The 55638-nt window shown below is 65.5% G+C and carries 54 protein-coding genes and 1 pseudogene (1 of these 55 only partly in view); 35 read left to right on the top strand and 20 right to left on the bottom strand.

All coding sequences use genetic code 11. From position 1 onward, the window contains the following. The 6 genes from ACFOD4_RS19265 to pdxR form a co-directional block, all read left to right on the top strand. Positions 1-338 carry the 3' end of an NAD(P)/FAD-dependent oxidoreductase gene (locus ACFOD4_RS19265; protein WP_379599071.1) on the top strand. 871 nt of this gene lie to the left of the window's left edge, so 338 of the gene's 1209 nt are visible here — the last part of the coding sequence; its start codon lies beyond the left edge, outside the window; it ends in the stop codon at positions 336-338. Positions 339-525: 187 nt separating this feature from the next. Then, positions 526-999 (top strand): GNAT family N-acetyltransferase, encoded by a 474-nt coding sequence (locus ACFOD4_RS19260; protein ID WP_379599069.1) that lies wholly within the window; start codon positions 526-528, stop codon positions 997-999. Next, positions 996-1616 carry an FMN-dependent NADH-azoreductase gene (locus tag ACFOD4_RS19255; RefSeq protein WP_379599067.1) on the top strand — a complete coding sequence of 207 codons (621 nt, stop codon included), beginning with the start codon at positions 996-998 and terminating at the stop codon, positions 1614-1616. Before ACFOD4_RS19260 ends, ACFOD4_RS19255 begins: the two co-directional genes overlap by 4 nt. After that, complete coding sequence (locus ACFOD4_RS19250; protein ID WP_379599065.1) at positions 1613-2368, top strand: DJ-1/PfpI family protein; 756 nt, start codon at positions 1613-1615, stop codon at positions 2366-2368. The genes ACFOD4_RS19255 and ACFOD4_RS19250 overlap by 4 nt, the downstream gene beginning before the upstream one ends. Before the next feature lie 320 nt (positions 2369-2688). Next, positions 2689-3300 carry an RrF2 family transcriptional regulator gene (locus tag ACFOD4_RS19245; protein ID WP_379599124.1) on the top strand — a complete coding sequence of 204 codons (612 nt, stop codon included), beginning with the start codon at positions 2689-2691 and terminating at the stop codon, positions 3298-3300. Positions 3301-3485: 185 nt separating this feature from the next. Beyond that, positions 3486-4958, top strand: coding sequence for a MocR-like pyridoxine biosynthesis transcription factor PdxR (gene pdxR, locus ACFOD4_RS19240; protein ID WP_379599063.1), 1473 nt, complete (start codon positions 3486-3488; stop codon positions 4956-4958). A gap of 247 nt (positions 4959-5205) precedes the next feature. On the opposite strand, the gene ACFOD4_RS19235 is transcribed toward pdxR, so the two are convergent. Beyond that, complete coding sequence (locus ACFOD4_RS19235; protein ID WP_379599061.1) at positions 5206-5682, bottom strand: Lrp/AsnC family transcriptional regulator; 477 nt, start codon at positions 5680-5682, stop codon at positions 5206-5208. 136 nt (positions 5683-5818) lie between these two features. Here ACFOD4_RS19235 and ACFOD4_RS19230 point away from each other — a divergent pair, with 136 nt between their 5' ends. After that, a complete protein-coding gene (locus ACFOD4_RS19230; protein ID WP_379599059.1) occupies positions 5819-6460 on the top strand; it encodes a LysE family translocator in 642 nt (213 codons plus the stop codon). 256 nt (positions 6461-6716) lie between these two features. Here ACFOD4_RS19230 and ACFOD4_RS19225 read toward each other — a convergent pair whose 3' ends face one another. Further along, positions 6717-7238, bottom strand: a complete 522-nt coding sequence (locus ACFOD4_RS19225) for a DUF6428 family protein (RefSeq protein ID WP_379599057.1) — start codon at positions 7236-7238, stop codon at positions 6717-6719. A gap of 43 nt (positions 7239-7281) precedes the next feature. On the opposite strand from ACFOD4_RS19225, the gene ACFOD4_RS19220 reads away from it, so the two are divergent. The 8 genes from ACFOD4_RS19220 to ACFOD4_RS19185 all read left to right on the top strand — a co-directional run bounded on the left by ACFOD4_RS19220 (position 7282) and on the right by ACFOD4_RS19185 (position 12340). Beyond that, a complete protein-coding gene (locus ACFOD4_RS19220; RefSeq protein ID WP_379599055.1) occupies positions 7282-7638 on the top strand; it encodes an ArsR/SmtB family transcription factor in 357 nt (118 codons plus the stop codon). Further along, entirely contained in the window at positions 7635-8072 is a 438-nt protein-coding gene (gene arsC, locus ACFOD4_RS19215; protein ID WP_379599053.1) for an arsenate reductase (glutaredoxin), read from the top strand. The genes ACFOD4_RS19220 and arsC overlap by 4 nt, the downstream gene beginning before the upstream one ends. Then, positions 8069-9142, top strand: coding sequence for an ACR3 family arsenite efflux transporter (gene arsB, locus ACFOD4_RS19210; RefSeq protein ID WP_456316913.1), 1074 nt, complete (start codon positions 8069-8071; stop codon positions 9140-9142). The genes arsC and arsB overlap by 4 nt, the downstream gene beginning before the upstream one ends. Further along, positions 9139-10335: an MFS transporter gene (locus ACFOD4_RS19205; protein ID WP_379599051.1), complete on the top strand. Its 1197-nt coding sequence runs from the start codon at positions 9139-9141 to the stop codon at positions 10333-10335. The genes arsB and ACFOD4_RS19205 overlap by 4 nt, the downstream gene beginning before the upstream one ends. Before the next feature lie 269 nt (positions 10336-10604). Next, the gene (locus tag ACFOD4_RS19200; RefSeq protein WP_379599050.1) at positions 10605-10709 is read left to right on the top strand and encodes a recombinase family protein; all 105 of its coding nucleotides are present in this window, start codon (positions 10605-10607) and stop codon (positions 10707-10709) included. Between the two features lie 49 nt (positions 10710-10758). Next, positions 10759-11496, top strand: a complete 738-nt coding sequence (locus ACFOD4_RS19195; RefSeq protein ID WP_379599048.1) for a recombinase family protein — start codon at positions 10759-10761, stop codon at positions 11494-11496. A 107-nt stretch (positions 11497-11603) separates the two neighbouring features. Next, complete coding sequence (locus ACFOD4_RS19190) at positions 11604-11942, top strand: type II toxin-antitoxin system RelE/ParE family toxin (protein ID WP_379599046.1); 339 nt, start codon at positions 11604-11606, stop codon at positions 11940-11942. Then, positions 11939-12340 (top strand): helix-turn-helix domain-containing protein, encoded by a 402-nt coding sequence (locus ACFOD4_RS19185; RefSeq protein WP_379599045.1) that lies wholly within the window; start codon positions 11939-11941, stop codon positions 12338-12340. Before ACFOD4_RS19190 ends, ACFOD4_RS19185 begins: the two co-directional genes overlap by 4 nt. A 437-nt stretch (positions 12341-12777) precedes the next feature. On the opposite strand, the gene ACFOD4_RS19180 is transcribed toward ACFOD4_RS19185, so the two are convergent. Further along, the gene (locus ACFOD4_RS19180; protein ID WP_379599044.1) at positions 12778-13320 is read right to left on the bottom strand and encodes a hypothetical protein; all 543 of its coding nucleotides are present in this window, start codon (positions 13318-13320) and stop codon (positions 12778-12780) included. Between the two features lie 432 nt (positions 13321-13752). On the opposite strand from ACFOD4_RS19180, the gene ACFOD4_RS19175 reads away from it, so the two are divergent. From ACFOD4_RS19175 to ACFOD4_RS19165, 3 genes are all read left to right on the top strand, one after another. Beyond that, positions 13753-14415, top strand: coding sequence for a ParA family protein (locus ACFOD4_RS19175; protein ID WP_379599043.1), 663 nt, complete (start codon positions 13753-13755; stop codon positions 14413-14415). After that, a complete protein-coding gene (locus ACFOD4_RS19170) occupies positions 14412-14732 on the top strand; it encodes a hypothetical protein (RefSeq protein ID WP_379599041.1) in 321 nt (106 codons plus the stop codon). Before ACFOD4_RS19175 ends, ACFOD4_RS19170 begins: the two co-directional genes overlap by 4 nt. Positions 14733-15064: 332 nt before the next feature. After that, positions 15065-15991, top strand: coding sequence for a replication protein RepA (locus ACFOD4_RS19165; protein WP_379599039.1), 927 nt, complete (start codon positions 15065-15067; stop codon positions 15989-15991). A 479-nt stretch (positions 15992-16470) separates the two neighbouring features. Here ACFOD4_RS19165 and ACFOD4_RS19160 read toward each other — a convergent pair whose 3' ends face one another. From ACFOD4_RS19160 to ACFOD4_RS19105, 12 genes are all read right to left on the bottom strand, one after another. Next, positions 16471-17028, bottom strand: a complete 558-nt coding sequence (locus ACFOD4_RS19160) for a hypothetical protein (protein ID WP_379599038.1) — start codon at positions 17026-17028, stop codon at positions 16471-16473. A 54-nt stretch (positions 17029-17082) separates the two neighbouring features. Then, positions 17083-18093 (bottom strand): HAD family hydrolase, encoded by a 1011-nt coding sequence (locus ACFOD4_RS19155; protein WP_379599036.1) that lies wholly within the window; start codon positions 18091-18093, stop codon positions 17083-17085. A gap of 151 nt (positions 18094-18244) precedes the next feature. Further along, positions 18245-19549: a BatD family protein gene (locus ACFOD4_RS19150; RefSeq protein ID WP_379599035.1), complete on the bottom strand. Its 1305-nt coding sequence runs from the start codon at positions 19547-19549 to the stop codon at positions 18245-18247. After that, complete coding sequence (locus ACFOD4_RS19145) at positions 19546-21078, bottom strand: hypothetical protein (RefSeq protein ID WP_379599034.1); 1533 nt, start codon at positions 21076-21078, stop codon at positions 19546-19548. The genes ACFOD4_RS19150 and ACFOD4_RS19145 overlap by 4 nt, the downstream gene beginning before the upstream one ends. 67 nt (positions 21079-21145) lie before the next feature. Continuing rightward, complete coding sequence (locus ACFOD4_RS19140; RefSeq protein WP_379599032.1) at positions 21146-22126, bottom strand: VWA domain-containing protein; 981 nt, start codon at positions 22124-22126, stop codon at positions 21146-21148. After that, on the bottom strand, positions 22110-22553 hold the full coding sequence (locus ACFOD4_RS19135) for a DUF4381 domain-containing protein (protein ID WP_379599031.1): 444 nt from the start codon (positions 22551-22553) through the stop codon (positions 22110-22112). The genes ACFOD4_RS19140 and ACFOD4_RS19135 overlap by 17 nt, the downstream gene beginning before the upstream one ends. Continuing rightward, the gene (locus ACFOD4_RS19130) at positions 22550-23515 is read right to left on the bottom strand and encodes a DUF58 domain-containing protein (protein WP_379599029.1); all 966 of its coding nucleotides are present in this window, start codon (positions 23513-23515) and stop codon (positions 22550-22552) included. Before ACFOD4_RS19130 ends, ACFOD4_RS19135 begins: the two co-directional genes overlap by 4 nt. A gap of 4 nt (positions 23516-23519) precedes the next feature. After that, the gene (locus ACFOD4_RS19125) at positions 23520-24593 is read right to left on the bottom strand and encodes an AAA family ATPase (protein ID WP_456316912.1); all 1074 of its coding nucleotides are present in this window, start codon (positions 24591-24593) and stop codon (positions 23520-23522) included. A 97-nt stretch (positions 24594-24690) separates the two neighbouring features. Further along, a complete protein-coding gene (locus ACFOD4_RS19120) occupies positions 24691-26298 on the bottom strand; it encodes an arylsulfatase (RefSeq protein WP_379599028.1) in 1608 nt (535 codons plus the stop codon). A 92-nt stretch (positions 26299-26390) separates the two neighbouring features. Further along, positions 26391-27341, bottom strand: a complete 951-nt coding sequence (locus tag ACFOD4_RS19115) for a formylglycine-generating enzyme family protein (RefSeq protein WP_379599026.1) — start codon at positions 27339-27341, stop codon at positions 26391-26393. Between the two features lie 5 nt (positions 27342-27346). Beyond that, positions 27347-28201 carry a transporter gene (locus ACFOD4_RS19110; protein ID WP_379599024.1) on the bottom strand — a complete coding sequence of 285 codons (855 nt, stop codon included), beginning with the start codon at positions 28199-28201 and terminating at the stop codon, positions 27347-27349. Between the two features lie 194 nt (positions 28202-28395). Continuing rightward, positions 28396-30390 (bottom strand): sensor histidine kinase, encoded by a 1995-nt coding sequence (locus tag ACFOD4_RS19105; protein WP_379599023.1) that lies wholly within the window; start codon positions 30388-30390, stop codon positions 28396-28398. 403 nt (positions 30391-30793) lie between these two features. On the opposite strand from ACFOD4_RS19105, the gene ACFOD4_RS19100 reads away from it, so the two are divergent. Further along, the gene (locus tag ACFOD4_RS19100) at positions 30794-31462 is read left to right on the top strand and encodes a response regulator (RefSeq protein ID WP_379599022.1); all 669 of its coding nucleotides are present in this window, start codon (positions 30794-30796) and stop codon (positions 31460-31462) included. A 33-nt stretch (positions 31463-31495) separates the two neighbouring features. Here ACFOD4_RS19100 and ACFOD4_RS19095 read toward each other — a convergent pair whose 3' ends face one another. Continuing rightward, the gene (locus ACFOD4_RS19095) at positions 31496-31717 is read right to left on the bottom strand and encodes a hypothetical protein (protein WP_379599020.1); all 222 of its coding nucleotides are present in this window, start codon (positions 31715-31717) and stop codon (positions 31496-31498) included. Here ACFOD4_RS19095 and ACFOD4_RS19090 point away from each other — a divergent pair. The 8 genes and pseudogenes from ACFOD4_RS19090 to ACFOD4_RS19055 all read left to right on the top strand — a co-directional run. Then, positions 31716-32789, top strand: a complete 1074-nt coding sequence (locus ACFOD4_RS19090) for an OmpA family protein (RefSeq protein ID WP_379599019.1) — start codon at positions 31716-31718, stop codon at positions 32787-32789. The genes ACFOD4_RS19095 and ACFOD4_RS19090 overlap by 2 nt on opposite strands. Positions 32790-32812: 23 nt before the next feature. Beyond that, positions 32813-33412: a hypothetical protein gene (locus ACFOD4_RS19085; protein ID WP_379599018.1), complete on the top strand. Its 600-nt coding sequence runs from the start codon at positions 32813-32815 to the stop codon at positions 33410-33412. 37 nt (positions 33413-33449) lie between these two features. Beyond that, positions 33450-34796 (top strand): DUF3300 domain-containing protein, encoded by a 1347-nt coding sequence (locus tag ACFOD4_RS19080; RefSeq protein WP_379599017.1) that lies wholly within the window; start codon positions 33450-33452, stop codon positions 34794-34796. Continuing rightward, positions 34793-35710, top strand: a complete 918-nt coding sequence (locus ACFOD4_RS19075; RefSeq protein ID WP_379599015.1) for a DUF2950 family protein — start codon at positions 34793-34795, stop codon at positions 35708-35710. Before ACFOD4_RS19080 ends, ACFOD4_RS19075 begins: the two co-directional genes overlap by 4 nt. 327 nt (positions 35711-36037) lie before the next feature. Beyond that, positions 36038-37054, top strand: a complete 1017-nt coding sequence (locus tag ACFOD4_RS19070; RefSeq protein WP_379599014.1) for a hypothetical protein — start codon at positions 36038-36040, stop codon at positions 37052-37054. A gap of 253 nt (positions 37055-37307) precedes the next feature. After that, positions 37308-38132, top strand: coding sequence for a porin family protein (locus tag ACFOD4_RS19065; RefSeq protein ID WP_379599013.1), 825 nt, complete (start codon positions 37308-37310; stop codon positions 38130-38132). A gap of 89 nt (positions 38133-38221) precedes the next feature. Then, entirely contained in the window at positions 38222-39412 is a 1191-nt protein-coding gene (locus ACFOD4_RS19060) for a BamA/TamA family outer membrane protein (protein ID WP_379599012.1), read from the top strand. Positions 39413-39747: 335 nt separating this feature from the next. Continuing rightward, positions 39748-40098, top strand: a pseudogene (locus ACFOD4_RS19055) (YciE/YciF ferroxidase family protein); the annotation flags it as partial. Between the two features lie 235 nt (positions 40099-40333). Here ACFOD4_RS19055 and ACFOD4_RS19050 read toward each other — a convergent pair. Next, positions 40334-40924: a hypothetical protein gene (locus ACFOD4_RS19050; RefSeq protein WP_379599011.1), complete on the bottom strand. Its 591-nt coding sequence runs from the start codon at positions 40922-40924 to the stop codon at positions 40334-40336. A gap of 232 nt (positions 40925-41156) precedes the next feature. Between ACFOD4_RS19050 and ACFOD4_RS19045 the strand changes: the two genes are divergently transcribed. Then, positions 41157-41390 (top strand): hypothetical protein, encoded by a 234-nt coding sequence (locus ACFOD4_RS19045; RefSeq protein WP_379599010.1) that lies wholly within the window; start codon positions 41157-41159, stop codon positions 41388-41390. Positions 41391-42580: 1190 nt separating this feature from the next. Here the strand turns inward: ACFOD4_RS19045 and ACFOD4_RS19040 are convergent. After that, positions 42581-42814, bottom strand: a complete 234-nt coding sequence (locus ACFOD4_RS19040; RefSeq protein ID WP_379599008.1) for a helix-turn-helix domain-containing protein — start codon at positions 42812-42814, stop codon at positions 42581-42583. Positions 42815-42988: 174 nt separating this feature from the next. On the opposite strand from ACFOD4_RS19040, the gene ACFOD4_RS19035 reads away from it, so the two are divergent. The 5 genes from ACFOD4_RS19035 to ACFOD4_RS19015 all read left to right on the top strand — a co-directional run bounded on the left by ACFOD4_RS19035 (position 42989) and on the right by ACFOD4_RS19015 (position 50415). Further along, positions 42989-44311, top strand: coding sequence for a type I-G CRISPR-associated protein Cas7 (locus ACFOD4_RS19035; protein WP_379599006.1), 1323 nt, complete (start codon positions 42989-42991; stop codon positions 44309-44311). Further along, on the top strand, positions 44301-45848 hold the full coding sequence (gene csb2 / locus ACFOD4_RS19030) for a type I-G CRISPR-associated protein Csb2 (protein ID WP_379599004.1): 1548 nt from the start codon (positions 44301-44303) through the stop codon (positions 45846-45848). The genes ACFOD4_RS19035 and csb2 overlap by 11 nt, the downstream gene beginning before the upstream one ends. Beyond that, positions 45845-48841 (top strand): type I-G CRISPR-associated helicase/endonuclease Cas3g, encoded by a 2997-nt coding sequence (gene cas3g / locus ACFOD4_RS19025; protein WP_379599003.1) that lies wholly within the window; start codon positions 45845-45847, stop codon positions 48839-48841. The genes csb2 and cas3g overlap by 4 nt, the downstream gene beginning before the upstream one ends. Next, on the top strand, positions 48838-49827 hold the full coding sequence (locus ACFOD4_RS19020) for a type I-G CRISPR-associated protein, Cas3-extension family (protein ID WP_379599001.1): 990 nt from the start codon (positions 48838-48840) through the stop codon (positions 49825-49827). Before cas3g ends, ACFOD4_RS19020 begins: the two co-directional genes overlap by 4 nt. A 381-nt stretch (positions 49828-50208) precedes the next feature. Next, complete coding sequence (locus tag ACFOD4_RS19015) at positions 50209-50415, top strand: hypothetical protein (RefSeq protein WP_379598999.1); 207 nt, start codon at positions 50209-50211, stop codon at positions 50413-50415. 130 nt (positions 50416-50545) lie between these two features. Here the strand turns inward: ACFOD4_RS19015 and ACFOD4_RS19010 are convergent, their stop codons facing one another. Both ACFOD4_RS19010 and ACFOD4_RS19005 read right to left on the bottom strand, forming a co-directional pair. Then, complete coding sequence (locus ACFOD4_RS19010) at positions 50546-51553, bottom strand: DUF6615 family protein (protein WP_379598998.1); 1008 nt, start codon at positions 51551-51553, stop codon at positions 50546-50548. Between the two features lie 576 nt (positions 51554-52129). Beyond that, entirely contained in the window at positions 52130-53038 is a 909-nt protein-coding gene (locus ACFOD4_RS19005; protein WP_379598997.1) for a LysR family transcriptional regulator, read from the bottom strand. Positions 53039-53185: 147 nt separating this feature from the next. Between ACFOD4_RS19005 and ACFOD4_RS19000 the strand changes: the two genes are divergently transcribed. Further along, complete coding sequence (locus ACFOD4_RS19000; protein ID WP_379598996.1) at positions 53186-54349, top strand: mandelate racemase/muconate lactonizing enzyme family protein; 1164 nt, start codon at positions 53186-53188, stop codon at positions 54347-54349. A gap of 161 nt (positions 54350-54510) precedes the next feature. Then, positions 54511-55482, top strand: coding sequence for a tripartite tricarboxylate transporter substrate-binding protein (locus tag ACFOD4_RS18995; RefSeq protein ID WP_379598994.1), 972 nt, complete (start codon positions 54511-54513; stop codon positions 55480-55482). Positions 55483-55638: the final 156 nt, after the last annotated feature.

The raw sequence follows: 55638 nt of genomic DNA, 5'->3' as shown, positions 1-55638 counted from the left end.
GCGATGCGGCTTGCGCCATGACCGACGGTCTTGGCCACCAGACCTTGATGTGCTGCCAGCATGCCATGCCGCTCGGCAGGTTCTCCGGGCACAATGCCGCTGCTGACCTGCTCCACCGACCTGCCCTCCCCTACTCGCAGGAGCGTTACGTGACCTGCCTCGACCTTGGGCCGTGGGGTGCGGTGTTCTGTGAAGGCTGGGATCGTAAGGTCACTCTGAGCGGTAGTGCCGCGAAGCCAGTCAAGCAGCAGATCAACTCGACCTTCATCTACCCGCCCAAGGCTGATCGCGAAACCGCACTGGCCGCCGGACGGCCCGGGATCACCGCGGACGTGTAAGCCACACTGCAGGCTCGCGCATCCAAGACACGGCCTGGATCTTCTGCCTGGAACTGAACAGATCGATGCGACTGGCAGTATGGAGGCGGCATCGGCCTGCTTGGTCCATTCGGCAAGGAGCTTCCTGGTTCTTCGGCAGGAGCAACGCGGGCTGTATTTCATCAAGACCGATTGCTTACGAGGCGCCATGATCGAGCATCCATCCGCGCAGCCGCCCGCCATCACCTTTCGCCACGCGCATAGTCCCGAGGAGTTGGTGGCGTGCTTTGCGGTCATCGTGCAACTGCGCCCCGCCCTCGACGATGTCGAGGAGTGGATCGATCGCGCATCGGAAATGGCGTGCGACGGCTATCGCGTCCTCGCCGCCTGGGACGGCGATCAGGTGGTTGCCGTCGCTGGGTACCGGATGATGGACAATCTGATCCACGGCCACTTCCTCTACGTGGACGACCTCATCACGGATGAGAGGCGGAGGGGAGAGGGCCTCGGAGCAGGCCTGCTGGCAGAGCTGAGCGCGATCGGTCGGGACGAGTTCTGCAGGCGCCTCGTCCTCGACACCGCTGCGGGGAATATCGAAGCACAACGATTCTACAAGCGCGAAGGAATGACGGACCTCGCCATCGGTTTCATCAAGCCGTTGGGAACGGGGGCACGCTCATGAACATCCTACACATCGATTGCAGCCCTCGCCCGGTATCACATAGCCGCCGATTGTCGGCGGAGATCATGGAGAAGGTCCTCGCTCTTGCACCTGCTGCCAACATCGTTCGGCGCGACCTGGGTGCTGAGCCCCTGCCCCATCTAACTTCTGACTACGCCGCTGCTCTGGCATCGCCAGCGGCCTTGATGGCGGCTGCGTCGAGCAACGCCATGGACCTTTCCGAAGCCCTGATCCGAGAGGTTGAGGCCGCCGATATTATCGTCCTTGGGACACCCATGAACAACTTCACAATTCCCTCCGTCCTGAAGGCGTGGATCGACCAGCTCCTGCGGGTCGGCCGTACGATCATGCCCACGCCCCAGGGCAAGGTGGGGATGCTGCGTGACCGCCCTGTTCTCATCGGCATCTCCTCCGGGGGCGTCTTTGCCGGCGAGAAGGCTAACCAGCCTGACTTTCTGACACCGTATCTGTCGGCCGCCTTCGCCTGCGTCGGGCTGATGGCCCTGCAGTTCCTGCCCGTCCAGGCCACGGCCTTTCTGAACGAGACCCAACTCGCTTCGGCGAGGCAAGCAGCATTGGCGACCTTGGACCTGACCATGATCGGAGAAGATCGATGAGTGAAGAAGCGAAAGACCGTGGGGCCTCCCGGCGATCGGTGATGGTCGGCATGGGGCTGGCGGCTCCGATGCTGGCGTCGTTACACGGCACGGATGCAAGGGCGGCGGTGTCGGCCGGCGCCGGCCTGCAAGGGGACGGCAAGACGATCCTCGGGATGCTGGTGTTCGACGGCTTCCAGCTGCTCGACGTCTTCGGCCCACTTGAGATGTTCGGAAACCTGCGCGATCAAGTCTGCATCATCATTCTGGGCGAACGCGCCGGTCCGGTCGTCAGCAGCGCCGGTCCGGCCATCATGGTGGACGCCACCCTGGAGCAGGCGAAGAAGCTAGATGTTTTCATGGTCCCCGGCGGTGCCGGGACGCGTCGTGAAGTCGGCAATATGCGCCTTATCGAAGCGATCAAGTCGACGGCCTTGGCAACACCGCACGTTGCGTCCATCTGCACGGGGGCTGCGCTGCTAGCACAGACCGGGCTGCTGGATGGCGCGCGCGCGACCACCAACAAGCGGGCGTTCCGTTGGGTGGTAGGTCAAGGATCCAACGTCCAGTGGGTGCGCCAAGCGCGTTGGGTCGAGGACGGCAAGTACTTCACGTCCTCGGGCATTTCCGCTGGCACCGACATGGCCCTGGCAATGATCGAGAGGTTGTACGGGCGCGAAAGAGCCCAGAGGGTCGCCGATGGCGCCGAGTACCACTGGAACAACGACCCGGCCAACGATCCGTTTGCCAAGCTCAATGGCTTGGTGGACTAGTTCCTCCGATCTGCTCGGGTCGTTCGGGAGTTGAGTCTGCTCGCTCCGACGTCAGGGCACTGCGGCAAGTGTAGTGAAGGTCGTACCTGTTAAGGGACGTGCCGCGAGGGTCAAACAACCCAGGAGTCGGCCTCGCCTATCCTTCCGCCAAGAACGCCATAGTCGATCGCCCATGCCCTTAGGACGGCGATCAATCTGTCTGGTGCCGAAGCTCTCCGTTCCGTTGGCGCAAACAAGACAGCCGCCCGACTACAGGTGCGACCAAGCCTGCTCGGCCGCCCACGGCAAGATCTGACTTGTCGGCTCTATCGGTTACTAATATGGTCACCGTTATGAGTCATATTGGAGCCGGCGTTGAGTACGCTCTGCATTGCCTTCTTTGGACGGCAGTCCCGCTTGCGCATCCGCCGAGTGGTCGCGACCTCGCGGACATGCAGGGTGTCTCACCGGCGTTCATGAAGAAGATTCTCCCGCAGTTGGAGAAGGCCGGGATCCTTGAGGCTAGCGGCGGCATACGAGGAGGCTACCGCCTTGCCCGACCGCCTGAGCAGATCAGCGTTCTCGAGGTGGTTGACGCTGTGGAAGGCCCCAAGCCGTTGTTCGCTTGTCGCGAGATACGGGGCCGTTGCGCCATGTTCGAAGGCAGTCCACCCGAATGGTCGACCCGCGGCGTCTGCGGCATCCACGCCGTGATGATCCGGGCGGAGAAGGCGATGCGCGCCGAACTGGCGAAGACCAGCCTCGCATCGCTCATGACCGTAGTCGCCGAGAAGGGCCAGCCTCCTGGCTTTGGCAAGCAGGTTCAGGCCTGGTTTGCCGACCGGCAGACAGCACGCGAGGGCGCACGAATTTCGGGCATCCGGTCGCGCGCAGCCTCCACTCCGCGTCGCTGTGTTCGGGATGGCTCGTCCCGTCCCAAGGCGCAGGAGTGATTCAGTGACAATCTCCCTGGCTGTTGTCATCGATGCGATCCATGCCGGCCCAGTGATCTGGTTGTCCCTCGCCCGATGCTGCCACCAGACCGGGGTTGGTGGCAGCACCCATACGGGCGCCTCTGCCTTTAGGGGTGAAGGGGTGCGCTGGTTTGGTCGGACCTCAGGCCTGCAGGCTTAGGACGATGCAGCATGACGCACCCTGGACAACGGATCGGCTCAAGCTTGAGCGAGAAGGGCCGGCGACACTCGCGGATCAGATCGCACGTCATGTGGAGGTCGCGATAGCGGAGGGAGCGCTGCAATCGGGCGGGCGTCTCCCGTCCTGGCGCGATCTTGCGGCTCAGCTTGGCGTTGCGCGTGGAACTGTGAGGGCCGCTTATGAGAAGCTGTCGGATCGGGGTTTGCTGGTGACCGCTGGCTCGGCCGGAACACGGGTTGCGGATCTGTTGCCTCCGGCAGCCAGTTCTGCCAAAGCGCCCGCCGAGTGCCTGGAGCCGCTTGGTTCCCAGTATCGCTCCTCTCGGCCGCTGGTCTTCCAGATGGGCGTGCCGGCCCAGGACGCGTTCCCGGCAACACTGTGGGCGAGATTGCACCGGCAGGCCGTGCAATCTGCCTCGCTACGAACCGGCCATACGGATCCGCTCGGCCTGCCCGATCTGCGGTCGGCAATCGCGTCGCACGTCGCGATTGCCCGCGGGATCCAGTGCTCACCGGAGCAGATCATCGTGACCTCCGGCTTCCGGAGCGGCCTTTCGATCGCGTTGCACGCCATCGGAGCAGCCGGCAAGCAGGCATGGGTCGAAGACCCCGGCTACCCTGTCACGCGGCTCGCCCTTGCCATGGCGGGAGTTCATCCGGTCGCCGTTCCAGTGGATGACGCAGGGCTCGTTGTTGAGTGGGGACGCGATCGGGCACCACATGCAGCACTCGCCATTGTCACGCCGGGACAACAGGCCCCGAGTGGGGTCGCGCTGGCCGAGCATCGACGGGCGGAGTTGATCCACTGGGCATCGTCTTGCGGGTCATGGATCATCGAAGATGATTATCTCGCCGAACTCCATCTGGCGGGCCGATCGCCGGGCGCCCTGGCTGCGGGAAAAGGGGCAGAGCGTGTCATCCATATCGGCACGTTCAGCAAGACAATCGCGCCCATGGTTGGCATCGGCTTCGTCGTAGCTCCGCTTCCGCTCGCGCGTCGGCTCATCGACATAGCCACCGCGCTGAGTGCGCCGCCCAACACCGCGCTTCAACTCGCCCTTTCGACCTTCTTGAGCGATGGGCACTACCTGCGCCATCTACGGCGGATGCGCCGGCTTTACGCGCAAAGAAGACTGCGCCTCCTGGAGACGCTCAGCCGATCAGGCATTGGGGCGGCAGTCCCGGCAGGCCTGACCGTCCTCCTGCCTCTACCCGACGGCTTCGATGACCAGCGCCTAAGCCTTGATGCCCGCGTCTTCAGTCTCGGGCCAGCGCCGCTTTCACCCTGGTATGCGGGCGCATCTCAACCCCGCTCCGGCCTTATGCTCGCGGTTGCCAACGTGCTCGACCGCCATCTCGAACAGAGTTGCCGTCGACTTTTGGCTATGATCGACGGCTACCCTGAGATGGCATCAGGACCGATCGAACTTGGCTGCGGCCAGTGCGAGGTTAACTAAAGCCAGCACGATAGGTGCTCAGCAACGGCGCGAGGTGAGTGCGCCGAAGTGTGGATCGGCGAGTTGCAGGCCATGTGGGTGGAGTGGCAGCGCCGCGAGGCGCTGGTGCAAGCGGTACGGCTGGCGCTCGCGTGACTGATCGACTTCGATCGGGCTTGCGACGCGACCGAGGATTTCGAACTTTCGACTTACTAAAGCCGTTCAGCTTCGCGTCCAAGGCGCCCGAGAGTGGCTGTTTATCCTTCGACTATGCTCCGGCACCTCGCAGATGGTCGAGGGGAAGCGAGGCTTGCTCCTTCACGGTCTGAATGGCGAAGTTGCTGCGGATGTCCCTGACCCCTGGCAGTTTGAGGAGCGTTTGCAGCAGAAGCCGTTCATAGGCGGCCAGGTCGGGAACCACGACCTGGAGCAGGAAGTCGGCCTCGCCCGACACGAGGTGGCAGGCGACGACCTCCGGCAGCGCGCGCACAGCCTTGCGGAACGCTTCCGCCGCTTCGTCCTGATGCCGTTCGACCTTGATCCCGACGAACACAGTCAGTCCCAGCCCAAGCCCGATCCGGTCGAGGCTGGCATGATACCCGACGATCACGCCTGCCTTCTCCAGAAGGCCGACCCGTCGCAGGCAAGGCGACGGCGAAAGACCGACTTCGGCAGCCAGCTCCACGTTGGTCAGGCGGGCGCTCCGCTGCAGCGAGGCAAGAATGCGCCGATCGATATCGTCCAAATTCGGTTTTGGCATAAATCACTGTGTTAACGTGTTAAGGTTGGCACGATCTACTAGCAGTCTGCTGTTCTACAACACAGATCGCAAGGACATGCCGAACCCACATGTCTTACCGTGCCATCACATAAGGAGGTGGATGGCGGACATGGAGAGTTTCTTGATCTTCGTCGGCGCGCTCGCCGTCGCCTATCTCATTCCCGGTCCGGACATGGTGCTGATCCTGCAAACCGGGGCTTTGCAAGAGCGGAGACAGGCACTGGCGACTGCAGCCGGTTTCGCCCTTGCTCGCGCCTTGCACGTGGCGCTGGCGGCTCTTGGTCTGGCGGCCCTGCTCCGAACCGCCCCGATGGTGTTCGAGACCGTTCGGATGTGCGGCGCGGCCTATCTCGTCTGGTTGGGTATCGCCATCCTCAGAAGCCGGTCGAGCGCACCGGACGCTGACATGGAAGAGCGTACCCGAAGCAGTTCTGCCCGATCAGCCGCCGTTCGAGGCCTCTTGACGAACCTCCTCAATCCGAAGGCGCTTCTGTTTTGTTCGGTACTGCTGCCGCAGTTCATTCAGCCTGAACAGGGAGCGATCGCTGGCCAGTTCCTCCTGCTGGGCACCATCCTTGTTTGCGTCGGGCTTGCTTTCGATCTTCTTTATGCGGGCGCCGGAAGCTTCCTTGGTCGCTGGATCGCCCGTCATCCCATCGTCCAGATCATCCAGCGCTGGACGTTCGCGACCTTGCTCATCGGCTTCGGGCTGCGCTTGGCCTTCACGAACCGCCCTACGTGACGATCACTGAGCAAGGACTACAACGGCGGCCCCTGCCCCATGCCTGATGATACCTCCTTCAATCCGATAAAACCCGATCCCAGGCAGCTTCGAAGAAGTGCCTCAATGTCCTCCCGAAGCGATCCGGCGCACGGCGGTGTTGCCCATCAGGAGCCTGGATTGACTGCTCAGCGCCCATCCCGACCATCAGCAGGTCAGCTGATGGTTCCCCCAAAGTGGAAGTCGCAGCCGACGTTCCCGGCGGGTGGTGCTGGTTTCAGCAACATTCGCTCGTCGGCTTGCAGCAGGCGTTAGCCTTGGCCGCCTCCTGCTGCGCACGGTGCCGCGGCTTACAGATGGCCGGTCGAGGGGCAAGTTCGATCACCGCCTGGGTGGCCTCGATCCTGATGGCGTCGACGTCGAAGACCTGCATGGGGCGGCTGGGCGGACCAACCTCGAAGGTCAGCCGGCTCCCCCGCTGGAGGCTGACCCGGGCGGCCACCTTCTCCAGGATCGCGAGGAACTTGCCAACTTTCATATGCTCCGACTTCTCGGCTGAGGCGGGCAGGTCCTCCACCTGCAGGATCGTCTCCTGCCAGGCGTCCGGATTGCCGCCGCAGTCCAGGGTAACGAAGGACCCGGCCTTCACCTCGGTGACGTGGTAGCCCGGCTGGACCATTCGCCCGTCGTAGCTGATGACCAGGCGACGCGAGCCGTGGGGCGCCAGGGCGTCCAGCACCGCCCCGAACGAGGCGTCTTCCTGGAAGCCGAGCGTCATAGGCAGAGCAGGCGCGTTCATCTTGCCTCTTTCATCTCAACGTGTCTTGAGATATTAAGAGGTCATGAATGAAACGCAAGCACTCGATGCCCTCGGCGCCCTCTCCCAGGAAACCCGCCTGCGGATCGTCCGCCTGCTGGTGACGGCCGGTCCGGACGGCATGGCCGCCGGTGCCATCGGCGAGGCCATGGGCGCGACCTCCTCGCGCCTGTCTTTCCATCTCACTCACCTCGAGGCGGCCGGGCTGGTGCAGTCACGCCGGGAGGGCCGCTCGATCCGGTACTCGGCCGTCTACGACGCCCTGTCCGGCCTCATCGCCTTTCTGATGCGGGACTGCTGCCAGGGTCACCCGGAGGTCTGCACCCCCGCGGTCGCTTCCCTTGCTGCCTGTGCCTGCCCCTCCCCGGAGCTTACGGAATGACCGTCACGATCTTCCACAACCCGGCCTGCGGGACGTCCCGCAACGTCCTGGCGCTGATCCGCAACAGCGGCGAGGCGCCGGAGATCATCGAGTACCTGAAGACCCCGCCGACGCGGGACGTGCTGGCCGACCTCATCCGGCGCATGGACATCCCGGTCCGCGCCGTGCTGCGTGAGAAGGGCACGCCCTACGCGGAACTGGGCCTTGATGATCCGGCGCTGACCGATGACCAACTGCTCGACGCGATGATGGCGCACCCGATCCTGATCAACCGGCCCATCGTGGTGACGCCGCTGGGCGTGCGCCTGTGCAGGCCGTCCGAGGCGGTCCTCGACCTGCTGCCGCACCCGCAGCGGGAGGCCTTCACCAAGGAGGACGGCGAGAAGGTCATCGACGACCAGGGACGCCGCGTGTCCCCGGGGAACAACGCGTGAGTGCGGCCTCGGAGGGCGAGGCGGCCATCGCACGCCGCCGTGCGTCCATGAGCCCCTTCGAGCGCTACCTCACCCTTTGGGTCGCCCTCTGCATCGTCGCGGGCATCGCGCTCGGCGCCCTGCTGCCCGGTCCGTTCCGGGCGCTCGGCCGCATGGAAGTGGCGCAGGTCAACATCCCCGTCGCGGTCCTCATCTGGGCGATGATCGTCCCGATGCTGCTCCGGGTGGACTTCGCGGCCATGGGCCAGGTCGCCCAGCACTGGCGCGGGATCGCCGTCACGGTCGGTATCAACTGGCTGGTCAAGCCCTTCTCCATGGCCTTGCTGGGCTGGCTGTTTATCGGTTACCTGTTTCGGCCCTGGCTGCCCGAAGGGCAGGTGGACAGCTACATCGCCGGGCTGATCCTGCTCGCCGCGGCGCCCTGCACCGCCATGGTCTTCGTGTGGTCCCGCCTCACGGACGGAGACGCCAACTTCACCCTGAGCCAAGTCGCCTTGAACGACGCCATCATGCTGGTGGCCTTCGCGCCGGTGGTCGGGCTGCTGCTCGGCCTGTCCGCCATCACGGTGCCCTGGGACACCCTGTTCCTCTCGGTCCTGCTCTACATCGTCCTGCCCCTGGTCGCGGCGCAGCTCTGGCGCCGGTCGCTGCTGGCCTCCGGCGGCGAGGCCGCCCTCCAGCGCACGTTGAAGGCGATCAATCCGGTGTCGCTGGTGGCCCTGCTGACCACCCTGGTGCTGCTGTTCGGCTTCCAGGGCGAGCAGATCCTCGCGCAGCCGCTGGTGATCCTGCTGCTGGCCGTGCCCATCCTGATCCAGGTCTACTTCAACGCCGGGCTGGCCTACCTGCTGAACCGCCAGTGCGGTTCCGCGCACAGCGTCGCCGGCCCCTCGGCCCTGATCGGCGCCTCCAACTTCTTTGAGCTGGCCGTCGCGGCCGCCATCGCCCTCTTCGGCTTTGAGAGCGGCGCCGCGCTCGCGACCGTGGTCGGCGTCCTGGTGGAGGTGCCCGTCATGCTCTCGGTGGTCCACATCGTGACGCGGACGAAGGGCTGGTACGAGCGCGCATGAAGACTGCGGAGCCGGCGCGGCGCCGGCGGGGGGTGGTGACCACCACCCTCGGCATCACGCAGACCCTGGCCTGGGGCTCCACCTACTACCTACCCGCTGTCTTCGCCGACCCGGTCTGCGAGGCCCTGGGCCTGTCCCGCGAGTGGTTCTTCGGGATCTTCTCCAGGGCCCTGCTGCTCTCCGGGCTGGTCGGCCCGACCGCCGGGCGGCTGATCGACACCTACGGTGGCCGTGATGCCCTCGCCGCCTCCAACCTCGTTTTCGCGGCCGGGTTGGCGCTGCTGGCCTGGGCGTCCGGGCCGGTCACCCTGGCCCTCGCCTGGGCGGTGATCGGGATCGGCATGGGCTTCGGCCTGTACGAGGCCGCCTTCGCCACGGTCACCGGCCTCTACGGGCGGGAGGCCCGCAACGCGATCACCGGCATCACCCTCTTCGCCGGGTTCGCCAGCACGGTCGGGTGGCCTGCCAGTGCCTTCATGATCGACGCCCTGGGATGGCGCGGCGCCTGCCTCGCCTGGGGCGTCCTGCACCTGGTCGTGGCCCTGCCGATGAACCGCTTCCTCGTCGCCAAGGCGCCGCCGCCCACGCCTGCTAAGGCCCCGGCCGATGCGGCACCAGGGGGTGTGCCCTGGATCATCGTCATCCTGGCGGCCGTGTTCGCCGCCACGACCTTCGTGTCCACCGCCATGGCCACGCACCTGCCGCGCATCATCGAGGCCCTGGGCGCGGCGCCGAATGCGGCGATCTTCGCGGCGTCCCTAGTCGGCCCGGCGCAGGTCGCCGCCCGGGTCGCGGAGTTCGCCCTGCAGCGCAAGGCGTCGCCTCTCGTCACGGCCCAGCTCGCCGCGGGCCTGCACCCCATCGGAGCGGGGCTGCTCGCCTTCCTGGGTCCGGTAGTCGCCATCCCCTTCGTGCTGCTGCACGGCGCCGGGAACGGCCTGCTGACCATCGCGCGAGGCACCCTGCCGCTCCAGCTGTTCGGACCTGCTGGCTACGGGCTGCGGACGGGGCTGCTGGCGGCACCGGCACGCCTCCTCCAGGCCGGGGCGCCGCTCCTCTTTGCGCTGGTGCTGGACGCGAGCGGGCCGCGCGTCGCGCTTCTGTTGTCCGGCACCCTCACCATGCTGTCCCTGGTCGCGCTGCTCACAGTGGCGGCCTCTTCGCAGGGTGATGGCCTCTCGCATCGGGCATAGTTCCGGTGCTCTACGCATTGCGCGGCCTCAGCAGGATGATGGCGGTTCCGATAAAGGCCTCCTTAGCGTACGTGAGGACGGCAGCGGGGCCGGGTTGCCATAGTTAAGCGCGCCATGGCACGAGTGGGCGCATGAGCAACGCGCCGCAGGACCCACCGTTCCAGCCGTGGTGACGTGCCGATGAAGGGTCGGTTCATCGTACCTTGTGCAACATGATACGCCGGCCGCGTGGCGCGCCCTTCCGGGCCGCAGCCGAGGAGAGCTGTCGGATGGCGCTGGTGGGCTACGCGCGGGTGAGCACCGAGAAGCAGGCGACGGCGCGGCAGCGCGACGAGCTGCACGCCGCCGACTGCCGCACGGTGGCCGAAGAGTAAGCCTCGGGCGGCGACCGCGACCGGCCGGTGCTCGCCTGGCGACACCCTTGTGGTGGTGTTCCTCGACCGGCTCGCCCGCTCGCTGTCGCACCTGCTGGTGGTGGTCGAAGGCCTGCAGGCCCGCGGCGTGCACTTCCGCAGCCTGCACGATCCGGTTGACACCGCGAGCCCGCAGGGGCTGTTCACGCTGCAGGTCCTCGGCGCTGCCGCGCAGCTCGAGCGCGCGCTCATCCGCGAGCGCACCCGCAGCGGCATGCGCGCCGCCGTCGCCCGGGGGAGCCGGCCGGGCAATCCGGGCCTGCGGGCGGGCGATCCGGCGGCACGGCAGGCCGCCTCCGCGGCGCGCCGGGCGTCCTACCTCGCCCGGCTGATCGCCGGCGCCGACGCGTGGCTGCCAGCGGTGCGGCGGCTCCGGCTGGACGGTCGGCCCTGGGAGGATGTCGTCCGCTACCTCAACGCGAGCCGCGCCGCGGGCGTGCCCGGCTGGACCGGCGAGCGGCTGGTTCGGGCGGTGGGGCGGCTGGTAGCGGAGGGCTTGGCCGAGCGGGAGCTGCTCGCCCCGGCCCGGCCGGCCCCGGCGCCCGACCGGCTGCTCGCCGTGGTGGCCGGCATTGTGCGCTCCGACCCGGGGACGACGCTGCGCGCGATCGGCGCGCGGCTGGAGGCGATCCGCAAGCGGACGCCCCGGGGCGGCACCACCTGGCGGCCGGGCTCGGTCGCGCATGTCCTCGCCCGTGCCCGCAAGGCCGGCCTGCTGCCGGCCCCCCAAACCGATCCGCCGCCCTGACCGGCAGGCGGGTCACCGGGGCCGTGGTGGCGCCGCCGCCGGAGCAGGCGGCACATTCGGCAAGTAATGCGCTTGAAGGCATATGCCTTCAAGCGCATATTCTCACCATGCCTTGGCAAGTCACCTTTCACCCCGAGATGGCCGAGGACTTCGCCGAGCTGTCAGAGGAGGTGCAGGATGCCCTGCTCGCCCATGCGAGGCTCCTGGAGAAGGTCGGCCCCGCCCTGGGGCGCCCCGCCGTGGACACGCTGAAGGGTAGCAGGATCGCCAACCTTAAGGAGCTGCGCTTCTCGGCCGACGGCGGCGTGTGGCGCGTTGCCTTCGCATTCGACGGGCGGCGGATCGCTGTCCTGCTGGCCGGCGGCGACAAGGCAGGCGTTTCGGCGGCCCGGTTCTATCGGGCGTTGATCGCCAAGGCAGAGCAGCGATGGAGGACATGGGAATGACGGAGAAGGCAAAGGGCGTCCCTCTGGACGCGATGATGGCCCGGCTTCCTGCGGCCCGGCGCAAGCGTGTCGAGGCGAAGGCCGAGGAGCTGATCGCGCAGCACATGGCCCTCCGCGATGTCCGCAAGGCCATGGGCAAGACCCAGGCCGCAGTCGCCCGCGCGCTCAAGATCAAGCAGGAGAACGTCGCCCGCATCGAAGCCCGTAGCGACATGCTCGTCTCCACTCTGCGGAACTACATCCAGGCCTTGGGCGGGGATGTATATCTGACGGTGGAGATGGAAGGGCTGCCGCCGATGCGGCTGGAGGGGCTTGGCGACCTGGCGCCAGCCGCCACCAAGCCGAAGGCAGGCTCCTCCACGCGGCGGCCGAACAAGAGCACGCGGCAGGCCGCTTAAGCAGTGTCTTAGCGTCCCTCGGCCAGCAAGGTCGCTTGGAAGGCAGATCCGCATCTGATCAGCCCAACGTTGACTTCCTGTCATGCGTGCCGGAGCGGTCCAGCCGAGATCCGCCCTTCGAACCTTGGAGAAGCCTGATGGATGACGGACTGCCAGAGATCAGCCACCTTCAGCGGATCTTTGCCGCCGCTGCCGCTAGCACGCTCGGCTAAGTAGGACCCCACAGCCTCTGGGGCCACCGGGAAAGATGCGATCTCGCGCACTTCACACCAGCCAACGATGTCCTGCCAAGCAGCGTCACAAGCGCGCTTCGTGTTCGCCGCGGAGGCCTCACGGGCGTAGCTAAGCGCTTCCGCCGACAAGCACCTCCGGGCGTGAAAAAGACAGGGTCCCGGAGGGCCTGCCTTGCTCTGAGCATAAGGCCGGGATGTCGCCGTTTAGTTGTCGTCAACCTCATCGCCAGGCTCCAGCACGGTCACGCTGGCGCAGAACTCACCCTGTATATTCCGGATCTTTTCAGGAAGCCCATTCGGGCGGAGCCGAACCTTCGCCTTAGCAGCGCGCTTGGAAATTGAGCCAAGCGCCAAATTGAGCGCATGGCGCTTTTTAGGATCGCCCGCATCTCGATCCGTCTCACAGCCAATCGCCTGGCGGTAAAGGTCACTATGCTGCTCTCGGATCGTTTGGAAGACCTTCAGCGTGTGGTCGCGCTCCACGCCACGCTCTTCCTTCAGATCGCGAGAGATAGCAGCAGCCTCAGCCTTCGTTTGATTGGCAGCACGCAGTTGTTCGGCAACCTTAAGGCTTTCCTTCTGCTCAGCTAGGAGGTCCGCCGCCTTGGCCTCCAGCACCATCGCCAGATATTCGGCGATGGGGATGCCGAGGTGATCAGCTTTGGCATCCAGCGCTGCAGACGCTGTCGGGTCGATGCTCACGGTGCGGCGGACTGGGCCGGCAGCGTCGTCGGAGTTGAGTGTCATGTCAGGACCTCAGGGTAGGGGAGCCGCCTTATGGTCCATAAACATCATCCGTGTAAAGCACTTTCGATGCGATTGGACTTAGTAACCGATAACGCCGGCTTCTCAGATCACGCGACGTGCTGCCGGGCCATCTTGACCACGCTGATGCTGGAAGACGTGCTCTACGGTCTGTCGGCCTTGGAGAACTGGCAGCGGTATACAAACTGCGGCTACCGTTTGAGCCAAAGACCCTCGGAGCGGTCTGCGTTCAGCGGATCGGCCCGGCCTCTCCGAGGATAGCTGGCAAAACGCTCTATTCTAAATGGGCGAGCAGAAGGACAGGTCGCTATCCCAGCTAGCCGTCTATCCCCATTGCCACCTTCCCCTCGCTATGTCCCTATTCCCCAAGTCGCGGCTATGGGGGTTAGCTGCCGTCTAAGGGGGTACCTGGCTATGGGGAATATTCTAACGGTCGCCTCAGGCAAGGGCGGCTGTGCCAAGACAACCACCGTGATGATTCTGGCGGCCAATCTAGCGGCTCAGGGCTTTAAGGTGGCCGTGGTCGACGCGGACCGGAACCAGAGCTTCGCCGGGTGGCATGCCGCGGCCTACGAGGGCCCTCCCCTCACCTGCCGTAGTGAGGTGGACCACATTAAGGTGGTCGACCTAGCGGCCGAACTGGCGGAGAACCACGACGTGGTCCTGGTGGATACGGCCGGCTTCGAGAACCTGACCGCCGCCTCCGCCATCGGCATGGCTGACCACGTCCTTATCCCCTGCATGCCCGACCGCGGCAGTGTCCTAGAGACGATGCGGACCAGCCAACAGGTTGGTAGCCTCTCTAGGGCGGCTAGACGGTCTATTCCCTATAGCGTGGTCCTCACCCGTTGGAAGCCGCGGGGTCTCTCAGAGCGTGCCACGCTGGAGAGCCTCCAGGAGGAGAAGATTAGCCCCCTTCAGCAGTCTTTCGGCGACCTGGCCGACTTCGCGAAGATGTCCTTCAGCGGCATGGTGCCGATCTCCGGCAAGGTGGGGCGACAGGCCGCTAGCCTAATAGCGGAGCTAGCCGCCAAAGGGGCTATCCCCGGTACTCCCGCTAAGGGTCTAGCTACATGAGCAGCTTCAAGCCCAAGCGTGTGAGCGGCGCAGATCTGGCGGCGCAGATCTCCGACGCCACTCGGAACACGCCTGCCGCAGTCGTCACCCACATCCGTCCCGAACCGCCGCCTGCGTCTCCTGCGGTCGAGGCCGCCAATACCCAGGTCAACTTCAAGGTCACGGCAGCCTTTGCGGATCTGATCGCAGAGGAGGCCGCCAAGGCGGGCAGCACACGGCGTTTCTTCGCCCGTCTCATGCGGGACGCGGGGTATGCGGTTCCGGAAGCGGACGTGAACCCGCCGGAAGGGCGGCGTAGGGGGCGTAGAGGGAACTAGGCTGAAATAGGGTATAGAGGGATACTAGGCTACTCCCACTAGTTGCCCATAGCTGGCGCGTGGAGTCGCTCGATCCAACTGTGCCTTCTTGCGAGCGGGATGGTGCACTAGCCCACAGCCGGAGTGTGGCTTCTTGCGATGAAAGCGTGCCTTCTTGCGAGGGGTGCTCATGCAGAATCAAACGCTTCGAGAGTTATCCCGTGGCTTCTTGCGAGCAGACTAATAGAAATATCTATCCAATAGTCTCATCGCAAAACCGCACAGAGACGGCGCGGCTCCGGCTGTGGCAATAACGGAGGAGGCTGGCGAACGGCGACAGGGGCAGCCTTGCCATGGGCACAGTGCACGAGTTGCTGGAGGCGAAGGGAAAGACCGGCGCCATCCAAGCTGGGGTAGACCGGACCATCGTCGAGGCCGCAAGCGTCTACATGGCGGACGAGGACGGCAGCCTCGGATTTGCCTTCAGTGGGTGGGCCCAGTGCGCCTTACCGCACCGTCGCCTCGGGCCAAGCAATCGCTGGGAGATTGCTGGGGAGCGGGTGAGGCTCGTCGTTGAGCCCGGCCTCCGCCCGTCCGAGAATGATGGCCCTATGGAGCACGTGGGCGTGCCCTACGGCTCGGTCGCCCGGCTGATCCTGCTGTTTCTGCAAACGGAGGCGCTTCGGACTGGCTCGCGAGAGATCGAGTTGGGAGGCAGCCTGCGGCAGTGGCTCTCTCGGCTGGGTGCCAGCATCGGGGGCTCGAATGCGCGTGCCGTTCGTGACCAAGCCGAACGTATCAGCCGGTGCCGCCTGACCTTCCACATCCAGGGTTCGGGCAAAGTCGGGCTAGTTAATCAGAGCATCGTCGACCGGGCGCTGTTCATCGACGACGAGGTGGCTGGGCGCCAGGGGCGACTCTCGCTGGAGACAGCGAAGCTGAGCGAGGGGTTCTTCGAGCAGCTCCAAAAGCATCCTGTGCCGCTGGAGGAGGCCGCAATCCGGGCGATCAGCAACAACCCGGCCGCGCTCGACGCATATCTCTGGTTGGCCTACCGGCTGCATGTGCTTTCTAGCGATAAGCTCATCACGTGGAAGGCGCTCAAGGCACAATTCGGCGCTGGCTATAAGGAGCTGTTCCACTTCAAGCCGCGCTTCACGCACGCACTGAGCCTTGCCGCCGCGGTCTACCCCAAGGCCAAGATCGAGGTGGTGGACCAAGGGGTCATCCTGAAGCCGTCGCCGCCACCAGTGCCTTATAAGAACGCTGCGATCCGCTAGCAGGTGGGCATCACAAAAAGGCACACGTGAGCCTCGTTCGTATCCCGCCCGCAAGACAGGCCGGCTTACTTAGAGGGTGACCTTATCTACCTTACGCTACACGCCCCATGGACCATCCGTTGCGAGAGCTGGCCGGAGACTCGTGAAGCGGCCGAACACATTGGAGTAGGTCCTGCGGGGCTATGGGAAATCAGAAGGCCTGCCACAGGCGCTGCCGTAGATAAGGGGGGAGGGAAGGGATTGCCCACGAAGCCGCCCGGTGTCCCAAGCAGTATCTTGATCCAGTCCTCCGTAGACCAGGCATACAAGACAATAGGCATAGGCCGCTGTTGGAGCCCAGCGCGGCCCGAACCTTGCCATTTTAGGCTTGCCTTCGAAATATCCGGTAAGCCGGCATTATCGGATGAAAACTCGCTGAAGGCGGGTAGGGCAGGGGGGCTTCCCTGGACCTTTTTATAGGGTCGCTAGCGTCCGGGCCTCTAGGACGACTTGTCGATTAGCTCCTTCAAGCCCAAGCCCCAGGACGAAATGGCCTTCATGAAAGGCAGAAGCGGTACGTCAAGACTGGTTACGCGATCTGGGGTGAAGATGTATAGGGCGCCTGACATAGGAGCAGGCGAGCCCGGCACGAAGATAAGTAATCGGCCATCGGCAAAACTATCCATGATAAGCGCAGGACACAGCCCCTCCTCGATGGACACAAGCGCTGGCCTCAGCACCGATCCACCATCGGCGGAGAACGGACCGTTCCCCGCAAAGGCCTTAACAAGGCGGTAGCCGGGTAGTTTTTCGAACAGCATCCTTTCCAAGGCCAGCTTCGCCCGCCGGCCGGTCCGCGCCCTGATAATAAGGCCCAGTGTCAGGCAAAGCGCGACGAACAAGAAGATCGCCATGACCATTGGATGCAGAAAAGTTCCAGACAGCGGATCAGAAACATCCCGCAGCTTGTTGACGATACTGAGGATCAGGAGGACCACCGCGCCAATCGGCACAACAACAAGCGCCCCCTCGATAAGAGCTCTGTTCAAATTCCTCATGGCGTCGTGAATGATCCTATTGATACCATCGTGATTCCGTTCAGAACGATAAAGTCATTGGACTGGAAACATCCTGTTCCAGTCCTGTCGCATCGAAGCGACGGTCCAACGGCTAGGACCAGCCAGATCGAGACCGCGATCCAGCTTGCCAAACGGACTTTGACGGTCATAAGCGACTTCACGCTCAGCATCGTCATGATGCACAAGCAGGCCAAAGCGACGACCTGGACCTGAGGTGACGTACTGCAGCATCTCCAGATCACCATCCGAATTGCCAAAAGCTGCGATTGGCCTGCGCCCGATGAATTTGCCGATAGCCACTGGCTTGCCCGGTCCGTCATCGATGAAGTCCATGACTGCGACGCGAAACAATTCGGGCTTTCCGCCATGAGGGAAGCGATATTCGGTACGGATGGTAGAACCGATCACCTGCTCTGGTGGAATATCGTAGACGCTGTCGCTGAAGGCACGGATGAATTCTACCCCGCCGCCCGAGACGATGTAGTTGCGGAAACCACTAGATGCTAGCAGGCGCAATAACTCGAGCATCGGCTGATAGGTGAGCTCCGTATAGGAGCGTTGAAATTTGGGATGGCGGGCGGTGGCCAGCCATTCGGTGGCGATCACGTTGAACTGCTCCGGCGTGGTGTTGGCATGGGTGGCCAGCGCCAATTCTGCGAGGCCGTGGGTGCCGGCCGCCGCCAAGGTCGCGGTATCGCCCTCCAGCGCGGCTTTAAACGGCTGTGTCGTCCTCCAGGCCGGATAATGTGGTGCCAGCGCCTTCACCCGGTCGAGCACGAACATCAGCTGCGCCGTCGGAATCTCACACCAGAGCGTGCCATCATTGTCGAACACGGCGATGCGCTGCGGCACGGGTACGAAATCTGGCGAGCCTTCGGTTGTCACCGCCGCAAGGAAGTCCAGGATGGATTGCCGCGATGCGCCATCTCGCCAGGACGGCAGCGGATCGGTGCGTTGCGCCTGCGCCCACACGTGGCCCGCCGCCAGTATCGGCGTGATGGACAGAAGCCCAAGGCCCAGGGCCCGACGTGCAATCGGCATCATGCATGCTCTCCGTTGAAGAGGGGTAGCGTAGCGGTATGGCCAGAAGGCCGGCCGTCAATGGGGCCGGATCCGGGCCATGCCAGAAGCCGTGTGGGTGCGCGTCCCGGTGCCGATCGGGGCGGAAGCATCGTCGCCATCCGTAGCCCCGCCTTCATCTGGCCCAGCGCGGCTGGGTCAGCCGCGCCGCCGGAGCGTGCTGGAGAGGGTTAAGAGGCGGCAGCGTCGTGGTGCCCCGTGAGGGCCGTGCCTGCGGGTGGTGCAGCGTGCTGTCGGCTTTGCGGGCGGCGGCGAGCAGAGGCGCGCCCTGCCATGCGCCGGCAGCGGCGGCGCCGTAAATCTGCGCGCCTAGCGCGTCGGCCTCCTGCGCCAACTCCGGCGTGCCTGCGAGATCCGCCAACCGGGCGACCTGCCTTTCGCCGCCCGGCGGCAGGCGCGCATCCGCCCACCGGTACAGCGCTACGGCTGCGGCACGGGCGTCGTCGGCACGGCAGGCAGCGGCGAGAGCGTCCACAGGATCTGGCCCGCGTGCCGCCCGCCGGCGCCACCACCACCAGAGGGCGCCTCCTGGCAGCAGCACCAGCGGGAGCAGCCAGGCCCACCAGGAGGGCACCCGATGGGCGACGCCGGTGGTCGGCAAGGCCGACAGAACGGTGAGCCGTATTGGTTCGATCGATAACTTCTGGAGCCGGCCAGTGGCCGGCTCCAGCCAATCGACCGTGAAGCCGGGCAGCACGATGTCGCCAGGGCGCTGCGGCACGAAGGCTGCACTTTCGTTGCGCACGGCATGCAACTGGCCGCGCTCGGCATGGTCCTGCAGCGCAGGCGGGTCGGGGTAGATGCGGACGCCGTCCACTGCGCCCCAGATGACCGGCGGCAACAGCATGGCGGTGGTACCATCGGCTTCCATGTGCAGGTGCCGTGTGACCGCCTGGCCAACCTGGATGTCGCTCCGCGCACCCTCGAGCGATGAACTGAGCTGAAAATTGGGCGCGACGACGAGACGCGTGATGTCCGTGATGCCAGGCGGAATGCGGGATGTGATCTCCAGGCTTCTGGTGGTGGCCTTCGCCTCGACAGGCTGGCCATCTGGGCCACCGACACGAAGCGTCATGGTAAAAGGGTTGACCGTCAGCGATCCGGGCGTGGCAGGAAACAGGGCATAGTTGCGCTGCAGCGCGGCGTAGCTTTCGCCGCCTACGCGCTCCGTGCCCGGAAGGGTTGTGGCCTCGGGCAGGATGACGGCCTTCCCGCCGGTGACGGAAAGGTCGGGCCATTGCGGCGGATCAACGAAACGCACCGGCGTCATCACGGTCAGCGTCACCGTCACACGCTGGTTCACCGAGACGAGCCCCTCAGGCGAGACCGCGATGCGCAGGAGAAGTGGCTCGTTCTGCTGTGCCGGCGCCTTTGCCGGTAGCAGGAAAAGTAGCGCCAGCACGAATCCTATCAGCCTCATGGCGTGCTCTCCCCTGACGCGGCCTGACGCGCGAAGCGGAGGCGGAGAAAATCAGCTGGGGTGCCGCCCACCCGCCGCATCCAGAGTGACTGGATTTGCGCATCCGACAGCCCGTGTCCCGGCGTGTCGCCGGGCTTCTGCTGCTGTTCGCCAGGCTGCGCCGCCTGGTCAGCGACCATCTGGTCCGGGTCGGGCGGCTCGCGCTCCGGCTCGTCGGTCTGGTTCGCCTCGCGGTCCTTCGAAGCATCCTGCCACGCCTTCAGGAAGGCCGCGGCCAGGGCACGGTTGTCGCGCGCCTCAGGGAAGTCAGGCCGCAGCTTGAGCGCCTGGTCATAGGCGGCGATGGCCGCTTCCCAGTCGCGCGGCAGCATCATGTGCGCATTGCCGAGATCGTAGGCCGCCTCTGCGCTCTTGCCCTGGGCCAGGGCGGTCACGGCGCCCTGGTAGTCCCCGGCCCGATAGAGGGCGACGCCCCTTCGCACCGAGTCGGTGAACAGCCCGGCGGCCCGCGCCGGCTCGCCGCGATCGAGCAGCAGCTGGGCGCGCTGATCCGGCGTCAGCCAGAGCCGCCAGAAGGCATTGAGATCACTCCTCTCGGCCGCGATGGCGGGCCGTGCGCCCAGGCTGAGCAGCAGTAGCATGGCGGCGAGGAAGCCGCGCCGGGCGAACAGCGCCGCCAGCGGCGCGACCAGCAAGGCCATCCATGGCCCCGCATCCATCCACCGCATGGTGGGATCGTCGGAGGGCGCAGTGGCGAAATGGCTGCGGGCTAGACCGGCCACCTGTTCAACATCGGTGGTGTCCGGCGTCGGATCGACAACGGTGGCGCCTGGCGCGCCAGCGAAGGGCCCGTCCCCGGTGGCCAGCACCAGAAAGGCATGGTGGCCTGCCTGCCCGCTCGCCTGCTGGAAGCTGCCGGACTCTGTGGCGGGCACGGCGGGCGTCACCAGGACCACGGTGCCGGCGCCCCCCTGCTCATCCTGCAGCATCGCGAGACCGGCGGCGAGGGCGGCGCCGGCGGCATTGCCGTCCTCAGGCATGACGTCGGGCGACAGCGCCGCGAGATAGGTCTCGATCAGGCCGGGGTCGTCGGTTGGCGGCAGGGCAGGGTGGGCGGTGCCCGCATAGGCGACCAGGCCTGTGCGCCCGCCCGCCCGCAGGCCGAGCAGGTCACGGATCTTGCGCTTTCCCGCCGGTAGCGCCTGGACCCCGGCGCGCGAAAGGTCGAGCGCGACGACCATACGCGCGCTGTCGGTGACGAACGGGCTCGGCTCCCGGCGCCAGCTGGGACCAGCCAGGGCGATGGCCAGGAGGGGGAAGAGGACCATCGCCACGGTGACCGGGCGCAGCCGGGACGGAGTGCCCTGGCGCACCGTCAGGGCGGCGAGCAAATGCGGCGCCACCACGCCGCGCCAGCCTCCCGCATCGCGCTGGCGGGCGCGCTCCAGCCACAGCATGGCTGGCCCGAGGAGGGCCAGCAGCAGCCACCAGGGGCGCAGGAGATGCAGGGAGGCGACGACGTCGCTCATCGCCGGCTCCTTTGCGCGGGGCCACGGGGCCACGGGATGGCGCGGCGACGGGTCTGTCCACAGCTGCTCATGCGGGCCTCCGGCGGAACTCGCGAAGCCCGGGCCCGAGCAGCAGCGCCGCCATCAGCAGAGCGAACCCTCCAAGGGGCCAAACAAAGAGCGGCGTGCGGGGGCGCCAGGAGACGGTCTGCGCCGGGGTCGGCTCCATGGCGTCGATGCGGCGGTAGGCTTCGGCCAGCGCCCGCGGGTCATCGGCGTGGAAATGCGCGCCGCCGGTCGCCTTGGCGATATCCTCCAGCGCGCCGAGATCAAGCGCCGCTTCCCCCGCCGCAGCGGCGTCGCCGAGCGATACGGCGTAGATCCGCACGCCGAGATTGCCCGCGATCTCGGCCGCCCGGCGCGGCGGCACGCGGCTGCCGGTGTCGTTGCCGTCGGTCAGGAGGATCAGCAGCCGGCCCGACACCTTGGCGCGCTCGAAGGTTCGCGCGGACAGGCCGATCGCATCGCCGATCATGGTCTGCGGTCCGGCCATGCGCGGAAAGGTCTCGCCGAGCAGGCCCAACAGCGCCTTGTGGTCAGCGGTGAAGGGCGCGAGCACGAAGGCAGAGGAGCCGAAGACCAGCAGACTGAGCCGGTCGTCCTCGCGGCGGTCGATGAACTGCTGCAGCACTGCCCTTGCGGCGTCGAGCCGGCTGACCTTCGCGCCTTCCGTGGCTCCAGCCATATCCTTGGTCGACATCGAGCCGGAAAGGTCCAGCGCCAGCAGGACATCGCGGCCGCTGGTGTTGCGCGTTACCGGCGGCTCGATGCGCACCGGCGCAGCAAGGGCCACGACCAGCAGCAGCCAGGCGATGAGGGCGAGCATCGTTCGCGCCCAGCCCGGTCGCGCGGCCTCGGGTGGAGCGGCGCCTGCCGGGCCGGTGAGGCGTTCCAGCATCGGCAGCCGCAGCGCGAAGCCCGGCTCGCGATAGGCCGGCAGCAGCAACCAAGCCAGTAGCGGCAGCGGCAGCAGGGCAAAGGCCCAGGGATGATCAAAGCCGAGGGTCATGGCGGCGGATCCAGCGAGCAGCGGCGTCGCGCATCGGCGGGTCGAGTTCCGTCGCATAGGCGGCCTGGGCGAGCCGCCCGGCCATGACCGGGTCTAGCGCCGCGCGCGGCGCCGTGCGTTGCAGGAAAGCGGCCCATTCGGCGCCGGACAGTGCGGCCACCCGCGATCGGGGCCAGGCTGCCAACGCCACGCGCTTCAGGATAGCGGCGGCGTCCGTCGATCCAGCCGTCTCCAGGATCCGCAGCGCCTCTCGCCGGTAAGCGCCCCGACGCCACGCGCGCAGGGCGCGCAGTGCCAGCCAAGCGATCAGCAGCAGCGCCAGCAGCAGCAGGATGAGCCAGGCCGGGGTGGCCGGCCAGAAGGACACCGGCGGCGGCTCGATCAGGCCGTGCATGGCCTCGCGGCTCGGCATGGCGGAGGGGCTCATCGCCGGCCGCCGCTCAGCTTTGGTGCCGCCGCGCCGCCCAGCATGCGGCGCAACTGCGGCGCCGCATCCTCCTCCGTGCCGATCGACAGGACCGGCGTTTCCAGCTGAATGCCGCCGAGGCGGAAAGCCGTGCTGCGGCGCTGATGTTCCGCCTCGACATGGGCGCCGAGACCCGATCGCGCCGGGTCCAGCACGGCGACGCGTGTTCCGTCGGCGGTGGCCAGGCCGCGCCACGGCGCCGGCGGAAGGGCGCGATCCAGTGGGTCGGAGACGGGAACGGCGATAATGTCATTGTGCCGGGCGAGACGGCCGACGGCTTGGGCGGCCGGCTGGGTCCAGGCCTGGAAGTCGGCGATGATGAGGACCAGCCAGTCATGCCCGACGATGATCTCCGCCTGTCTCAGCGCGGCATTCAGCGGGCCCGGGTCCGAGGGCCGGGGCCGTGCACCGGGAAGCGCGGCGGCACGGGAGGCAATGGCTCCGAGCACGCGCATCACCGCTCCACGGCTGCGTTGCGGGCGGTGCTCCTCCAGCCCATGGTCGTCGAACACGATGGCACCGACCCGATCGCCGAATTTCAACCCCAGCCAAGACGCCAGCGCCGCCGTTTCAGCGATCACGGATGCCTTGGTGGCGTGCCTGCTGCCGAAATAGGTTGCTGCCGTCAGGTCCACCACCAGCAGGATCGGGCGGTCCCGCTCCTCCGTGAAGACGCGGGTCTGCGTGCGGCCGGTGCGTGCACTGGCCCGCCAGTCGATCTGCCGGACGTCGTCGCCGGGGCGATAGCCGCGCAACTCCTCGAAGGCGAGGCCACGCCCGCGGATGCGCGAGGCCCGGCGGCCCGCCAGCAGACTGCTCACCGGTTGACGGTGCAGGAAGGAAAAGCCCTGCGCCTGGAATTGCGCGCGGATCAGGGAGCCGAGCGACGGGACCAAGCGCGGGTCGGGGTCATGTTCGGCCATGACATCACGCCACAGCGACCAGGGAGAGCATGCGCTCGATCACCGCATCGGCGGAAATCCTCTCGGCACTGGCCTCGTAGCTCAGGATCAGGCGGTGCCGCAGCACATCAGGCGCCACAGCCCTGACATTCTCCGGCGTGACGTGATCCTGCCCGGACAGCCAGGCATGGGCACGGGCGGCGCGGTCGAGCGCGATGGTGGCGCGCGGGCTGGCGCCGACTTCAATCCAGTTGCCGAGGTCCTTATCGAGGGCTGCCGGCGCGCGCGTGGCGCAGACCAGCGCCACGACGTAGTTCTCGATGGCTTCGACAACGGTCAGGTGGGACAGCTCGGCGCGGGCGGCGAAGACCACCTCCTGCGGAATTGCGGGGTCGGTATCGGCCATTCCCTTGCCTTGCCGCGCCTGCTCTTCACCACGGACGAGCCGGAGGATGGCGCGCTCGTCCACCTCGGGCGGGTAGTCCACGCCCACCTTCATCAGGAAGCGGTCGAGCTGCGCTTCGGGCAGAGGGTAGGTGCCTTCCTGCTCGATCGGGTTCTGTGTCGCCATCACCATGAACAGTCGTGGGAGGGTATGGGTGGTGCCCCCCACGGTCACCTGCCGCTCTTCCATGGCCTCCAGCAGCGCCGACTGCACCTTCGCCGGCGCGCGGTTGATCTCGTCCACCAGCACGATGCTGCCGAAAACGGGTCCAGGCTCAAAGCGGAAGCTGCCGGTCTTCGCCTCATAGATGTCGCTTCCCACCACGTCGGACGGGAGCAGATCCGGCGTGAACTGGATGCGCCGGAATGCCGCATCCAGATTATGCGCGAGGGCCTTGACCGCGCGCGTCTTGGCGACGCCGGGTAGACCCTCAACCAGCACGTTGCCATCGGCTAGCAGCGCGATGAGCAGGCGCTCGATTACTCTTTCCTGGCCAATAATGGCTTGGCCCATACGGGTGCGCAGATCGGCAAAAGCCGTACGGGCGTCGGAACCGGCGTTGCCGGCGGCGCTCCCGTAGGGCTGCATAGCCACGGGCAACGGCTGGAGGCTCTCAGAAGCAGCCGTAAGGGAGGAGCGCGAGGTGTCTGTCACGGACCGATTCCTAGCATCTCAGGGGTCGGCGAGCACCGAGGATGCTCGCCAGTGGTCTGGCTCACCGCCGCTGAGGCGCCCGGCGGCGCCAGCCTAGCTAGTGTTTGCCTCCGCCAGCCGCCTCTTCCATCTGCCGCAGCACACTATCCAGGTTGAAGCTGTCCGGCCGCTGCCGCGGCGGGAACTCCCGGAAGGTCTCGAGGAACTGCCGCGCCATGCCTTGGGCCGGCACCAGCAGGAAGACTCGCCGTATGAGCCAGTCATTGTAGGTGTTGCTGCTGTCGTCGGCCCGCTCATACGGGTCCATGCGGATATCGAAGATCTTCGGCACGCGCAGCGTCACGAAGGGCTCGCGCCAGACACCGAAGCCGACGCCGCGCTGCTCCATGAACACGGCCTTCCAGCGCTCATAGCGCATCGCGACCATTTGGCCGTCGTCGTTGAAGTAGAAGAACTCCTTGCGTGGCCCTTCCTGCGTTTGGCCGGTCAGCAGCGGCAACTGGTTGTAGCCGTCCAGATGTACCTTGAAGGTCTTGCCGCCCACAGCGAGACCGGCCTTCAGCTTGTCCTTGATATCGGTATCCCCGGCCGCGGCGACGAGCGTGGGGAACCAGTCGAGCCCGGAGAAGATCTGATTGGTGACACCTGGCGAGATCCTGCCGGGCCAGCGGACCGCCGCCGGAACACGGTAGGCGCCTTCCCAGTTGGAATTCTTCTCGCTGCGGAAGGGCGTGATTGCCGCGTCGGGCCAGGCGTTGAAGTGCGGCCCGTTGTCGGTCGTGTAGACGACGATGGTGTTATCGGCGACACCGAGGTCGTCGATCTTCTTCAGGATCTTCCCGACCCAATCGTCGTGCTGCAGCATGCCGTCGGCATAGTTGTTCAGGCCCGACCGCCCCCGCCAAGCCTCCGGCACATGCGTGTAGAGATGCATGCGCGTCGCGTTCAACCACACGAACATCGGCCTGTTCGCCGCATGCTGGCGATCCATGAAGTCGAGGCCGGCGGCGAGGAACTCGTCATCCACCGTTTCCATGCGCTGCCGGTTCAGGGGCCCGGTATTCTCGATGCGGCCATCCGCCCAGCTTTTGATCACGCCACGCGGGCCGAAGCGGCGGCGGAAATCCGGGGTCTGCGGATAATCGACATTCTCAGGCTCCTCCTCTGCATTCAGATGGTACAGATTGCCGAAGAACTCGTCGAAGCCGTGCGCGGTCGGCAGGTGCTCGTCGCGGTCGCCAAGATGGTTCTTGCCAAACTGCCCGGTCGCATAGCCCATGCTTTTCAGGATCGTGGCAATGGTTGGGTCCTCAGCTTGCATGCCGGCTGCCGCCCCCGGCAGCCCTACCTTGGACAGGCCAGTTCGCAGTGTGCACTGGCCGGTGATGAAGGAGGATCGGCCCGCGGTGCAGGACTGCTCCGCGTAGTAGTCCGTGAAGGTCATGCCTTCGTTATGGATACGATCGATGTTGGGTGTGCGATACCCCATCATGCCGCGCGTGTAGTAGCTGATATTCGACTGACCGATATCGTCGCCGAAGATGACGACGATGTTCGGCTTGCCTCCGCCTGCCTGCTGCGACGCACCCTGCTGCTGTACTTGTGGCTGCTGCGCCTGTGCGAGGCGCGTGCCGCTGAGGGCGGGGGCAGTCAGGGCGGCCGCTCCGGCCAGGAGCATGGTGCGGCGGTTCGGATGCTCGCTCATAAGCTTTCCCTTGCTGAAGAGTGTTCCGCCGCATGGTCCTGCGCGGCCGGAGGGTGACGGGACACGGGCAGAGGGCTTCACTCGGCCGCGCATCATGGACTGCCCCGCCGCACGCAGCGGAAGCCGACATGGCAGGTCGAGGTGTCCTCGGGCTCCGCGTGGCGCGCGGCAGGCCGATAGCGGCGGCAGTAGTTGGGCGCGCAGAGGAAGCTGCCGCCCTTTAGGGCCCGGCGCGCAATACGGATGCTTGGCTGGGCAGGGTCAAAGCTCGCCTCCGCCGCTGCGACGCGCGGGTTCTTCGGAATGCAGCAGGACTTGTGCGCATCGGTGGCGTGGCGCGGCTGCCAGTAATCTTGTGTCCATTCCCAAACGTTGCCGATCATGTCGCATAGGCCGTGCCCGTTCGGAGGAAAGGCGCCGACGGGGCTAGTCGCCTCCCAGCCGTCCTCGCGCGTGTTCTTCCAGGGAAACTGGCCCTGCCAAGTATTCGCCATGAAGCGCCCCTTCGGCCGCATGACCTCGCCCCAGGCAAAGGTCGCGCCTTCTAGACCACCGCGCGCGGCGAACTCCCATTCCGCCTCGCTGGGCAGGTCGCCGCCGGCCCAGCGCGCATAGGCTAGCGCGTCTACATAGGCGACATGGACAACCGGATGCTCCTCCAGCCCTCTGATCGAGGAGCCGGGGCCGTAGGGCTCCCGCCACCAGGCGCCGCGGCGGTATTCCCACCACTGGCTCCATTGCGTCGGATCCACCGGCCCCTTCGCTTTCCGGAACACTAGGCTGCCGGCATAGAGCATGTGCGGCAAAGCGCCGGGATAGTCGCGCGGGTCAGGCAGGATTTCTGCATTCGTCACATGCCCGGTGGCTTCAACGAAGGCAGCGAACTGACGGTTGGTGACTGGCGTCCTGTCGATCCAGAACCCATCGACCGTGACGCGGTGAACCGGTGCCTCTTCCGCGTAGTGGCCGTCCGATCCCATGCGGAAGGTACCGCCCGGCACCCAGACCATGCCGGGCGGGGTGACCTGGAGGTTCTTGGCCACGGCGCTCATCCTGGAAACACGAAGACAAGATTAAGGCGGAAGCCCCAATCCGACTCTCCCGATGGCGACGCAGTGAAGTAGCGCAGCCAGCCACCGAACTGCATACGCTGGCCGCTGACCGACACCAGCTGATTAACGCCGATATTGATAGGCACGGTCCAGTCACGCCGTGACCAGTCATAACGGCTCTCGGTATTAAGATAGTAAGTTGTCTGCCCTGGCGTGACGTAGTTGATAAAGGGCTGAAGGAACGTGGCGTCGACATCCCGCGTGGTGTCCGGTGTGCCGCCGAGGCTCCAGATGTGATTGGCCAGCAGCCCGTAGATCCACGGACCGCTTTGCTTCAGCATCACACCGGTAGGTCCCGCACCCCATTGCCGCTGACCCAGCCCCTCAGTGCCGCTGGGATACAGGAAGATCGGACCGGCACCCCAGGTGATGCCCGACCGGGTAGGACGCGCCGGGGAGAGGAAGAAGCTTTGCGTCACGTCGCCAAGTCCTGACCGGTGGTCGGGATAGACCCTCTCGGCATGGCTGATCGGCAGGATAGTGCGCGTGATCAGATTCCAATTCTCATCGATTGAGATCGGAATCACCGGCTGAACGTTAAGTGTGTAGCGGAAGGCATCTCCAGTCCTGCCTCCATAGTCAAAGTTGTTCTGTAGTGGCACGCTGATGAGGCTGGCGACCGGATTGGCCAACTGCTTGGCGATCTCGTCATGATCGCTCTGCGCGCCGGAAGGTGACGGCGCACTCATAACAGCAAAGGCGATCTCTATGCCCGGCAGCGAACGGTTCCGTTGGCTTGCGGCCGTACGGAAGTTCGGGGCGGGCGTTGCCCAGGTGGGTGATGGGTGCATGGCCGTTCCTCATCACAAGATGAGGGCAATGCTAACCAAGGATCTTTTTTCGCCCTATCAGGTGAATCACTGATCTTACCCTTAGAATCCCTGTATTGTGCAACGCGTTCCTGCTGGCGGCGGCTAGCGCATCCGCAGTGCCGCAGATGCCTAAGCGACCTGGGGGAATCAGCGGATCCGCGTCACCAGCAGTCTCAAACAGCGGGCTTGATCAGCGGCAGCGGAAGAATTGCCCTGACGCAGGTTCCACGGGGTTCCGCTGGGAAAATCAGAAGCTCACCATCGAGATGGCGCAGTCTTTCCGACATGCCGTAGACGCCCACGCCGAACTCGACGAGTTGATCAGAGCTTGTTACTTCCCGTGATGGGGTGGAAATACCCCTCCCATTGTCCTCAACAGTCAACACGACATGATTGCCTTCGAGTTCCAGTGTTACCCGGATCTCCGTGCAGGCGGCGTGGCGGATGGCATTCGAGAGAGCCTCCTGCGACACCCGGAACAGCGCAAGCTCGCAATCTGATGGAAGCTCCGCAGCCGCAAAGTCGCCATAACTAATGAGGCGAATACTTGTTCCGGTCTGCCGCCGCAGGCGGTTGATGTGCCATTCGAGCGCAGCAATAATGCCGAGTTCATCCAAAAGCGGTGGATGCAGCAGATAGGAGAGGGTTCGAATCTCCTGTTGTCCTTGTGCGATCAGTTCCCGCGCATCCTGCAAGCGCTGGGCCGAATCCGCGTCCGCACTACAAATTCTGGAAAGGAACATATCGGCACCTGAGAAGATCTGGGCGGTGCTGTCGTGCAGATCCCGGGCTATTCGTCTGCGTTCGGCATCCTGAGCGGAAAGAAGGAGCGATCCGATCTTTCGTAGGTAACGCCTGATCCGTGCGGCCTCCGTTACGTCGCGAACCGTGCCGAAGATCTTGGTGCCATCCTGCAAATGATGGCCGACGACAGTGGTGAGGTGAACGTCATAGCTTAGCTTGGGAGCTCTACTGCCTATGACATGCCGAAACTGGATTGTGTCGCCGGGAGGAGGAATTTTGGACAGGCAGGTGTGGAGGAAAGCGGCATGCGCGGCATCCATCGTGTCCAGGGATAGATGCTGGATCTTGATTCCTTCCGGCTGAACCATGCGGAGAAGGGCCTTGTTGGCCATCTCGATGACCGCCCCTTCAGGGCGCCGGGCGGCGATGAAGAGACCGTCTGCGGAGTGGGACCAGAAGGCGCGGAGATCTTCTTCTGAACTGCGTTGCCGATGAAGCGAGTGGTGCAGCGCAGCTTGCAACGTACCCAGCGGTGTTGTCAGGTTCCGGCGCAGCTTTATAAGGCTGAAATCTATGAAATACAGCAGGGCCATCCCGATCAACACCAGACCCAAGGTAAGGGCAGCTATGATGGCGGAAGGGTGGTAACGATCGACGATGACAAAGCTGATCCAGTGAGTAACCTCGGACCGCTGGAAGACAAGCTCCTGTATTCTGAATGCCGTGCGCTTGAGGACCAGATGTCCGTCCCGCTGGTCGGTGGTAGCGTTGAGAATGTCGCGCAGCTGCGCCGTACCCACTTCGGCCATTTCGGAGCCGCGCTTTGAGGCAACAATACTGCCCCAATCATCCATTGTGGCGCCAAGCCACCCGGACGGTAGTTGGATATCAGGCAACCTGCTGATGAAGGCGGATTGTGGAATGGCTTCCAACAGCCCAAGACGCGTTCCATTGCCGGTGGCAAGCGGTTGCGTGGTAAGCACGGCTTCGATGCCGGCAAGGGGAGCATGCCGCAGCCGGTCGATCTTGGCGTGCTTGCGTTCGATAATTGCCTCAACAGCGTTGCGGACCTCAGGGTTCTCGGTCTTCAAAGACGGAATACTCGGATCGCCGAAGGGCCGGAGCGTATTGATGAAGACCCGGCCATTCCGATCAAAGAGCAGGAACCAGTTTCCAATATTTCCCTGGGCCTTCCGCAACTCATCGGAAAAGCCGGCGAGGTTCTCCTCCCGCAGCATGTCTGAATGCGAAAGCAGTTCGAGCCTAGTCAGGGATGCCAGAATGATATGGTCCGAGGCCGTGGCCAGGCGTCGCGACATGTCCGCGCCTGCGGCGTATAACTGGCGCTCGGCATTTCGATGATGACGAATTGTCTGACCAAGAACGATCACGAGGGAGGTCAGGATCAGGCAGGCAGCGCCCACCCTCCATGGCTTCAGAAGAGTAAGTTCCTGCTCTTGGGAACCGGATGACCGCGTCCATAACCCCGGCATTATCCTGCTCCCTGAGCTTATACGCGTCCAGGTGATCCTGCTCGAGCCAGTCCTTAGAATGTCTCCAACGCGTTGCCAGCGTGATTGTCGCCACAAACTAGGGAACGTGGCTGATGCTAGCCATCTACATTGAAACACGCCTGCATATACAAGAACTTTCCTGCACCGTATCGGTATCCTGCTCGATTCCGAGCGGCTTCGCCGGGAAGCAAAATCGTAACTCCATGATCTTGTATGGGAGCATAATGCGAAGGACGGACTTGTCTGGGCCTCGATATATATCCCAGTGATAGAATGATATTCGCAGCGACTACCTTTTGGGGAGAGGCGGCCTATGGGTGAGATGCCTACCTCAATCCGCATTCTTCTCGCGGATGACCACGATGTGGTGCGTCACGGGCTGCGTGCGTTACTGGAGGCGCGGCCGTCCTGGAAAATCTGCGCTGAAGTGTCGGATGGGCGAGACGCGGTAAAGGCGGCGATGGAGCTTCGGCCGGACGTCGCCATCTTGGATGTCTCCATGCCCTCGATGAACGGCCTGGACGCGACCCGCCAGATCCGCCGGTCCTCCCCTTGTACCGAAGTCCTGATCTTTACGATGCACGAAAGCGAACAACTGATCCGGGAAGTGCTTTCGGCTGGAGCGAAGGGCTATCTTCTGAAATCCGATGCGGGGCAACACGTCGTCTCCGCTGTTGAGGCACTGGCCGCCCATCGGCCCTACTTCAACTGGAAGGTCAGCGAGACGATCCTGGAAGGCTTTCTTCGCGCCGCCACACCGACCGAGGAGACAACGGCGACGCAGCCATCCCTGACAGATCGTGAGCGGGAAATTCTGCAGCTTCTTGCGGAAGCCAAGAGCAACAGGGAAATCGCAGTCCGTTTGAATATTAGCCTCAAGACCGTTGAGACTCACCGCGCAGCGATAATGCGCAAGCTCGACGCACACTCAATCGTAGATCTGGTGCGCTACGCGCTTCGCAACAACATAACCTCAATCTGATCTTGATGCCTGGGAGGATTCCCGCATCCGGTCTCAAGCGAAATCCTGCAAATTATCAGGTGAATGCCTGATCGCTCTTGGTTGCCGTCGCGAGCTAGCATGATTGTGGCCCGGCATCGACTGCATGCTGCCACGACAGAGATGCTGCGGCACGGAAGAGCGCCCTTCGATCGGTTGGAGAAACAGGATGATCAGCAGAACATCTGTCATGGTCGGCTTGGCGGCAATCGCGACCGCCGTATCGATGCCTGTCATGTCGCAGCCGGTCAACGGGGTCTATCTTGGCGCCGGTGCCGGTTGGAACTGGCTCCAGGACACCGATGTGAATGTTCGCGGTGCGGCCGGTGATACGTTACGGGCAGTCATTCCCGGCGCGGATTCGAACGGCACACTCGAGAGCAACGATGGGTGGGTCGGAGTAGTCAGCCTGGGCTACGGCTTCGGCAATGGCCTGCGCACCGAGATTGAGGGGAATTTCCGCGAGAACAAAACCGACACCATCTCCGGCTTCGGATCGGAATCCTATCTCGGGATCGGCGGCAAGCAGCGCAGCTGGGGGGCCATGGTCAATGTGCTCTATGATTTCGACCTCGCGGGCATGTTCGGCGGGCCGCGTTGGATCGTTCCCTATCTCGGCGCCGGCTTCGGTTGGGCACGCTTCCAGGCCGATGGCACCGGCGGCATCGCCACCGGCGGCTCCAGGCTGCTGATTGATGGTGAGGACGACGTGCTGGCCTATCAAGGCATTGCGGGCGCGGCTTTCCCCATCACCGCCGTGCCGGGCCTAGCCATCACCGCTGAGTACCGGTTCTTTGGCACGACCAAGCCGGAGATCGAAACCCGCGTGAATCAGGTGAACGGCATCGTCACCCGTGGCGATGTCGAGCTGAGCAATGACAATCATTCAGTGATGCTGGGCGTCCGCTATGCCTTCAACCAGGCCCCGCCGCCGGCGCCGGTTCCGGTTGCTCCGGCTCCGGCCGCCGCTCCGGCCCCGGCCCGCACCTACCTGGTGTTCTTCGACTTCGACCGCGCCGACCTGACGGACCGGGCCCGCCAGATCATCGCCGAGGCCGCGCAGAACTCCGGCCGCGTGCAGGCGACCCGCATCGAAGTAGCCGGCCACGCCGACCGCTCCGGTACGCCGCAGTACAACCAGCGCCTGTCGCAGCGCCGCGCCGACGCCGTCGCTGCCGAGCTGACCCGCCTGGGTGTTGCCCGCTCCGCCATCACGGTGCAGGCCTTCGGCGAGAGCCGTCCGTTGGTGCCGACCGCCGACGGCGTGCGCGAGCCGCAGAACCGCCGCGTCGAGATCGTGCTGAAATGATGCCGCAGGAAAGAGAGTCTAGGATGATGGCATATCCAATGATGGCTGGCCGGGCGCTGGGCATGGCGATGGTGGTCAGTTGCCTCACGGGTGCTTCCACGGCAATGCTGGCGCAGACCATGCCGGCACCCATCGGCGCGGTCCGTGGCGAGAGTGTCACGGCCGTGGTGGAGAGCGTTGATCTGCGCGCGCGGCAGGTGCTGCTGCGCCTGCCAGACGACCATCTCGCCACAGCACAGGTCGGCCCCGAGATCCGCAACCTCGCGCAGGTCAAGGCGGGCGATACCCTCCAGGTCGACTATCGTGAGGCCGTGGCCATTGCGATGGCCTCGCCGGGTGACGGAAGGCCGCCGGTTTCTGGAGGGGCGGCCGCGTCCCGGGCTGAGCCGGGAGAGCGCCCGGCGGGTGCGGCGGGCGATGCCATCCGTGTCCGGGTACGCATCGACAATGTGGATGCGGCCGGCCGCACGGTGACCTTCACCGGTCCTCGCGGCATGCAGCGCCGCGTGGCCGTGCGGAACGAGCGGGTCTGGGACTTTGCCCGCAGCCTCTCGCCGGGAGATCAGGTGGATATCTCCTATGCCGAGGCGCTGGTGGTCAGCGTCCAGCCTCGCAGGCCCTGACGCGGCACGCCGCGATGCGAGGCAAGAGGTGAGCCGGATGCCGGTACGGGAATGGGTGCAGCCCTGGTGTCGCGCGGCGCGGCTGATGGTGGCTTTGGGGCTCTGCGTGACGCAGGGGCCGACGTTGCTGCCGGTGGCGATGGGGCAGCCGGCGGCGTCGCCACCCCCCGCCACGACGGCGCCCGGCAACCAGCTTGTCGCCAAGCCGCCCAGCCAGGCCGAGCTGGAGCAGATGCTGGCGCCGATCGCGCTCTATCCCGATGCGCTGCTGGCGCAGGTGCTGATGGCCTCCACCTATCCGCTGGAGATCGTGCTGGCACAGCGCTGGCTGCAGGACCCGGCACATCAGGCGCTGAAAGGCGAGGCGTTGGCCAAGGCGCTGGAGACGGAGGACTGGGACCCATCGGTCAAATCGCTCGTGCCTTTCCCCGATGTGCTGAGGGCGATGAACGCCAACCTCGAGGGCACGCAGAAGCTGGGCGATGCCTTTCTGGCGCAACAGCAGGACGTGATGAATGCCATCCAGTCGCTGCGCGCCAGGGCGCAGGCCGCCGGCTCGCTGACCTCCGGGCCGCAGCAGGTGGTGAGCGTTGCGCCCGCGCCGGCCGCGCCACCGACGCAGGGCGGAGCCGCACCAGCCCAGGTGCCCGCCCCGCAGCAGGTCATCACCATCGCCCCCGCACAGCCCGAAATCGTCTATGTGCCGACCTACAATCCCCAAATGGTGTATGGCGCCTGGCCCTATCCGGCCTATCCCCCGCCACCACCGCCGCCTAGCACCGGCGAGGTGGTCGGCACAGCGCTCCTCACCGGCATGGCCTTCGCCGGCGGCGTGGCCATTGTCAGCTCGCTCTGGGGTTGGGCCTCGCCCAGCTGGGGACGGGGGGATGTCGACATCAACGTCAATCGCTTCAATTCGATCAACGTCAACCGGACGGCGATCAACAACGCGCAGTGGCGTCATGATGTCGCCCACCGGCATGGCGTGGCTTACAGCCAGCCGGCCCTGAACCAGCGCTTCCGTGGCCATGCGGCGGCGCGGTCCGTTCCGTCCGCCGATGCGCTGCGCGGCCGGGCGGCGCAGGCGCCGCACCGCGGCGCGGGACGGGCTTCGGCGCCGGTCCACCATGCCGCCAATGGGCGCCCCCGGCCGTCGTCGGCCACCCATGTGCGTGAGCGTCCCGCGCCGGCGCGGCCGGCCAGCCGGCCGGCTGGCACCGTCCAGGGCCACCCGCGCGGGGAAGCGCTGCAGGGCGTCGGCCAGGGGCCCCGTATCCGCGCCGCCGCCGAACGCGGGCAGGCCAGCCACGCCGCCGCCCACAGGCCTGCCCGCCTGCCGGCACATGGAGGCAGGCCGCATGGCGGCATGCGGGGGCGGCGATGATCCGGCGCCTCTTCCTCCTGAGTATCGCGCTGCTTCTGGCGGCGGAGCCGGCGCGCGCGGATGCGCCCGATTTGCCACACGGGTTCCGATCCGCCGAGGCCGGTTTCATCGCCCTGGCTGCGGCGGTTCGGCAGAATGATCTGCATGCGCTCCGACGCATGCTGGGCGATGAGGGAGTCGGCCTCATCCGCGCCAGCGACCCGACAGAAAGCCGCACCGCCCGCCAGCGCTTCACCGCCGCCTATTCCGCCCGGCATGAGATCGTTCTCCTTCCGCCCGGACGCGCCGAGCTGTTGATCGGTGAAGATCGTTTCCCCTTTGCCATCCCGATGGTGCGACTAGGAGGGAGCTGGCGCTTCGACGTACCGGCGGGAGCGGATGCATTGGCCGTGCAGCGGATCGGTCGGAATGAACTGGATACGATCGAGACGTTGCGCCTGATCGTCGCCGCACAGATCGAGTATGCTGCGGGCCCCGGCCGTGCCGGCGGCATGGTAGCCTATGCAGATCGCTTCTTTTCCCGGCCCGGCCGCCATGACGGGCTCTACTGGCCGAGCAGGCCGGGGCAGGCGGACAGCCCGCTCGGCCCGTTCCTGGCGGCGGCCGGCATGACCGATGCCCCTGAGCGCGACGATCGCCCGATTCCGTTCAATGGCTATGTCTACCGCATCCTCACAGCGCAAGGACCGGTGGCGCCAGGCGGCGCGTTGGACTACCGGATCGGCGGAAGGCTGATCGGCGGTTTCGCCGTGCTGGCGATACCGGTTGAATATGGGGAGAGTGGCATCAAGAGCTTCCTGGTCAATCACAACGGCATTGTGTGGGAACAGGATCTTGGCTCCGATACAGCGCAGGTGGCGGCGGCCATTCTGCGATACAATCCGGGTCCGGGGTGGAGCCGTGTTGCGGATTAGCCGATGCCCGCCCACCGCCGCCTCCCGCAGCGGGTGGGATGTCGCGGCACCGCCAGCTTCAGCGCCGTATCGGCGGCTTGAATGCCGGCCGCCCTGGCGCATAGGGCTGACGGGATGGATCTGGCTGACGGGCCGAATGGAGCCTCCAGGAAGGCAGGATAGCGGAGCGTCGGGATGCGGCTGAAAGGCGGCGGCCGCCGGAAGATCGATTCGGCGCCCCAGCGCCCCTGCCGCCCGCCTCGCGAAATGGAGCGCCCGGCGGAGCCCCGGTCGCCGGCTACGGGCAGCAGCGCGGCCTTTTCCGCCGAGGCGGGAGGGCGGCCCGCTGTGCCGGCTGCCCAGCGCGTCATCATGCCGCCGGCATGGTATCGCGCCTGCCTGCTGGCAGCCGCACTGCTGCTTGCACCGTTACAAGCCATGTCACAGCCTATGGACCGTGATCGCGACATCGGGCGGCTGCTCGGGCCTGGCATTCGCTCGGCAGTCAACGGGGTACTAGGCGTGCTCGCCTATTCCGCCGTCCCGGACAACTCCGCCAGCTCGGTGCAGATCGACAATGGTGTCGGAACGGGCGAGAACAGTGCCGGCCTCACCATGACCCAACTGGGCGCGGGCTTCACGGTCAGCGAAAGCTTTCCTCTCTACCTTGAAGGATTCCTTGGCTACGCTCGTTACGATCCGGTGTTCGTCTTCAGTGACGGCGAGGAGCGGCGTCGCTTGCCGACGCGATGGAACAGCTTCGCCGGAACGATCGGGGTCGGCTATGATTTCAACATCGCCCGGAACCTTTACTTAAGGCCAATCATCAATGGCACGCTTGGGTATGTTGGATCGGATTCCGCACTAGCCGGGGCGTATCTGGATTACCGCTTTGACCGGCGGGTGGACTTCCTGACGCAGGGCCAGGTCTCCGCCGCAGGGATCGGCGGCGCGCTCATGCTGGCCTATTACGACCATCTCCCTGAACGTGAGATCGATATCGAGCTGCGCGCCACGCAGATGCATCTCCAGGCCTTCAACAGCACCGGCAAGATCGCCGATGGAGCGGCAGATACGACGACCATCAACCTCTGGGGACGCTACCGCTGGCCGACGGGCGTCGAGGTCATGCAGCGCCCGGTGCGCTGGGTCGTTGAGGGCACCGGATCATACTTCATCGGCGACCAGAAGACGGCACTAGGATTGGCCTGGCTCGGCAAGGTGGGTGGCGGGGTCGAGCTCGACTTCAGCGCGCATCACATCGGTGCCGTGGGACTGTATCTGCAGAGGATGCGGTTGGTAGGCCGCTATGTCTTCGGCAAAGACATACAGGGCTTCTCCATCGGTCTCGGGATGACGTTCTAGTGGAGGGGTCTGCCCAGGCGGGCACGCGGATCACGGTCCTGGTTTGGCTCTACGCTGACCGCCATGCAAGACGGCTAGCCAGTGATAGATCGCGCGCGCCTCCATTCTAGAGAGCGTCCTGCGGATCTCTAATGAAGATCGAATGAGGCGTGGCAATCGGCTCCGGAGTTTTCACGCGGGAATGGCCAAACAAGGGAAGGAAACGCGAATGGGCCGTAAATGCCAGAGTCTTCCTCCATGGTGGCGGGGAGCAGTGTTCGCCCTCACCTGCGTGTTCGCCGGCGACGATGCCGCCGCGCAGTCAGTGACCGCATCTGAACCGGGATGGGAATTTTCTATCACCCCTTATGCGTGGCTTCCCTCCATCGACGGTCATCTGCGCTACACTCTGCCCCGCGGCGCCGGAGATGCGACGGTCGCCCGGATCGGCGTCGATGCACCAAACCTGCTCGAGGCGCTTAACTTCGCCGCCATGGTCGCGGCGGAGGCGCGCCATGACCGTGTGTCCATTCTGACCGACTTCATCTACCTTGACCTCGGCAGTACTCGTAGCCGGGTGGATTCCGTCGAGTTCCTACAAGAATCCAGAACGCCGATCTCGGCATCGCTGGACGTGGCCACGAAAACTTCGTTGCACGGCACACTTTGGACGCTGGGCGGCGGCTACACCCTGGCGCGCGGTGACTGGGGGCACGTCGATGGAATCGCCGGGTTCCGGCTCTTTTCGCTATCGGCCCGGACAACGGCGACGATTTCGGTGGAGGCTGCCACGTCCAGAGTGACGGCCTCCTCCACTGACACAGGACAGCTCAAGCGCGACGCGACCCTGTTTGACGGAATCATCGGCTTTCGTGGACGCATCGAACTGGGGCGGGATGTATTCCTGCCTTATGCCTTCGATATTGGAAGCGGGTCGTCCCGGATCACCTGGCAGGCCATGGGCGGGATCGCGTATCAATCCGGATGGGCAGGTGTCACCCTGGGCTACCGGCATCTGCAGTATGAGCTGGGACGTGACGACCTGATTCGTGACTTTTCATTCAGCGGCCCGTTTGTCGCGCTCAATATCCAGTTTTAGCCATGGAGCCGGTTGCGTATCTGAAAGATCGGTTATCGTTGCTCCGGCTCTTCAAAATGCCGGCCGTTCGGCACCGTTCACGAGGAGAGGTGAGTAGCCCTCCCGTTACTGATGACTGGCGGCAAATGAAACACCGATCGCACGATATGAGAGTCCTGAAGGCGGTTCTTGCCAGCATCATGTTCCAGGGCTTTCTACTGCCAGCGGCTCAAGCCTCTGATTGGAGCGCCAGGTTCTTTGACACAGAAGATGAGCTCTTTGACGTTTCCGACATCCTCAGCCAGGGAGGCTTTATTCCGGTTCCGGTCATCATCACCGAGCCCGCGGTTGAAGGGGGTCTTGGCATTGCGGGGCAGTTCATCGGCTCTTCGGACACGCCTGGTGCTGCGCCTGGCCGTACTATCTTGGGAGGGGGGTATACTGGGAACAGGTCCTGGGCGGGCGGGTTGCTGCAGCAAGGCTCGCTGGCAGACGGCCAACTGCTCTATCGTGCGGGGTTAGGACTTGCCAACCTGACCTTGCCAACCTTCCCTTTTGGTGGCGGCACCGAGGTTAACTACGATAACGAAATGCGATTTGCCTTCGGAAATCTACGATACAGAATTCCCGACACACCCCTCTCTCTTGGGCCAAGATTTATCTACCGGTCTTCCAATGTTTCAGTGGAGTCGCAAGGTCCCCTTGCAGAACAAGTAAACACGGTGGTCGCCCGAGTCACAGGAGAGCGCCATTATGCCGCACTTGGCCTGTCGCTGAACTACGATTCGCGAAATAACCCGTTCACGCCAACGCAAGGTATGAATGCTGTTCTTAAACACGATATTTATTCCGCTGCTTTAGGCAGCGCGAAGGACTTCACAGAGCTACAACTGAACATCCAAGCATTTCAGACAATGAGCGAGGAATGGTCCATCGGCGCTAAGCTGAGCATCGATTCCGTTTCTAAGGGCGCACCATTCTTCATGTCACCAGGGGTGGACCTTCGCGGCGTTCAGTATGGCCGCTACCAGGGAGACACGGCCTTGAGCGCCGAGGCCGAGCTGCGCCACCAGTTCACACCCCGCTGGGCCGGCGTGGTGTTCGGCGGTTACGGGCAGACATTCGCGGACAATTCTAGGCTCTACGAAGCGCGGAACGATATTTGGACCTACGGAGTGGGTATCAGATACCGAATCGCCCGAAGGTACGGTATCGACTTCGGCGTGGATGTGGCGCGGGGGCCGGAAAGCACCGCCTTTTACATCCAGTTCGGTCACGCCTGGGCGCGCACCATGGATTGAGCACGAGGGCGCCAATCACTGCTGATTGCGTTCGTTGAGGTAGAGAGCGGTCATCAAAGGATCGATCGAGCCGCTCGCAGGGTGTCGCACGACCTTCGATATCGACAGCTCAGTTGCCTAGCCGCAGCGCTCATTTCCTCCCCGATCTGTCAGAGTTAGGCATCAAGTTCCAGCTGATGAAGCAAAGCATCTAATAGGCTGTAAGGCGTTACGCGCACACTCGTATCGGGCCGGCTTAACGTCTTCCTGCATGGCCGTTAACCGGGAGCAGGGTGCTACGCAAGGCTCGGCACGAATGATGCGGAGGTCATCATCGCGTCGCCGGCATCGAGCAGCATCTGCTTGAGACGAAGAACCAGGTGCAGCGGCTGGAGCAGGTCTTCAACATGCACGGGCAGCCGGTGAAGGGTGTCACCTGCGCCGCCATGGATGGCATCCTGGCCGAGGCCAAGGAAGTGATCGGCGACTGCGACGACCCGCAGGTGCTCGACGCCGCCATGCTGGCGTCGGCCCAGGCCGTCGAGCATTACGAGATGACCCGCTACGGCACTCTTGTGGCCCTCGCCAAGCAGCTCGGCCGCCAGGACTGCGCGAGGGTCCTGCAGGAGACCCTGGAGGAAGAGAAGGCGACGGACGCGAAGCTGACAACAATCGCCGAAAGCCGCGTGAACGAGCAGGCTGCCTGAGACTGCGCAGGGAGAGCGAGGCCGCTCCCCCTGCCGGCTGGCAGCTTCGCGAGGCGTTATCTCCGTGAGTGGCTAAGGGAGCCAACGCTGCGCTGTCGGCCTCTTGCCGCTGCAGCCAACCGGTGCAGCCTGTGGTCAAGTTTCAGCTCATAAGCCTGATGAGGCGCAACCCTGCGCCGCAGACAGCCCGCCAGATGTCCGACGTGCTGCGCTGAGCGATCTCCAATCCATGCAGTCAGGCAGCCGAGCGGAACACGCCGCCATCCTTGCCGTGCGGTGTCGCGACCTCGTAGCCGGGTTCGACCGCCTCGCCGTGCACCGGCGTTTTCCAGGGCAGCGCCTTGGAGACGATGATGGCGTACTGGCCGAGGCTGTTCCTGTTCTCGCGGAAGCCGAGCAGCTCGACCGGCTCGCCGCGCTGGTAGACCATCACGGCGGAACGCCCTTCCTTGGCGGCTTCACCCATGGTCTGCACGATCTCGATCGCTGCCTTGCCTCGCAGCGCTTCCCAGAAGCCGGCGGAGTGCCGCAGCTTCCACTGGCCGATGCGGATGGTACGGCCTGACTGGCTGTCATAGGCGAAGCTGCGCCGGTCACCTTCCACTGAAACATCGCCCAGGCCGGCGGCACTGCCCTTCATCCGGCTGCCTGGCACGCTGCCCTCGACCTTGAGGTCGATGGGCAGACGGAGTTGGCGCCAGGGGCTCGGCGCCGGCATCTGCCGGAGCAACTCGGCGGCGTCCTCATGCCGGAAGGTGTCCTCCTGGCCGTAGATGATGCGGTCGACCACGGCGGCGAGGAGGAAGCGGTTGTCGAGGCGAGGCATCCGAAGTGCGGCTCCATCAGGCGAGAGGCTGAGCCTAGCGTGGAGCCTCAAAGCGACCATGCAAACTTTCCGCGACAAGGCTGATGCGAGGGACATCCGGAGGATCTGGAGCGGGTTAATGAATCTCAGCACGATCCCTCAGGCGGCCATGCACACAATTAAATAGATGCTATGAGCCAACGTTCTATCCAGAAGATCATTGATGGCGTGGTTCAGCGAGGGTTCAGAAGGCATGCAAGAGAATCATGGGCTGTGCGGCGCCCGGTCGAGGCGCTGGCTCAACGTCACCGGCTTCCTGCTCGCATTCCTCGGCCTGCTTGCTTTGGCCATAGCCCTCGGCTTCAGCATCGGTCTGCTGGCGATCACGGAAGGCGGCAACCTGATCGCCTTCTGCCTCTTCGCGCCGGCCATGCTGCTGTGGCTGCGATCGATCTTGAAGGGACGACAGGTAGCCGGGGATCTCTGAAGCCCTGTCAAGGGCGCTCAAATCGACGCCAGCCCGGCGCGCATCTGGGGATGGCCGCGATGCGCCTTACGCCGAGGACGACCATGCCGCGAACGGCAATATTTTCTCAGGACCGGGTCGCTGGACGGTATGGGTGGCCTTGCTGGGCGGCAAGACACAAGCGCGGGTGCTTCGAATGCGACGGTCGATGCTCGGGCCGCATCTGAAAGCTGGGCCAATCCCCCAACTCGGAGCACCGCCATCGAGGCTACGGAAACCCGCGCCCTCATGGCAAGCCGCTAGGCGAAGGCCCGGCGCGCAGCGGCCTTTGCTCGTGCTGCGCCATGGGCTGGAGCCGACACGATCCCTCCAGCACCGGGCCGAAGCAGCATATCTGCCTCAGGGGCCGTTGCAGCCTCCTTCGGAAACTCTCCCGCCAATGTGCGAAGACGCCGGCCGCAGCCCGACGACGGACATGGCTGCACTTGGCCCACGGATGACACGGCTCGCCGCAGGACCGACGCCGATGATGGGGTAGAGCTTCGGGGCGCCAGCAACAAGACAATCTGGCGGACAAGCAGGGGAGCCCGGCGCGCATCTGTGGATGGCCGCGATGCGCCTTACGCCGGGGACGACGATGCCGCGAACGGCAATATTCCTCCGGACCAGGTTGCTGCAGGGTAGGCCATCCTCGGGCAGAGCGACAACGGCCGATCCTGCCGCGTGGCTGCTCAGCGATACCAGATGATGCCCCGACGCGACGGTCGATTGTCGGGCCGCATCTGATGGCTGGACCAATCCTCCGGCCCGAGGCACCGCCGTCAGGTTAGAGAAGTCAGCGGCATCACAGTAAGTCGTGCGAAAGGGTGCCCGGCGCGCAACGGCCTTTGGTCGTGCTGCGCCTTTGGCTGAAGCCGATGCCATCCCTTCATCACCGGGCCGACCCAATCTGCCGCATCAGCGCGACTGATGCAGCGGCTCCAATGGATGCTCAAGGCGAAGTGTGCCGGGAGCAACACGACGATGGACACTGTCACTCCAAAGCCCGCGGGTGACACAGCTCGCCGCGGAACCGGCCAGGTCGGGATATCCAATACCGCTCATTGCAACAAGCTGCACGACCATCCGCCCCGATCATGCGGCTTCAACAGCCACAGGTTGTTGCTCCTCAGGGTCTACACCGAGGACGGTGTGCAAGATTGGTAGGCGCTTCAGGACTTCCTGGGCATCTTCACGTTGTCTGGCTGGATCAGATCCACCGGCGTGACGCCCAGCGCCTGCGCCACTTCGAACAAGGTCACCACCGTCGGATTGCGCTGACCACGCTCCAAGCCACTGAGATATTGCTGGCTCAGCCCCGAACGCTCTTCCACCTGTTCCTGGGTGAGGCCTTGCTCGCGCCGGATGCGGGCGAAGTTCCGGCCCACCAGCCGACGCATATCCATGCGTTCTGGATTGACGGTCTGGCCGAGATAAGTTTATCAACTATAGTATGTAAATGAGACGTGGCTGCAGTGGCGTGATCGGCTGGGCAGTACCGAAGCGCACGCACCTTGAGGCGGGTGAGGCTTCGGAAGCGTCGAACGTGGTGGCCAGTCCGCCCGATTGAGGAGCGGTTCATGGTGCGTGCGCGAAGAGCCCCGATCACCCTGGATGATCTGCGCGGCATTGTCCGCCATGGCAGCCTGATCCGCCTTTCTCCCGAAAGCCGGCTGTTGAGCCCGACCGCTGAGGGTGCGCTGGTTGCGCCGGCGCTGTATGGCGAAGCGAAGCTCAGTGCGGCATCGACCGAGGTGCAGCGGTGGAGCAGCAATACCCGCAACGCCTACTATCAGGGCCGGGATCCACAGGGTCAGGACAGTGTCTGCGTGACCCTGAACTCCCTGGCCGCCGAGGCCAACGCTTTGGAGGCCGCCCTGGTCGAGGCCGCTCGCGCCGGAGCTCCGATCCCCGACATCGCCATCGACTTCACCCGGTCGGAGCGGACCCGGCACCTGGGGCAGATCAGCGCACTGACCGCGCCGCATCGGGGCTACGATGCGTTGTTGCGCGACAGTCTGCTGGAGGGCCAACCCTTCACCGAAACGGCGCTGGGCCGCGGCCTGACTGAGGCGCGGGTGACCTCGGCCACCGGCGTCCTGCTGCTGCCGCACATGCTGATCTTGGGCGCCTGGCACAGCCAAGGCCTCAAAGGCGGTCACGGGGCCAAGTTCGGCCGCGTGCTGGTTTCGGAGATCAGCGGCTTCGGCGCCATGCCGGCGGCCGCCGCGAGCAGCCGCATTGATCCGGCCGCCATCGAGGGCGTTGCGATCTACCAAGCCACGGAACCGCCGGCGCTGAGTTTCGCGAACCGACCCTTCCTTGGCTGGGAAACGGAGCCAAGCGCCAAAGGCAAGGGTAAGTCGGGCCTCTACCCTGCCAAGCGGGGGCAGACCCCTGGGGCACCGGCACTGATCAACCACGGCAACATTTTCCCGGTGGCGCGCAGCGCACGGGCCAGCATCGCCGGCGCGGTGCATGAAATGACCTTGTCGCTGGCCGGGCTGCGCAAGCTGAGTTTCCCGCGGGAAAGTGACGGACGACGTGATCCCGAAGCCGATCTGGCGGCGCGGACGGCGCTCGCGGCCCTGGCCCTGGTGGCCATGACCGGGCGACTGACAGCGGGTTACGCCGTGCGCTCCGGCTGCGACCTGATCCCCCACCAGCCGCCGCAGCTGGAATGGCTCGGGGCCTCGCTGGCCGAGGTGACGCCGCTGCCCATCACCCAGGATGAGGCCGTCGCCCTGCTGCGGGAGGCCGTGGCGGCGCTGCGCCAGCACGATCTGCCCTGGGGACCGCCGCACCCCATCACCCTGGTGCCGAGCCCGCAGTTGATCGAACTGGTGGAGAAATCCCAGGGTGTCGAGACGGCCGCGTCGGATGGGCCTGACGATGCCGCCTGAGGCGCGGGGCGCGGCGCCGGCAGGCGCCACGACCGTGCCGATGGTGATCGAACTGCGCTTTGCCTCGCCGCGGATCCTGGCGGCCGCCAAGGAGGATCGCGGCCGGGCGGAGTGGCCGCTGCACGGCGCGCGCCTGTTCAGCGCCTTGGTGTCAGTGCTGCATGAGGAGGAAGCGGATCCGGCAGTGTTCACGGCCGGCGAGGCGGCCCTGTTCTGGCTGGAAACCCTGCCGTCGCCGGAGGTGCAAGCCAGCGATGCCACCCCGATCACGCCGCTCACCACCTATGTGCCGGTGAATGACGCGCTCTACGCGCCGGGGGCTCCTGGTCGACTCAAGCCCCGCCTGTCGCCGGGCGTCATCGCCGCCCTGCCCCTACTGCGCTACGTTTGGCGCGTCGACCGGGCCGGGCTGAACCAGCATCGCATCGCTTTGCAGCGCTTGTTGTCGCGCCTGAGCTGGTTCGGCCGCAGCAGCAATCTGGTGTTCCCGCAGCTGATGGAGGTGGCGCCGGAACAGCTGCCCCAGGCGGCGCAGCTGCGCGTCTGGCAGCCGGATCCCAGCGGCCAACACGTCATGCGGGTGGCCCGGCCCGGCCGCCTGACGCGGCTGCGCATCCTCTATGCCGATGGGCGCCCAACGGATCGGGGCCCGCTGGCCGCGTATCGCCGCGACGATGATCCTCCGCCCCCTCCGGAGACCTGGCAGGGTCCGTGGCAGGCGGTCTGGGACAGCTTCGTGCTGCGGTCGGAGGCGCGGATCCCGCTCACCGAGGCAGAGCCCTTTGCCAAGGCGGTGCGCCGGGTGCTGGTGGCCCGCGATCGTGCCGCTCAAGCAACGGCTGGGCTGCAAGGCTTGCCGCTGTTCGCCGACAACGCCTTCGTCTCGGGCCACCGTCCGGACGGCGCGCCGGCGCGTGGCGACCGGTTGGCGCTGATCCCGCTCGGCGATCTTGGCCATCGCCACGCCAGGGGGCACCTGCTCGGTCTCGCCATGCTGCTGCCGCGCTCGGCTACCCCGGAACAATGGCAATCCGTGGCCGAGTTGCTGCAGGGCGGCGCGCCGGACGCGGAACTGGCCGACCTGCCGCTGGACGCGGGCTGGGGCCGGCTCCTGGCGGCGAGCGATGATCAGCCCGCCGGGCTGCGCCTGCAGCGCTATGCCGGCCCGGCGCGGGATTGGGTGACCACCACGCCCATCCTGCTGTCCCGCCGGCCGGATCAAGGCCGCAACCGATCCGGCCAGGCCACGGAGGCGGCGCTTCGTGCCCTCCTCATCCGCGAATGTGCCCTGTCCGGCTTGCCGGAACCGGAGCAGGTGGCGGTCAGCGCCCACCCCATCCTGCCGGGACAGGCCGCGGCGCGGGCCTTTCGCCAGGACCGGGGTGGCCCGCAACGCTGGGCCGTGCATGCCCGCCTGCGTTTTGCCGTGCCCCTGGCCGGACCCCTGCTGGTCGGCGCCGGGCGGTTCAGCGGGTTGGGCCTGCTGATGCCGCTGCCCGAGGGGCTGGCGGTGTTGGCCGACGGGGATGCACCGTGAGCCTCCCAGCGCTGCGCGAGGCCGACTTCGCCGCCTTCTTCCGCGCGGTGCACGGCGTCGCGCCCTTTCCTTGGCAGTCGCGGCTGCTGCAACAGGTGCTGGCCACGGGCTGGCCCAGCCTCTGCGACCTGCCGCCGGCCTCGGGCAAGACGGCGGTGATCGACATCGCGGTGTTTGCCCTGGCGCTGGCTCTGAGCGAGGCGCCGCGGCGCATGCCGATGCGCATCGCCTTTGTGGTGGATCGGCGGCTGGTGGTGGATGAGGCGCATGTTCGGGCACGCCGCCTGGCCGAGTATCTGGCGGAGGCTCTGACCGGCGAGAGGCAGCGGGATCCCGACGGGGCGGTGCTGGCCCGCGTGGCAGCGCGGTTGGCGGCGCTGGGCGGCACTGGCCTGCCGCTGCAGGTGTCGGTGCTGCGTGGTGGTCTGCCGCAGGACCGGGCCTGGGCCGCCAGTGTGCACCAGCCCACCGTGCTGCTCTCCACCGTGGATCAGGTCGGTTCGCGGTTGCTGTTTCGCGGCTACGGCGTGTCGCCGCGCATGGCGCCGGTCCAGGCCGGTCTGCTCGGCGAGGATTGCCTGATCCTGCTGGACGAGGCGCACCTGTCCACCGCCTTTGCGCAGACCCTGCAAGCGGTCACCGCGCTGCGCCGGCGCGCCACCCAGCCGCTGGACCTGCCTTTCGCCGCGGTGACGCTGAGCGCCACGCCAGGGCCCGGCACGGCCATGGAGGCGCGCTTTGCTCTGGACATGGACACGGCCGGGCCGGATCGCGCCGGGGCGCCGCTGCTGCACCGGCGCTTGGCCGCGCGCAAACAGGCTCGGCTGGACCGCGCGCCCGCCACGGGCAACTCGGACAAGCAGGCCCGTGTGTTCGTCGACCGGGCCCGGCACTGCGCCGAGGATCCGCGAGTGCGGGTGATCGGCATCGTGGTCAACCGGGTGCGGCTGGCGCGGCGGATCCACGACCTGCTGGTGCAAGCGGTGGGTGAGGCCGGCGAAGATCCCGCCACGGGCGGCAGCCTGTTGCTGACCGGCCGCTGCCGGCCCTGGGATCGCGACCAGCTGCTCGGGCTGAACCAGCCGGCGGATCCTACCTCAATGGCGCGGATCATCGACCGGCTGTGCTGCGGCCGTGACCGCGCGCTGCAGGCAGGGCATCGGCCACTCTTCGTGGTCGGCACTCAGGCCATCGAGGCGGGCGCCGATTTCGACTTCGACGCGCTGGTGAGCGAGATGGCGCCCTGGTCGGTGCTGCGGCAGCGCCTCGGCCGGCTAGACCGCGACGGCGCTCTCGGCCACAGCACCGCCTGGATGCTCTGCACCTTCAAGCTGCCGGCCGCCGATCCGGCGGCGCAGGACCGGCTCTACGGCACCGCCGGCTGGACCACCCGGCAATGGCTTTGGCAGCGGGCTGGCGGCGATGGCGCGGCCCAGAAGGCGCCGCCCGGCCTGCTGGAGCTCGGGGTGGATGGGCAGGCCGATCTCGGCTTACCGCCCGAGGCCACAATCCTGGCAACGGCCGACGCGCCGTGCCTGACCCCGAGCATCCTCGGGCTGTTCGCGCAGACCACGCCGCGACCGCATCCTGATCCCGACCCGGCCCTGTGGCTGCACGGCCCGCGCAGCGGCCCGGCGGATCTGCAGCTGGTTTGGCGCGCCGACACGCCGCTGGATGAGGATCCATCCGCCTGGGCGGCCTATGGCGAGGTGCTGGCAGCGGTGCCGCCGGTGGCCGCCGAGGTGCTGGCCTTGCCGCTCGGTGTGGCCCGCGCCTGGCTGGCCCAGCGCTTGGCCGACAGCGCCGATCTGGAAGCCGAGCCCGTTGAGGCGCAGGGCGGATCGGAGATAGTTCAGGGTCGCAAAGTCTATGTCTGGCGCAGCACCGAGGGATCGGCACTGACGGATGTGGAGGTGCTGCGCCCGGGCGACACGGTGATCCTGCCGGCGGCCTGGGGCGGCTGCGATCGCTTTGGCTGGGTGCCGGAACCGTCCACCCCGCCGACCCCCGTGCCGGACATCGCCGAGCCGGCGATCCGGCAGGCGCGAGGGCGCCACGTGCTGAGGTTGCATCCCGGATTGCTGCCCGCTGCCAAGTGGCATCGGGCGCGGGCCTTGTTGTCCGCCATGACGCCTGAAGAGCCAATTCGATCGCTGCTGGGTGCACTGCGCGAGACCCTGCCGGATCTGCCATTCGCCGCCCTCGGCGCCGCCCCGCGCCTGCTGGCCTACGCCGATAACGGGTCATTGGCCGAGGGAGTCGTGCTGCGCGGCGGTGACCCAGGCGGCCTCGTCGAGGCCGCCACGCCTCCAGTACGGCTCGAAGCGCATGGCGCGGCCGTGGGCCAGAGGGCGACGGCAGCCGCCCGTGCCGTGGGTTTGCCGGGCGAGCGAGTGGATGACCTCGCTCTGGCGGCGCGCTGGCATGATCTCGGCAAGGCCGAGCCGCGTTTTCAAGCCATGCTGCGCGGCAGCAGCCTCCTGGCAGCCTTGTCGCGGCCAGCCCTGGCCAAGAGCCCGCAGCCGCCGCAAAGCCGGACCGTCTTTCTGAACCGGCTGGCGCGGGTGGGGTTGCCGCAGGGTTTGCGGCACGAGGCCTGGTCGGTGGCGCTGCTACAAGGGTCCGACTTGTTGCGCGATGCCCTCGACCCGGATCTAGTGCTGTGGTTGGTGGGCACGCATCACGGCCATGGCCGGCCGTTCTTTGCCGCGATGGACGATCCCGCGCCGCCCTTTCCGGAGCTGCTGGTCATGGTGCAGGCGATGACCGGTCCACTGCGCCTGCGCGCAAGAACCCGGCACGATCTGCAGGCCCTCTCCTCCGGATGGACGGCGCGCTTTGATCCATTGATGGCGCGCTATGGCGTGTGGGGATTGGCCTATCTGGAGGCGGCGCTGCGTTTGGCCGATGCGCAACAATCGCGGCACGAGGCGCTGGCATCGACCGCGATGCCGGTGGCCGCTGAGCCTCATCCGGCCTGCGCCGCGCCATGACGCCGGACGTCCCCGTGCTGCCGCTGACCGGGCTCGAAGGTGGCACGCTGACCGGGTTCCTGGCGGCGCTCGGCGTGCTGCGGCTGCTGGGCGAGCAGGATGCGTCGGTGCGGCTCGGCTGGTCACCGGAGCCGCCGCATCCGGCGCGGCTGACTTGGCCAGACGCCGCGGAAGCCATGGAGGAGGCCCTTGCCGCCCAGCTACGGCAGCGGGTGGCGCCGCTGCAGATTTTTCCAGGCAAGAGCAGGCTCAAGGAGGTGACGCCGGCCGAGTACCGCGGGGCGCTTCAGGCAGCGATGGCGCAGCCCGATCCTCTCCTGGCGGATCTCCTGGGATCGCTCGGCAGCGATGCCGCCGTCCAAGTCACCAAGAGCGGCGAGACCGCCTTGATGGACCCACCCTGGTGCGTGTTGGATGGCGCGCAGCAGCGCCATCTGCTGATCAGCATCCGACAGATGCAGGACCTGATGTCGGTGTCAGCCCAGGCTTCCATGATGGAGGAGAGGAACCGCCCGCTGGAAAAGCTGCGGGCCACGCTCCAAGGGCCTTGGCCGGCGATGGATCGCAAAGCTTCGCTGTACCTGGAGCCCACTCGGCGGGACCATGCCTATCAGTGGTCCGATCCGATGCGCCAACCGCTCCTTTCGGCGGGTCTTGCCAATCTACTGGCGCTGGTTGGCTTGTCCTGGTGGCCAGCCATGCCGCACCTCCATCAAGGCGAGGTCCGGCTTGCCGTGGCAGGCTGCACAGAATCGGGTAGCGGACGAACAGCAATCACCTGGCCACTTTGGTCATCCATGGTGTCCGCCGGCGCGGTACGGCGCCTGCTCCTCTCGCCGGCGATGCAAGACCCGTCTGATGACTTTCAGGCATTAGGGGTCACTCGACTCTACCGCGCCGAGGTTCGCCGGCATCACAAAGGCCCCAAGATGTTCGAGGCAAGCCAGTGCGTGTGGCGAAGCGGAGGAGATGATGAGCAACTATGAGCTCGAAGCAAACACCCGTGAGGCGGGCCAAACAGAAGAACCTGGAAGGACGAGTACGACGACTATGACACTGAACACCCGCCACAGCAGGCGGGCCGAACGTAAGCTTCAAGGAGCGTCCCGCTTTCGTGGCGAAAAGCTTTCACCTGCCACAAGGCGGGCCAAATAGAAGATCCGTTCCAACCACTCACTTCACGGCGGTGACCGTCACCCGCATCGATCGCGAGCCAAACAAAAGCTGGCACTCGAACAGCATCTTTCAGGTCACTGTACACCCGCCTTTCGCAAGAGGGCGGACCTCACGGACCAGTCGGAGCAAGTCCGTCAAGGTCGCGGAGAAGTCGCTTGCGGGGGTGACCTGTCGACCGCCATGCTGCCCACATGTTCTGCGTGTCCGAAAGCGACGCCGCCGCGATCCGCGCTGCCTTTCAGAAGGGCGGCGAGCTTTCGGCCGCGGTGGAGCTGCGCCAGCGCTTCGTCGGCATCACCAGCAACGCCGATGCACGGCGGTTCGTGCGGACGATCCTGGGGTGGACGTTGTCCGGGTCTGCAGAACCTGATCCTACCGTTCAACCCTCTGCGAAGTAGAGGGCCGTCCACACATCTGCCCGATTGAGCGGCATTGCTAAGAACTAACACTCGCTCGCCTTGCCAAGGCAGATGGCGTCTCTCTCCGAGTAACATCCCTCGGAACTCGGTATCACTCGTTGCCATCAGGTTAGCGACTGAAAGCGTCGACTACAGGAAAGTCTGAATCTTCTAGGCTAGTCCACGTGGTGAGCACCACACGTGGTCGCTTTAATTTCTGACGATCCTCTCTAGTCGCCTTGCCCTCAATGGCACGATGAATTTCGTCCGGGATGCCGTCGGCGGGTTTGATGAAGCGGCGTTCCGGTCCAGCAAAAGAAGGGCGCGAGTCCTCGCTACCTTCCTCAACGTCGGAAGTCTGAGGTTTGGCATCCTCGTGACGTTCCCAAACATCAGGGGTGAGAGATCTGGAGCTGTCACGACGTTTGTTGAGACGATCGGCAACGATGTCGGGATGAAAGCCGCCAGTCAAAGGCAGCAGCCTTGCTTCCACGCCGTCGACAATGAAGCGCGTGGCATCAGAGGGAGGAGGCGGAGCCGAAGAAGTGATCGCCACTGGCCAGCAGAGGAGGTCGGAAAGCGGTAGGAAGTGCCTACGCCAGCGATCAAGCCTCTTTTCCTTCCGTTTGCAGCCGCCTTTAACGACAGGCGCCACAAGATCGGCAAATACAAAGTTGATGCCTTCGACAGCAGGCAGCCCAGTCGATATGGGCATAGTGGCCGCGAAAGGGTGATAAAAAATATAGAGTGGGAGTGTTGCCGCGCTACCCAGCGAAGTGGCGCGGCTTACTAGGGTCTGAGCCTGCGACCCTAGAGGATTGCCGTGATCCAGATGCTGATAGTACCAGTATCCGCCATTTTTGAGCTTGGCGTATTGTGCACGCTTTGCCTGGAGCATCAATCGCAAGTACCGGCCGCCATTGGCTTCAAGCGGAGCGGCATAAATCCACTCCATATCTCCGCCAGTAGTAGGTTCATCTGGAAAGTCGACACGAATCCCGAAGGCTTCTAGCCCGATCAGGCTCGCCATTAGTAGGTCGGTAACGGATTCTTCGCGGAAGTTCCGGGTGAGGTTCCGGTCACGCTCAAGCAATTCAGCGACGCGTGGTGGAAAGGAGTGAGCGAGTTCGCAAAGCATGCCGGTACATTACAACGGTCCAGGCCACGGTGGAACGGTACCGATTCAGCTCCTTGCCTTAGCGCTAAGGCCTATAGAGATGCTCGCAGTTGCAACAGGTAGCAGTTGCGCAAACAGCCAAGGCAAGGCGTGCATCTTGCCTCCAGGCTTACCCTGCCCCGCCTCCTCCACCAACTCGGCCGACTGTGTCAGCAGCGCCCTCAGGTGCCGCCTGAGGCTCCTAGCCTCCGCCCCGCGCCCACCACATGCACTGTATGCGCCTCCCGAAGCCGCTGACGGCCCTCACACGTCCTTGGCCCCGTGCTCTGTCGCCATGCATCCGGCAGCGCCCGTTGGCATCACCAGCAACGCCGATGCGCGCCGCTTCGTCCGACGATCACAGGTTAGGCTTCCGCGCATAGCATCGGCTGTGAACGGCTGAACTCAGAATGGAAGGTTCGCCTGCGTCGTGCTTTCGGCCGGTTTACTGGGGCGGTAGCCGAATCTGGGATAGCAGGACCGGTGAACATTGATCCTTCGCCACGAGCTCCCACAATCGCAGTGTCGGCGTCGGCGACGCCGCTTCCAGTGCGGCCCTCATAGCGCCGCTTGCTTTGATACTGCCCGCCAGAAGGCCATAGCGGCCCTCGACGGCTGGCGTAGCGGACGGAAGAGCCTGATCTCCAGGGCGATCGCGGAATCTTCGTCGCCGGCATTGACCAAGCGTCCGGCAATGAGGTCCTCGGCGACCATGGTGCGCGGAAGCCATGCCAGGCCCTGGCCCTGAAGCGCCATGGTCTGCAGCGTCGCCGCAAGCGGGGAGGTCAATACCGGATCGAGCCACATCGCCTCAACATTGGAACGCCACGTCGCGTCCAGGATGCGGCCGAGGCCTGATGCCTTGCTGTAAGCCAGCAGGCGTATCGGCGCCGTTGAGGTGCCGGGCAGCGACCAGCGTGCCGCGCCCGTGGCATCGGGAGCCGAGACCGGAACAAGCACGTCGTTGCCGACTGCAACGCTGGCGAAGGCGTCGGGCGCAAGGTCGCTCGGCATGTCGGATCGGGTGTGGCACAGCAGGAAGTCTGCGTCACCGGCCAGCAGAATGCGCTCGCAGGCCGCCATGGTGTCGGACACCAGGTTCAGTGTGCCCAGCTCCTCCAGAAGAGCGAATGACCGCAGCCAGCCGGGGAAGAAAGTAAAGGACAGCGCGTGGGTCGCCGCGATCGTCAGCGCGGCGGTTTCGCGTCCAGCCGCCTTCAATGCACCCCGGCGCAGCCGGTGGAGGTCACGCGTCAGCTCCGCCGCGCCCTGGCGCAGAACCTCACCGGCGGCGTTCAGCCGCACGCCTTGTGAGGAGCGCAGGACGAGCGGTGTGCCGACCCAGTTCTCCAAGGACCGGATGCGGCGACTGAATGCCGGTTGGGTAACGTTGCGCGCCTCGGCCGCCCGGGAGAAGTTGCGGTGCTCCGCGAGTGCCAGGAAGTCTTCGAGCCAGTTCAGCTCCATGGTCGATGCCGATCGTGCATAGCGATCGTGACTCTGGGCATTGGAGCTTCATCGGGCAAGGCCCGTATTCAGAGGCTGTTCCGCAAGAAGGCGGCTTTGAAATAGCACGGCCAGCGATGCTGGCCCTCAACCCTGAAGGTATGCCGGATGCGCATTGTTGAGGTTCGTGAGATCACCCAGCCGATCGCGTCGCCCATCCGCAACGCCTACATCGATTTCAGCAAGATGACCGCGAGCCTCGTGGCCGTGGTGACCGATGTGGTGCGCGGTGGGCGGCCGGTTGTCGGCTACGGCTTCAACTCCAACGGTCGTTACGGTCAGGGGGGCCTGATCCGCGAGCGTTTTCGCAACCGCATCCTTGAAGCTGATCCCAGGAGCCTGCTGGATGACACCTGCGGCAACATCGACCCGGCCAAGGTGTGGGCGGCCATGATGCAGAACGAGAAGCCGGGGGGGCATGGCGAGCGCTCGGTGGCCGTCGGCACCCTCGACATGGCAGTGTGGGATGCTGTGGCCAAGATCGAAGGCAAGCCGCTGTTCCGCCTGTTGGCCGAACGCCACGGACTCGAGGCAAACCCGAGCGTCTTCGTCTACGCGGCTGGCGGCTACTACTACCCCGGCAAGGGCGACGAGCAACTGCGGGCCGAGATGCGCGGCTATCTCGATCGCGGGTACAACGTGGTCAAGATGAAGATCGGCGGTGCCTCGATCGAGGAGGACCGCCGCCGTGTCGAAGCCGTGCTGAGCGAGATCGGCAACCAGGCCCAGCTTGCCGTGGATGCGAACGGCCGCTTTGATCTGGAGACCGGCATCGCCTACGCCAAGATGCTCCGCGACTACCCCCTGTTCTGGTACGAGGAAGTAGGCGACCCGCTGGACTATGCCCTGCAGGCCGCGCTGTCGGAGTTCTATCCAGGCGCCATGGCCACCGGCGAGAACCTGTTCTCGCACCAGGACGCGCGCAACCTGCTGCGCTATGGCGGCATGCGGCCCGACCGCGATTGGCTGCAATTCGACTGCGCCCTGTCCTACGGGCTGGTGGAGTACCTGCGAACCCTGGAGGTGCTGAAGCAATTCGGCTGGTCGCCCTCGCGCTGCGTCCCGCATGGTGGGCATCAGATGTCGCTGATGATCGCGGCGGGGCTCGGGCTGGGCGGTAATGAGAGCTACCCGGACCTGTTCCAGCCCTATGGCGGCTTTCCGGACGGGGTGCGTGTCGAGAATGGCCGCGTGACCATGCCAGAACTGCCTGGCATCGGCTTCGAGGGCAAATCCGACCTGATCAAGGTGATGCGCGAGCTGGCGGCCTAGCCGCCCGGCACTCTGACGATCGGCAGCAGCACGCCTCAGCAGACTGCCCATCATTGCTCGGAACTTCGTGGCGGGGCCGGGAGCTCCTCGCGGCACGTTCGATGCCGCGGGGCCGTGGTGCCCTTTGCCCAAGCCAACCAGAGAAAGGGGAGGACCTCCAGATGAAGCGCCGAACGTTGCTGGCCACCGCGCCCTTCGTGCTTGCAGCTCCGTCCCTCCGGGCGCAGCCGCGGTTCCCAAGCCGCTCCGTGACGCTCGTTGTCCCTTTCGCCGCCGGCGGCTCGACCGACGCCATCGCGCGCCTCATCGCCGAGCCCATGGGGCGGAACCTCGGGCAGCCCGTGGTGGTGGAGAACGCCAGTGGTGCGGGGGGAACCATCGGCGCCGCACGGGTCGCCCATGCGCGGCCGGACGGCCATACCCTGCTGATGCACCACATCGGCCACGCGACCAGCGCCACCCTCTACCGGCGGCTGCCCTACAGCGTCACGGACAGCTTCGCGCCGCTAGGCTTGGTGTCTGATGCCGCCATGACGCTGGTGGCGCGGCGCGACTTTCCGGCAGCGGATCTGGCCGCCTACATCGCCGAGATCAGACGGCGAGGAGATCGGTTGAACCTGGCGCATGCGGGTGTCGGCGCCGCCAACCATCTGTGCGGGCTGCTCCTGCAGCAAGCCGCCGGAACGGCAATGACCGCCGTGGCTTTCCGTGGCGGCGGGCCGGCGATGACGGAGTTGGTGTCAGGGCGCATGGACGTGTTCTGCGACCAGGCCACCAGCACCGCGCCTTTCATTCGCGACGGCAACGTTAAAGGGTACGCCGTGACAGCACCCCGGCGCGTGGTCGGCCTCGACCTGCCGACCACTGCGGAGGCCGGACAGCCGGGATTGCTGATGAGCACTTGGCACGGCCTCTACGCGCCGGCCGGTACGCCGCCCGAAGTGCAGGAACGCTTGGCAACCGCCCTCCGCAACGCTTTGCAAGATGGCAGAGTCCGGCAACGCCTTGCCGACTTGGTAACGGAACCGGTGACGGAAGATCGTGCCACCCCGACGTATCATCGCCGCTTTCTTGCTGAGGAAGTCGCACGCTGGCGGCCGATCATCCAGGCGGCGAACGAGTACGCCGATTAATGGAGCAAACGGTTATCCCGCAATCTTCTCTCGTGCATTGACGCAGTGCGGTACCTCGGCAGCGTCGGCGTCGTGGCTCTATCGTGAAGGCAGGCATTGCAGGGTTGAACTAGACCAGATGTCCGTCTGAGGCGGGGGCGGCCCGCCTCAGACGGA

Source organism: Teichococcus globiformis, assembly GCF_042646265.1.
GTDB lineage: Bacteria > Pseudomonadota > Alphaproteobacteria > Acetobacterales > Acetobacteraceae > Pseudoroseomonas > Pseudoroseomonas globiformis.
This window is presented reverse-complemented; position numbering and strand designations above follow the sequence as displayed.

What these genes read in the sequence shown, in the direction of transcription:
- ACFOD4_RS19260 (WP_379599069.1), top strand. Translation starts at nt 526, where the DNA reads ATGATCGAGCATCCATCCGCGCAGCCGCCCGCCATCACCTTTCGCCAC.
- ACFOD4_RS19255 (WP_379599067.1), top strand. Translation starts at nt 996, where the DNA reads ATGAACATCCTACACATCGATTGCAGCCCTCGCCCGGTATCACATAGC.
- ACFOD4_RS19250 (WP_379599065.1), top strand. Translation starts at nt 1,613, where the DNA reads ATGAGTGAAGAAGCGAAAGACCGTGGGGCCTCCCGGCGATCGGTGATG.
- ACFOD4_RS19245 (WP_379599124.1), top strand. Translation starts at nt 2,689, where the DNA reads ATGGTCACCGTTATGAGTCATATTGGAGCCGGCGTTGAGTACGCTCTG.
- pdxR (WP_379599063.1), top strand. Translation starts at nt 3,486, where the DNA reads ATGCAGCATGACGCACCCTGGACAACGGATCGGCTCAAGCTTGAGCGA.
- ACFOD4_RS19230 (WP_379599059.1), top strand. Translation starts at nt 5,819, where the DNA reads ATGGCGGACATGGAGAGTTTCTTGATCTTCGTCGGCGCGCTCGCCGTC.
- ACFOD4_RS19225 (WP_379599057.1), bottom strand. Translation starts at nt 7,238, where the DNA reads ATGAACGCGCCTGCTCTGCCTATGACGCTCGGCTTCCAGGAAGACGCC.
- ACFOD4_RS19220 (WP_379599055.1), top strand. Translation starts at nt 7,282, where the DNA reads ATGAATGAAACGCAAGCACTCGATGCCCTCGGCGCCCTCTCCCAGGAA.
- arsC (WP_379599053.1), top strand. Translation starts at nt 7,635, where the DNA reads ATGACCGTCACGATCTTCCACAACCCGGCCTGCGGGACGTCCCGCAAC.
- ACFOD4_RS19205 (WP_379599051.1), top strand. Translation starts at nt 9,139, where the DNA reads ATGAAGACTGCGGAGCCGGCGCGGCGCCGGCGGGGGGTGGTGACCACC.
- ACFOD4_RS19200 (WP_379599050.1), top strand. Translation starts at nt 10,605, where the DNA reads ATGGCGCTGGTGGGCTACGCGCGGGTGAGCACCGAGAAGCAGGCGACG.
- ACFOD4_RS19190 (WP_379599046.1), top strand. Translation starts at nt 11,604, where the DNA reads ATGCCTTGGCAAGTCACCTTTCACCCCGAGATGGCCGAGGACTTCGCC.
- ACFOD4_RS19185 (WP_379599045.1), top strand. Translation starts at nt 11,939, where the DNA reads ATGACGGAGAAGGCAAAGGGCGTCCCTCTGGACGCGATGATGGCCCGG.
- ACFOD4_RS19180 (WP_379599044.1), bottom strand. Translation starts at nt 13,320, where the DNA reads ATGACACTCAACTCCGACGACGCTGCCGGCCCAGTCCGCCGCACCGTG.
- ACFOD4_RS19175 (WP_379599043.1), top strand. Translation starts at nt 13,753, where the DNA reads ATGGGGAATATTCTAACGGTCGCCTCAGGCAAGGGCGGCTGTGCCAAG.
- ACFOD4_RS19170 (WP_379599041.1), top strand. Translation starts at nt 14,412, where the DNA reads ATGAGCAGCTTCAAGCCCAAGCGTGTGAGCGGCGCAGATCTGGCGGCG.
- ACFOD4_RS19165 (WP_379599039.1), top strand. Translation starts at nt 15,065, where the DNA reads ATGGGCACAGTGCACGAGTTGCTGGAGGCGAAGGGAAAGACCGGCGCC.
- ACFOD4_RS19160 (WP_379599038.1), bottom strand. Translation starts at nt 17,028, where the DNA reads ATGAGGAATTTGAACAGAGCTCTTATCGAGGGGGCGCTTGTTGTTGTG.
- ACFOD4_RS19155 (WP_379599036.1), bottom strand. Translation starts at nt 18,093, where the DNA reads ATGATGCCGATTGCACGTCGGGCCCTGGGCCTTGGGCTTCTGTCCATC.
- ACFOD4_RS19150 (WP_379599035.1), bottom strand. Translation starts at nt 19,549, where the DNA reads ATGAGGCTGATAGGATTCGTGCTGGCGCTACTTTTCCTGCTACCGGCA.
- ACFOD4_RS19145 (WP_379599034.1), bottom strand. Translation starts at nt 21,078, where the DNA reads ATGAGCGACGTCGTCGCCTCCCTGCATCTCCTGCGCCCCTGGTGGCTG.
- ACFOD4_RS19140 (WP_379599032.1), bottom strand. Translation starts at nt 22,126, where the DNA reads ATGACCCTCGGCTTTGATCATCCCTGGGCCTTTGCCCTGCTGCCGCTG.
- ACFOD4_RS19135 (WP_379599031.1), bottom strand. Translation starts at nt 22,553, where the DNA reads ATGAGCCCCTCCGCCATGCCGAGCCGCGAGGCCATGCACGGCCTGATC.
- ACFOD4_RS19130 (WP_379599029.1), bottom strand. Translation starts at nt 23,515, where the DNA reads ATGGCCGAACATGACCCCGACCCGCGCTTGGTCCCGTCGCTCGGCTCC.
- ACFOD4_RS19120 (WP_379599028.1), bottom strand. Translation starts at nt 26,298, where the DNA reads ATGAGCGAGCATCCGAACCGCCGCACCATGCTCCTGGCCGGAGCGGCC.
- ACFOD4_RS19110 (WP_379599024.1), bottom strand. Translation starts at nt 28,201, where the DNA reads ATGCACCCATCACCCACCTGGGCAACGCCCGCCCCGAACTTCCGTACG.
- ACFOD4_RS19100 (WP_379599022.1), top strand. Translation starts at nt 30,794, where the DNA reads ATGGGTGAGATGCCTACCTCAATCCGCATTCTTCTCGCGGATGACCAC.
- ACFOD4_RS19090 (WP_379599019.1), top strand. Translation starts at nt 31,716, where the DNA reads ATGTCGCAGCCGGTCAACGGGGTCTATCTTGGCGCCGGTGCCGGTTGG.
- ACFOD4_RS19095 (WP_379599020.1), bottom strand. Translation starts at nt 31,717, where the DNA reads ATGACAGGCATCGATACGGCGGTCGCGATTGCCGCCAAGCCGACCATG.
- ACFOD4_RS19085 (WP_379599018.1), top strand. Translation starts at nt 32,813, where the DNA reads ATGATGGCATATCCAATGATGGCTGGCCGGGCGCTGGGCATGGCGATG.
- ACFOD4_RS19080 (WP_379599017.1), top strand. Translation starts at nt 33,450, where the DNA reads ATGCCGGTACGGGAATGGGTGCAGCCCTGGTGTCGCGCGGCGCGGCTG.
- ACFOD4_RS19075 (WP_379599015.1), top strand. Translation starts at nt 34,793, where the DNA reads ATGATCCGGCGCCTCTTCCTCCTGAGTATCGCGCTGCTTCTGGCGGCG.
- ACFOD4_RS19050 (WP_379599011.1), bottom strand. Translation starts at nt 40,924, where the DNA reads ATGCCTCGCCTCGACAACCGCTTCCTCCTCGCCGCCGTGGTCGACCGC.
- ACFOD4_RS19045 (WP_379599010.1), top strand. Translation starts at nt 41,157, where the DNA reads ATGCAAGAGAATCATGGGCTGTGCGGCGCCCGGTCGAGGCGCTGGCTC.
- ACFOD4_RS19040 (WP_379599008.1), bottom strand. Translation starts at nt 42,814, where the DNA reads ATGGATATGCGTCGGCTGGTGGGCCGGAACTTCGCCCGCATCCGGCGC.
- ACFOD4_RS19035 (WP_379599006.1), top strand. Translation starts at nt 42,989, where the DNA reads ATGGTGCGTGCGCGAAGAGCCCCGATCACCCTGGATGATCTGCGCGGC.
- csb2 (WP_379599004.1), top strand. Translation starts at nt 44,301, where the DNA reads ATGCCGCCTGAGGCGCGGGGCGCGGCGCCGGCAGGCGCCACGACCGTG.
- ACFOD4_RS19020 (WP_379599001.1), top strand. Translation starts at nt 48,838, where the DNA reads ATGACGCCGGACGTCCCCGTGCTGCCGCTGACCGGGCTCGAAGGTGGC.
- ACFOD4_RS19015 (WP_379598999.1), top strand. Translation starts at nt 50,209, where the DNA reads ATGTTCTGCGTGTCCGAAAGCGACGCCGCCGCGATCCGCGCTGCCTTT.
- ACFOD4_RS19010 (WP_379598998.1), bottom strand. Translation starts at nt 51,553, where the DNA reads ATGCTTTGCGAACTCGCTCACTCCTTTCCACCACGCGTCGCTGAATTG.
- ACFOD4_RS19005 (WP_379598997.1), bottom strand. Translation starts at nt 53,038, where the DNA reads ATGGAGCTGAACTGGCTCGAAGACTTCCTGGCACTCGCGGAGCACCGC.
- ACFOD4_RS19000 (WP_379598996.1), top strand. Translation starts at nt 53,186, where the DNA reads ATGCGCATTGTTGAGGTTCGTGAGATCACCCAGCCGATCGCGTCGCCC.
- ACFOD4_RS18995 (WP_379598994.1), top strand. Translation starts at nt 54,511, where the DNA reads ATGAAGCGCCGAACGTTGCTGGCCACCGCGCCCTTCGTGCTTGCAGCT.